Below are 57,414 nucleotides of genomic sequence, written 5' to 3'. Positions count from 1 at the left end.
GCGGGCAAGGACATCAAGAAGAACGGCAAGTACTCCGTCCAGTACCAGGACACCCAGCTCGAGATCCAGAACTGCGGCGGCTTCGCCCAGGCCCGCTCCTACACGGTGGTCGAGATCGTCGGCAACGACTACTCGAAGACCACCCTGTACGGCCAGCCCTTCAGCATCGGCTAGCAAGGCGGCTTCGCCCCACGTGCGCGCGTCACACCCCATCGAGCGGTACAGCGCGCGCACAGTCCACGCCAGACTTTTCTTGAAACCCGAACCCTCAAAGGTGAATTCATGAACGCCAGCACCACCGGCCTGCGCCGCGGGCTGCAGACCGCCGCCGTCGGCAGCGCCGCCGCCATCGCTCTCGGCTTCTTCTCCGCAGGCGCGGCGAACGCCGACACCCTCGTCCCGCTGCCCGACGGCTCGATCACCGAGACCCTCGTCGACGGCACCGTCGTCACCATCACCCGCACCGGCGAGACCGCCAACATCTCCCCGTCGATGGGCTCGACCCCACTGCACCGCAACGTGTGGGTCTCCGGCTCGACCAAGGTCGAGGTCTCAAACGGCGGCAGCGGCACCATCCAGCCCGGCTACATCGTCGCCTGCCAGCTCACCCTCGGCGGCAAGTCCGGCACCGACGGCGGCATGAGCACCACCTGGGCCGACCCCGACGGCGCCGCCAAGCAGACCGCCAAGACCGCGGGCAACCTGTCCATCGGCCCCGGCCAGGCCGTGGACTACAAGATCCTCGACCTCGAACTCGCCGACCCCTTCGGCGCCGAACAACACCGCGCCGCCAACCCCTACAAGGGCAAGGGCAGCGTCACCTGGGCCGACTCCACCCTCGGGGTCAGCGGCTGCGCCGGCTACGCCCAGGCCCGCTCCTACGTGAAGGTCACCGTCAACACCGCCAACGTCACCGGCAACGTCACCCTCTGGGGCCAGCCCTTCAGCATCGGCTGACACCACCCCCAACGCACCCGGTCCCCTCGGCCGCGCCCCTCACGCGACCGAACCCGGGTGGGCGCCGCGCTCGTCGGCGCCGCGGCTCCTGGTCTGCCCCCCGGCCCATGAATCGCGGCACCACGACCCGGCCACAACGCGACTGTGCGCGAGGTTCTCCACGAACCTCGCGCACAGTCGTGTCTCACACCGCTACCCGAGCACCAGCGAGTCACCGTCGACCGAGACGTTCACCGGCACCGTGTCGCCGTCGTGAATCTCCCCGGCCAGCAACAGCTTCGCGAGCTGGTCGCCGATCGCCTGCTGGATCAGTCGGCGCAGCGGTCGGGCGCCGTACAGCGGGTCGTATCCGCGGTGCGCCAGCCACTCCTTCGCCGGCCCCGACACCTCCAGGCTCAACCTGCGGGCCGCGAGCCGCTTCGCCAGCTGCCCGAGCTGGATGTCGACGATCGACTCCAGCTGCTGCTCCGAGAGCGGATCGAAGATCACCACGTCGTCGAGCCGGTTGATGAACTCCGGCTTGAACGCGTGCCGCACCGCGTCCATCACCTGCTCCCGGGTGCCACCGGCGCCCAGGTTCGAGGTGAGGATCAGGATGGTGTTGCGGAAGTCGACCGTTCGGCCCTGACCGTCCGTCAGGCGCCCCTCGTCGAGCACCGCCAGCAGGATGTCGAACACATCCGGGTGCGCCTTCTCGACCTCGTCGAACAGCACCACGGTGTACGGCCGCCTGCGGACCGCCTCGGTGAGCTGACCGCCCTGGTCGTAGCCGACGTATCCCGGAGGAGCACCGACCAGCCGGGCCACGGAGTGCTTCTCGCTGTACTCGCTCATGTCGATCCGGACCATCGCCCGCTCGTCGTCGAACAGGAAGTCCGCCAACGCCTTCGCCAGCTCGGTCTTGCCGACACCCGTGGGGCCGAGGAACAGGAACGATCCGGTCGGCCGGTTCGGATCGGCGACCCCTGCCCGCGCACGACGGACCGCATCGGACACCGCGATCACCGCTTCGTCCTGGCCGACGACCCGCTTGCCCAGCTCCGATTCCATCCGGAGCAGCTTGGCGGTCTCGCCCTCCATCATCCGGCCCGCGGGGATGCCGGTCCACGCCGACACCACATCGGCGACGTCGTCGGGCCCGACCTCCTCCTTGAGCATCACGTCACCGTCGCTGGCGCCGCCGGAAGCCTCGACCGCGGCGTCGAGCTTGCGCTCCAGCTCGGGGATCCGGCCGTACCGCAGCTCGGCCGCCTTGCCCAGGTCGCCGTCCCGCTCGGCCCGATCCGACTCGCCGCGAAGCGCTTCCAGCTGTTCCTTGATCTCGCGGACGGAATCGATGGCCTGCTTCTCGTTCTGCCACCTGGTGCTCAGCTGACCCAGCTTCTCGCGGTCGTCGGCGAGTTCTTGGCGCAGCTTGACCAACCGGGCCTTGGACGCCTCGTCGGTCTCCTTCTCGAGCGCCATCTCCTCGATCTCGAGCCGTCGCACCGTGCGCTCGACCTCGTCGATCTCGACGGGCCGGGAGTCGATCTCCATGCGCAGCCGCGAGGCCGCCTCGTCGACCAGGTCGATCGCCTTGTCCGGCAGGAACCGGGAGGTGATGTATCGGTCCGAGAGTGTCGCGGCCGCAACGAGAGCCGAGTCGGTGATGCGCACGCCGTGGTGCACCTCGTAGCGCTCCTTCAGGCCGCGCAGGATGCCGACGGTGTCCTCCACCGACGGCTCCCCGACCAGCACCTGTTGGAAGCGGCGCTCCAGGGCGGCGTCCTTCTCGATGTACTTGCGGTACTCCTCGAGGGTGGTGGCGCCGACCATCCGCAGCTCACCGCGGGCGAGCATCGGCTTGATCATGTTGCCCGCGTCCATCGCCGACTCGCCGGTCGCGCCCGCACCGACGATCGTGTGCAGCTCGTCGATGAAGGTGATCACCTGACCGGCCGAGTTCTTGATGTCGTCCAGGACGGCCTTGAGCCGCTCCTCGAACTCGCCGCGGAACTTGGCGCCCGCGACCATCGAACCGAGGTCGAGGGAGACGACGGTCTTGCCGCGCAACGATTCCGGGACGTCGCCGGCCACGATGCGCTGGGCGAGACCCTCCACGATGGCGGTCTTGCCGACGCCGGGCTCGCCGATGAGCACCGGGTTGTTCTTGGTGCGGCGGCTGAGCACCTGCACGACCCGTCGGATCTCGGTGTCGCGGCCGATGACGGGGTCGAGCTTGCCCGCCCTGGCGGCCTCGGTGAGATCGGTGCTGTACTTCTCCAGCGCCTGATAGGTGCCCTCGGGGTCGGGGCTGGTCACGCGGGCGCTGCCGCGCACGGCGGTGAAGGCCTCACGCAGCGCCTGCGGGGTGGCCCCGTGGCCGACAAGGAGTTTCGCGACGTCGGAGTCCCCGGAGGCCAACCCGACAAGGACGTGCTCGGTGGAGACGTACTCGTCGTCGAGCTCGGTGGCCAGGTGCTGGGCGGCGGTGAGCGCGGCGAGCGCCTCGCGGCCGAGCTGAGGCGTGGTGGTGGCCCCGGTGGTCTGCGGCAGCCGGTCCACGATCGCCTGGGCCTCGCGGTGCACGGCGGTCGGGTCGACGCCCACCGCCTTGAGCAGCGGGGCGGCGATGCCGTCGGTCTGGTCTAGCAGCGCGGCGAGCAGGTGCGCCGGACGGATGTCCGGGTTGCCCGCGGCGGAAGCAGACTGCAAGGCAGCGGTCAGCGCCGCCTGAGTCTTGGTGGTCGGAGAGAACGAGTCCACTGGTCACCCCTTCGGAAGACGTCGGTCGTCGCCGTCGAGCCTATGCAGGGCCACTCGGCGTTGTCACATGTTCCAACGCCCCAAAGGTTGAGTCTGTTCCGCTCAAGTTTGGGAATCTTGGGGTTGATGCGGTGTCGCTGGTCACAGCCCGAGGTCGACGCGATACCGCTCGAGCCGCTCCACGAGCTCCGTGGGGTGCGCCAGGGCGGGCAGGTGACCGCTGTCCATCTCGTCGGGCGTGATCCCCAGCCGTTCGCGCACGACCCGACGCTGGAACTCGGCGGGGAACATGCGGTCCTGCCGACACAGCAGGAACCGCGTCGGCACGTCCGGCCAGGCGGGCAGCGGCCACGGCTTACGGAACGGCGTCTCGGACTGTTCCCGTACCCCGCCCGCCAGCACCGCCGGGAACAGCTCCGGCGGCACGTCGTGCAGGAATCTCGTGACCGGGTCGAACTCCGCGTCGGGGTCGCGGCCGTCCGCCACGTCCTGCGCGCGGCGGGCCGCCTTCTGCCCCGTGTTCGCCCACCAGTCGCCCGGCGCCTCCCCCGGAGCCGGGACCATCGCCGCGACCATCACCATCAGCGACACCGGCACCCGCTCGCAGACCAGCGGCGCGGTGAACCCGGCCATCGACTGCGCAACCAGGATCACCCCGGTGCGGTGGCCGATCGCGTCGACCACCGCGTCGGTGTACTCCGCGAGACCTGCCGAGTCGTCGTCGCACGGCAGGTCCGGCGTCACCACGTCGTGCCCGGCAGCACGCAGCGGGGGCGCCACGAACTGCCAGTACGACGAGTCGGACCCGGCTCCGGGGATCAGCACGTAGGTGGCCATGGGCCGACGCTACGCCCGCGATCGCGCTACACCGCGCGTGCCGCGCCCTCCCAGTACTTCGCCCGCAGCGCCTTCTTGTCCAGCTTGCCCAGCGGGGTCAGCGGCAGCGCGTCGACGAAGTCGACCGTCTTCGGCGCGTGCACCGCACCCTTCGCGGCCTTCACCCGCTCGACCAGCTCGGCGACCTCCACCGTCGCGCCCGCGCGCAGGACCACGCAGGCCTTGACTGCCTCGCCCCACTTCTCGTCCGGCACACCGACAACGGCGACCGACGCGACCGCGGGGTGACCGGAGATGACGTCCTCGATCTCCCGGGGGAAGACGTTGAAGCCGCCGGTGATGATCATGTCCTTCTTGCGGTCGACGATGTACAGGAAGCCGTCCTTGTCCGCGCGGGCGACGTCGCCGGTGTGCAGCCAGCCGCCGCGCAGCGCCTCGGCCGTCTCGGCCGGCTTCTTCCAGTAGCCCTGCATGACCAGCGGGCCGCGCACGCAGATCTCGCCGAGCTCGCCGCGGGGCACCTCGTTCAGGTCGTCGTCGAGCAGGCGCACGTCCAGCCACGGCACCGGACGCCCACAGGAGGCCAGCCGCTCGAGGTTGGCGGGGTCGTGCTCCTCCTTGCGCATCACCGTGATGGTCATGCCGCACTCGGACTGACCGAAGTACTGGAAGAAGATCGGGCCCAGCTTCTCGATGCCCTCGACCAGGCGCGCGGGCGACATCGCCGCCGCGCCGTAGTACAGCGTCTGCAGGCTGGAGAGGTCGCGCTTGGCCAGGTCCGGGTGGTCGAGCAGCATGTAGATCATCGTCGGCACGAGCATCGTCACCGTGATCTTGTGCTTCTCGATCGCCTCGAGGACGGCGCCCGGCTCGAACGCGGGCAGCACCACCAGCGCACCACCGCGCATCAGCGTGGGCACGAAGAACGCCATGCCCGCGTGTGAGAGCGGGGTGCAGGCGAGGAAGCGCATCTCGTCCGGCCACTGCCACTCGGCCATCTGGATCTGCGGCAGCGTCACGCCCGACTGGAACGTGTTGATCACGCCCTTCGGCTTGCCGGTGGTGCCGCCGGTGTAGACGATGCTGCTCGGGTCGGTACCGGCCACCTTCGCGGCGACCAGCCGCTCGGGGACGAAATCGCCCACCAGGGCCAGCAGGTCGACCCCGACCTCGGACGGGCCGAGCGAGAAGAAGTTCTTCAGCGACGGCACCGAGGCCTTGAGCTCCGCCGCGCGCCCCTCGAACGCGGTGGGATCGAAGATCAGCGTCTCGATCTCGGAGTCCTCGAGGATGTAGCGGTGATCGTCGAGCGAGCCCATCGGCGCCAGCGCGGTGTTGCGGCAGCCGAGGATCATCGTGGACCCGACGCTGATGAGCACCTCGGGCCGGTTCTTCGAGAGCATCGCGACCGTGGAGCCCGTGCCGATGCCGAGGGACTGCAGCGCCTGCACGAAGCAGCTGATCTGGTCGCGCATCTGCCCACCGGTGAGCACCACGTCCCCGAGGTAGAGGGCGGGGCGGTCCGCGTTGCGCTCCAGCGCAGTGATCAGCAGGTCCGCGGTGTACTGCGGGCGGTGCAGGTCGGCGAGCTCGTCGGTGGTCATTTCTTCTCCGCTCTGACTGGGGGGCACGGCTGGCGGCCGCGGCCGTGCGCGTGGCACGCCTCACATTAGAACGCAAACTGACACATGTTCTAGTGGCAATCGCATTTGTGCAGGTGCCAACCCCGTCGCGATACCCTCTGGGCATGCAGAACACGGGTGTCGAAGAGCAGGTGTGGACCGCGACGGTGGTGGAGCATCATCGGCTGCGCGCCGACCTCGCGGTCGTGCGGTTGGAGGGCGAGTACGTCCCGTTCACCGCGGGGCAGTCGGTCTCGGTGACCGTGCCGCAGAACCCGCGGGTCTCGCGGCGCTACTCCCCCGCGCTGCCGCCCTCACTCGACGGCAAGCTCGAGTTCCACGTCAGGACCGTGCCCGCTGGCTGGATCAGCGGCGCGATCGTCGGCGACACCGCCCCCGGCGACCAGTGGCAGATCAGCGAGCCGAGCGGACGCCTGTCGGTGGACGATTCGGGTCGGGACGTGGTGATGGTCGCGGGCGGCACCGGGCTCGCCCCGTTCCGCTCGATCATCCTCGAGCTCGCGCGGCGCCCGCGGCCGCCTCGGGTGTACCTGTTCGTCGGCGGCCGTCACCCGCGCGACCTCTACGGCTCCGACATGCTGTGGATCCTGGCCCAGCAGCTGGACTGGCTGACCGTGGTGCCGGTCGTGGAGAACGTGCAGGACCCCGAGTGGGCCGACGAATGGTACGAGCACACCCGGGTGGACATCGGCTACGGCCCCGACGACATCATCGCGGGCACGCTCGCCGAGGTCGTCAGCTCGTACGGCGCCTACACCGACCACCAGGTGCTGGTCTGCGGCTCCCCCGCCATGGTCCGCTTCACCCTGCGCGCCCTCATCGACAGCGGAACCCCCGCGGGCGCAATCCAGTTCGAATAGGCGCTCCGCGCCTGTGAGTCCTTTTGGTCCCCATATGGGCCAGAAGGACTCACGGGCGGCGGAGCCGCCTAGCGCCTGGTGCTGCCGGCGTCGACCGGGAGCGACACCGAGGTGATGTAGCGCGCCTCGTCGGAGGCCAGGAACAGCGCGGCGTTCGCGACGTCCACCGGTTCGACCCACGGGATCTCGAGCAGGTTCATCGTGGCGGCCGACTCGGCGAACTCCTCGCGCGTCGGCGGCCGGTCCAGATCGGGTCGGAACTTCGTCCGCACCGCGTCGTTCTGGATCATCGGGGTGTCGACGTTGGTGGGGTGCACCGTGTTGACACGCACCTTGTGCGGCGCCAATTCCTTTGCCATCGAACGCATCAGCCCGACGACGCCGTGCTTGGCGGCGGTGTAGTGGGCGACACCGACCAGGCCGCGCAGCCCGGCGATCGAGCTGGTGAGGATCATCGAGCCGCCGCCCCGCTCGATCAGGTGCGGGGCCGACACCGCGCAGGTCTGCCACACCCCGGTCAGGTTCACGTCCAGCATGGTCTTCCAGGTCTGCTCGTCGAGGTCGAGCGCCGGGGCCGAGGAGGTGATGCCCGCGGTGGCACAGACGATGTCGAGACCGCCGAACGCCGCGACTCCCGCGTCCACCGCAGCGGACAGCGCCGCCCGGTCGCGCACGTCGACCTCGAAAGTCTCTATCCGACTGCCTGTTTCGCGGACGAGCGCTGCGGTCTCGGCGAGGTCCGCCGCGCTCGACGGCGGCGTGACCACCGTGTCGACCGGCCCGCACAGGTCGACGGCGATCACGTCGGCGCCCTCCTGCGCGAACCGCAGTGCCTGCGCCCGGCCGATGCCGCGGGCCGCGCCGGTCACCAGCGCGACCTTGCCGGCCACCCGTCCACTCGGAGTAGTCCCCGCTCGCGTCATCGTCACACCTTCTGCGTCAGGCCGGCGTCGACCACCAGCTCGGTTCCGGTGATGTACCGGGCTTCGTCGGATACCAGGAAGAGCAGGGCGTTGCTGACGTCGACGGATTCCACCCACGGCACCGGCAGCAGGTGGTTGCGGGCCAGTACCTCCATCACGTCCTCAGCGGTGGGCTCGGCCAGGTCCGGCCGCAGCCGGGCGAAGGTCGCGGGGTTCAGCGTCATCGCGGTGCCGACCGCGCCGGGCAGCAGGGCGTTGACGCGGATCGACTTCGGCCCCAGCTCATTCGCGAGTGTCCGCATCAGCCCGATGACGGCGTGCTTGCTCGCCGAGTAGTGGGCGGCGCCCGCGACGGCCTTGATACCCGCCGTCGAGCTGACGATGACCACCGACCCGCCCTCGGCGCCGATCGACGGGGCCGCGGCCTTGATCGTGTGCCAGACCCCGGTCAGGTTGATGTCGAGGGAGCGCTGCCACACCGGGGCGTCGATGGTCCAGGCCGGGCCCGGGTTGTCGCAGACGCCCGCGTTCGCGACCACGACGTCGAGCCGGCCCAGCTCGGCCACGCCCGCGTCCACACCCGCCTGCACCGCGGCGAGGTCACGCACGTCCGCCCCGGCCACCGCCGTCCGCCTACCCGTCGCGGCCACCAGCCGGGCGGTCTCCGCCAGGTCGGCCGCCGCGCCTGGGAGGTCCATCGCGATGATGTCCGCACCCTCCTCGGCGAGACGGACCGCATGGATGCGTCCCATTCCGTTGCCGGCGCCGGTGATGAGCGCGACCTTGCCCGCCATACGAGACATCGGTGTCCCCTTCCACGTCTACTGCCGACGCTAAGGGGCAGGCCGCGGGGCTGACACACGCTCTCCCGCGCAGCGGGAGGTCCTGGCGAACTCCGCCTGCCGCGGTCGGTTTCGGGGCAGTATTCGACCGATCCGACGACCAGAAAGGCACACCGTGCACACCGCTTTCATCCGCGTGAAGGTCGCCCCTGCCGCGGCCGACCGGGCGGCGCTCGCCATGCTCGCGCTGGTCGAGCCGACGCTCGCCGAACCCGGTTGCGTCACGTACGAGTTCTACCGCGATCACGACGATCCGTCGCTGTTCCTGTGTTTCGAACACTGGCAGTCGCGTGAGGCGCTCGACGACCACGGCTCCACACCGCACGTCACCGCGTTCCTCGCCGAGTTCGGACCGGCGATCGAGCGCTGGGAGTCCAACCACGCCAGCGCGTTGGCCTGACACCCGCGCCGACCGCGTCCCCGCCAGCAGGGGCACGGTCGGCGTTGGTGCTAGCCGACCCGCCCGAAGTACGCGTCCCGCAGGACCGCGAGGTCGTCGATGTCACCGGCATCGGCGTCCATCACCACCCGCCCGATGTCGAGCACCGTGACGTGGTCGGCCACACTCATCGCCGCCTCGACCGCCTGCTCGACGAGCAGCACCGCCAGCCCGGCCTCCTTGAGCACGTTCACCCGCTCCATCACCTCGTTGACGATCACCGGCGCCAGACCGCCGGACGGCTCGTCGAGCAGCAGCAGCGTCGGCTCGGCCATCAGCGCCTGTCCGATGGCCAGCATCTGTTGCTGGCCACCGGACATCGAGCCCGCGAGCAGGCCGCGCTTCTCGCCGAGGATCGGGAACAGGTCGTAGATCCGCGCCACCTCCTGCTTGAGCGCGGACCGCCGCATCTTGCGGACGTAGCCGCCGAGGATCAGGTTCTGCTCGACGGTCTGCCGGTGGAAGACCCGCTTGCCCTCCTGGACGTATGCGATGCCCCGACGGACCCGCTGGTGTGCGGGCAGCCGGGAGATGTCCTGGCCGTCGAACTCGACGGAGCCCGCGGAGACCTTGTTCAGCCCGGAGATGGCGCGCAGGGTGCTGGTCTTGCCCGCCCCGTTGCGACCGAGCAGCGCCGTCACCTTGCCGGGCCACACATCGATCGAGACGTCCCAGACCACCCGCAGGTCGCCGTACCCGGACTCCAGGTTCCGCACGCTCAGTAGCGGTTTCGTGGTGGCTGCGGTCATGACTTCACCTCCGTGGACATCGCGGCCTCCTCGTCGGCGATGGTGCGCGCACCACCCGCCTCGACACTGACACCGAGGTACTCGCTGAGCACCCTCGGGTTCTGCTCGATCTCGGCCGGGCTCCCGTCCGCGATGACGGCCCCCTGGGCGAGCACCACGATGCGGTTCGCGAGCTCGAGGACGAGCCGGAAGTTGTGCTCCACCAACACCACCGTGGCGCCGGCGTCGCGCAGGTCGCGGATCAGATCCGCGAGCCGCTCGACCTCGTCCTCGTCCAGGCCGGAGGCCACCTCGTCGAGCAACAGCACCCGGGGCCCCGCGACAACGGAGCGCGCCACCTCGAGCAACCTGCGCATGCCGAGCGGCAGCGCGGTGGCCGTCTCGTCACGCAGGTGCGACATCCCGACCATCTCGAGCGCGCGCTCGGCCTCGGCGAGGTCGGCGGCGCGCACCCTGCGGTACCGCGGCAGCCGCAGCACGGTGGCGAACATCGACACCCGGTCCGTGCTGTACCGGCCCGAGGCCACCGCCTCCAACACGGTCACGTGCTCGGGGATGTTCGGGGTCTGGAAGGTCCTGGCGACCCCGACCCTGGCCACCCGGTCGGAGGACTGCCCCTGTACCTCGTTGTCGCCGACCAGGATCCGGCCGGAGTCCGGCTTGTAGAACCCGCAGATCATGTTCAGCATGGTGGTCTTGCCCGACCCGTTCGGACCGATCAGCGCGGTCACCTGACCGGGCTCGGCGGTCAGCGAGGCGCCGTCGAGGGCCTGGTTGCCGCCGAACGCCTTGGCGATGCCCTCCACGACCAGTCGCTCGCCCACGATCGGGTCGACGGCCGGTCGCGTTCCCTCGGCCGCGGGAGCGGCCGCGTGTGCACCGGTCAGTCCCGCCGCCCGGTCCAGCCGCGCCATCGCCGCCTTCCCGAGTTTCGCCAGGCCGCCACTGAGCAGCACGCCACCGACGATGAGGAACCCGCCGTAGAAGACCAGGGCGTACTCCTGGAAGTCCGCGGACTGATTGGGACCGAGCTGCATGATCGCCGCGCCGACCACCGCGCCGTAGACGCTGGCGGCGCCACCGAGGATGCAGGCCGCGAGAACCGCTGTGGCGAAGGTGAACCCGAACGCCTCCGGCGAGATGTACATGTCGATGTTCGCGAACAGGGCGCCCGCGAGTCCGGCCGGGAACGCGCCGATCGCGTAGCCGAGCAGCTTCATCCGGAACACCGAGACGCCGACCGACGAGGCCAGCACCGGGCTCTGCTTGAGGGTGCGGAACGCGATGCCGTGGCGGGACACCACGAGGTTGCGCATCACCGCGAACCAGGCGATCGTGACGACCACGACCACCAGGTAGTACTCGTTGTTCTCGGGGTCGAGGACGTGGCCGAACAGGGTGGCGGGCTCGAGCCCGCTCAGGCCGTTGCGCCCGCCGGTGGTCTCGCCGAACACCGCGATGATGTCGGGCACGAGCAGAACCAGGAAGAACGAGGTCATGGCCAGCGACCAACTGCCGAGTCGCAGACCGGGGATGCCGGTCACGATGCCGACCGCCAGCGCGACCAGGCCCGCCGCGACGAGCTGCAGCACGATGTCGGTGTAGCCCGCGATGGACATCAGGCCTGCCGTGTAGGCGCCTGCCGCGTACATCGCGGCCTGGCCGAGCGCGAGTTCGCCTGCGTAGCCAAGGCTCAGGCTCAACCCGCTGACCACCAGGGCGAGGATGCAGGCGAGCTGCACCTGCCTGGTCATCGCGAAGTCGAGCCCGAGCGCGGGCAGGAACAGCACGAGGACGGCGAGGGCGAGCGGATAGCTCCAACTCGGTACCGCCCGAAGGGAACGCCAGATCTGCATGTCACACCACCCGTTCCCGTACCCGGCCGAACAACCCGGCCGGCCGAACCATGAGGATCGCGATCAGCACCACGAACACCGCGATGTTGCTGTACTGGCTGCCCAGTTCGAGCGCCGCGAAGGACTCGACCAGACCGACCGTGAGACCACCGACCAGTGCGCCGGGCAGGGAGCCGAAGCCGCCGATGGCCAGCGCCACGAAGCCCTTGATCGCCAGCACGGAACCGAGCGTGGCCACCGCGAACGTCTTGGGCCCCACGAAGAGTCCGAGGAACCCGGCGAGCGCACCCGATGCGGCGAAGGCCCCGAGCGCGAGCGCGCGGACGTTCACCCCGCGCAGCATGGCGGCCTCCCGGTCCTCGGAGATGCCGAGCAACGCGAGACCGGTGACGGTCTTCTTACTGACCTGGCTGAGCAGCACCACGAGCACGATCGCGAGCACCAGCAGCGCGATCTCGACCGGGTAGGTGCGCCCGCCGAGCAGGGTGATCGCGTCGTTGGAGCCGAAGAACGGCACGGTCAACGGTTCGCTGCCCCAGATGAGCTGTGTCGCACCGCCTATGAGGGTCGCGGCTCCCAATGTCGTGACCAGTTGGTTCTGGTGGTCGTGTACCGGCCGGACGGCGATGATCTCCTCGAGTCCGGCGAGGATCATCACCGTCACGGTCGCCATCACGGCGACGACGAGAACCGGCAGCTTCAGCGTCACCAGGCCGGTGTACGCGACGAAGGTGCCGACCATCATCAGCTGCGCCTGCGCGAAGTTGAAGGTGTTGGACGAGATGAAGACGATGTTGTAGCCGATCGCCACGAGCGTGTAGACAGCGCCGAGTGCGAGACCCGACCAGACAATGGTCACCGCGAGCTCCTCTCGGTGGTGCGGCCGCGGGCGGCCGCACCACCGTCATCGTTCAGGGGATGGACGGGTCAGGCGGCCGGGTTGCCGTACTGGCCGTTGAGCAGCTTGCTCGGCGGCACGAACCGGTAGCCGTCGTCCTCCAGGTTGGGCGCGTGCGATTCCGCCGAGTAGTGGTACCGCGGCAGGAAGGCCGTCTTGGCGCTGTCGAGGACCTCCTGGTTCTCCAGCGCCTCGGCGAGCGCCGTTGCGTCCGTGGTGGATCCGACCTTGGCCGCGGCCGCCGCGACCAGGCCGAACGGGTCGTAGTTGTCGGCGAGGATCAGCGTCGACGGGATCTGCCCCATCCCGGCCATGGTGGTGACCATGGCGTTGACCGCCGCGTCGTTCGCGTCGTAGACGGTGCTCGGGAACACCTGCATCACGAGGTTCGCGGTGGCGGGAGTGCCGAGGACCCCCTCCGGCGCGGGCTTGGCGACCAGCGCGGTGCCCGAGACCGAGGTGTTGCCGATCAGCGGGATGTTCCAGTCCAGGCGCTGCAGGCTCGTCAGCAGGTAGCCGAGCGGCGCCCCGTAGGCGTCGACGACCAGCGCCTGCGCGCCCTTGTTCTTGAGCGACTGGAGCTGGGCGGTCATGTCGAGGGCCGCGATGTCGTATTCCTCGGAGCCTGCCGCGCTCACGCCCTCCGCGGCGAGGGAGGACTCCATCGCCTTGCCGAAGGCCTCGCCGTAGGCGCTGCTGCCGTGGATGACACCGACCTGCTGGTACCCCTTGCTCTTCGCGTGCCGCGCGATCGAGGACGCGTAGTCGGAGGGCGATGGCGACAGGTCGAAGTTGAGCGGGAATTCCTCGGGGTCGGAGGAGTTCTCGGTGGGCCCGACGTTGAACGAGAGGATCTTGTTCTGCTTGAGGATCGGCAGGGTCGCGGCCGAGAGCGTGGACGGGCCCGAGTTGAGGTAGAGGTCCGGCTTGTTGCCGGAGGCGATCGCCTCGCGCAGGTTCGAGACGGCCTTGGTGGCGTCGCCGCCGTCGTCGACGACGGTGAGTTCGACCTGCCGGCCGCCGATTCCGCCGTTGCCGTTGACGGCCTCGACCCCGGCCTTCGCCGCGAGAATCGAGGTCTGGGAGTTCGCCGCGAGGGCGCCCTGGCCGCTGATCGCGCCGGTGACGAGCACCCGGTAGGGGCCGTCCGATCCACTCTCGGAGCCGGAGCTCGATCCGGAACAACCCGCGAGCGCGACCGCGGACACGGCCAGCGCTGCCACGAGAGCGGAGTGCCGATTCTTCATGCAGATCTCCTCAAGTTGAATAAGCAAGCATTTGCTTGGCAAGCAACGCTATGGATCCAACCGGGTGACGTCAATCACTTTCCCACTAGCCGGGACCTGAAAGATATTGATATGCAACGGTTTTGATATGTCGCGCTGCGGACACGACGAAGCGCTGGATGTCATCCCCACGACACCCAGCGCCTTCGTCGGCCTAATGGCCGGGTCGTACCGTCCCTACCTGCCGTCAGGCACTCGCCTCGATGACCTCGAACCCCTTGTACCCGGCGGCCGCGACCTCGGCAATGATCTCGCCATAGGCGCCGAATCCGCCGATGAACGGCATGAACACGCGCGGCTTCCCGGGGATGTTCGCGCCCATGTACCACGAGTTCGCGGTCGGCAGCAGCGTCTGCGCGGCCCGATCGGAGCACTCCTGCACCCAGGCGGCGGCCGCCTCGGGGGTGGCCTCGATCGCCACCGCGCCCCGCTCGTCGAGGTGGGCGATGGCGTCCGCCACCCAGTTCACGTGCAGCTCGGAGTGCAGCACCATGTTCGCCAGCACGGACACGCTGCCGGGGCCGGTCATGTTGAACAGGTTCGGGAAGCCGGCCACGCCGAGGCCGAGGTAGGTCTTCGGGCCCTCGGCCCACGCCTGCTTGAGGGTCTGGCCGTCGCGACCGACGATGTTCAGCTTCTCCATCGACCCGGTCATCGCGTCGAACCCGGTCGCGAGGATCAGCGCATCGATCTCGTAGTGCTCGTCGGCGGTGCGCACGCCCGCCGCGTCGATGCTCTCGATCGGCGTCGCCTTGAGGTTCACCAGCGTGACGTTGTCGCGGTTGTAGGTCTGGTAGTAGTTGGCGTCCGTGCAGATCCGCTTGGTGCCGATCGCGTGGTCCTTCGGGATGAGCAGCTCCGCGATCTCCGGATCGTCGATCACCGCGCGGACCTTCTCCTCCCAGAAGGCGCGGGCGGTGTCGTTGGACTCGGCGTTGGTCACCTGGTCCGGGAAGGTCTTGCTGTACAGCACGCCGCCGAGCTGCCAGCGCTTCTCGTAGGCCTCGCGCCGCTCCTCCTCCGACGCCTCCAGCGCCGACTTCGGATGCGCCTGGTGGGGCGAGCCGCCGCCGCTGAGGAACGAGAGCCGACGACGCTCGCGGTAGTTCGCCTTCTGCGCGGCGCGGTCCTCGTCGCTGAGCGGCACGTTGCCCGCGGGCACGCTGTAGTTGGCGCTGCGCTGGAACACGTAGAGCTGCTCGGCCTGCTTAGCGACCTCGGGGATGGTCTGGATTCCGGAGGAGCCGGTGCCGATCACGCCGACCCGCTTGCCGGTGAAGTCGACGCCCTCGTGCGGCCAGTGTGCGGTGTGGTAGACGCCGCCGTCGAAGGAATCGAGGCCCTCGATCGCGGGGATGTTCGCGTTCGACAGCGGACCGACCGCGAGGATGACGAAGCGCGCGGACACGGCGTCGCCCGCGTCGGTGCGGATCTCCCACCGCAGCGTCTGCTCGTCGAGCGCGATGTCGGTGACCCGGGTGCCGAACGTGATGTCGCGACGGAGGTCGTACCGGTCCGCGACGTGGTTGACGTACTCCAGGATCTCGGGCTGGGTGGCGTACTTCTCGCTCCAGTTCCACTCCTGCTCGAGCTCGGGGTCGAACGAGTAGGAGTAGTCGACGCTCTCGACGTCGCAGCGCGCGCCCGGGTAGCGGTTCCAGTACCAGACGCCGCCGACCCCGTCGCCCGCCTCGAACACCCGCACCGACAGCCCGTCGCCGCGGAGCTTGTGGAGCGCGTAGAGACCCGCGAAGCCGGCGCCGACGACGACCACGTCGACATCGGCGGCTGTGTCGGCCTGAGGGGAAGGGGTCCCTGCGGACGAAGCTGACTGGGCGCTCACGGTGACTGCCTTTCGCTGGAGACTCTCTCTCCAGCGACGCTATTTCGGCGGCCTCACCGAGGCATACCGCCCCTCCCGCTGACCGGGCGGTGCGTTGGCCCTCGGGCGGATCAGTACAGCGGGTCGTGCCGCATGTTCTCGACCGGCACGCCCTTGGCCTGCAGCCGGAACTTGGCGGTCTGGATGGTCGAGGCGGACCCGACGATCTGGATGTCGTGGTTCGACCAGTCACCGAAATCGGCTGCGACGGCGCTGACCTTGCCGGTGATCCGCTTGTACATGCCCGCGGGCGGCGTCGGGATCGGGTCGAGGTGCCACCACGGGTTGGTGTCCTCCTCGGAGACCGGGACGACGGTGAGCCACGGGTTGGTCAGCGACAGCTGCCACAGGGTCTCGATGTCGTACAGGTCGCACGGGTAGTTGCCGCCGACGAACACGTGCACGTTCGGGTTGTTGGCGCGCATCGCCATCTCCATCAGCTGCGCGCGCAGCGGGGCGATGCCGGTGCCGGACCCGATCATGAGCATGTCGCGGTTCCTGGTGCGGTCGACGCCGAGCGCGCCGAGCGGGGAACCCATCAGCCAGGTGTCGCCGAGGTTGGTCTGGCCGACCATCGCCGGACTCACCCAGCCGCCGGAGACGCGGCGGACGTGGAACTCGATCTGCCCCTCGGGGTTGGCCGGGATGGCGGGCGAGAGGTAGCGCCACATCCGGGGTCGGCCGGGGACGGTGACGCTGACGTACTGGCCGGCGCCGTACTCCATCGGCCGGTCCAGCTGCAGCCGGACCACCGCGACATCCTGGAGCACCTGCTTGTGCTCGACGACGGTGCCGGTCCAGGTGGCAGGCCCGTCCTCGGCGTTGGCGGCCTCCATCATCACCGAGGCGATCAGGGCGATGGCCTCGCGCCAGGCGTTGTCGACCTCGTCGGTCCACATCTCGTTGCCCGCAAAGTTCTTGAGCGCGAAGATCAGCGCGTTGCCGACCGCGGTGTAGTGCGCGTCGACCACGCCGTACTTGCGGTGGTCGCGGCCGAGCTGGGCGAGGAACAGGAGCACCGGCTCCGGGTCGTCGAGCTGGTCGATGACGTACGCGATCGCGTGGACGAGCCGCTCTCGCTGGGCCTCCATCGCGGCGGGGAAGAACTCGCGGACGTCCGGGTTGTTCGCGAACAAGACGGAGTAGAACGACTGGGTCAGTCGAGCTGGTCCGTCCTCGATTGCCGCCACGGCCTTGAAGGTCGTCCGGACAAGCGAAATAGCCGTTGAATCCACTGCAGAGTCCCCGTTCCGCATACAAACGCGGCCTGCGGTGTCCTCTGCAGGTCGCGTGGCCCCACTCGGCGGTTGCCGTTGGGTGTGGGCGAGTCTAGCGAGGAATCGTCGCGACCGAAACACGTACCAGTAGAACGACCGTTCAAGTCGACCGCGGCGCGATCTCACACTACGATCTTGATCGCTGTGAGGTCGCCGCGGGGGCGACAGAATGGAGTTCCGTCATCGTGGTCATCGCCTCCGGAGAGGAAGGGCTCCGCGACATCTCGGCTGCGAGCGCCAGGACGTCGACAACCGAGGACCTCGATCGGCGGTTGCGCGAATGCACCGAGTTCTTCGCGCAGCCGGAGCTGGCGCACCTGCCAGCGGAACGGCACACGGCGGCGCTGGACGAGTTCGCGCTCACCGGGCGCTACGAGCACACCACCGAGGAACTCCTGATCGGGGCGAAGCTCGCCTGGCGGAACCACGCGCGCTGCGTCGGACGCAATCACTGGCGCACCCTCAAGCTGATCGACGCCCGCAACGCGGTGACCGCGGCGGCCCTGGCGGAGGCGTGCTGGGAACACCTGCGGGTCGCCACCAACGGCGGCGCGCTGCAGTCGGTGATCACCATCGGCCCGCGACCGCTGCCGGACGGCAGGGAGTTCCGCATCCTCAGCCCCCAGCTCATCCGCTACGCGGGGTACCGCAACGAGGACGGCAGCATCACCGGCGACCCGTGGCACGTCGCCCTCACCGAACAGGTGACAAAGATGGGCTGGCGGGGCGAGGGCACCCGGTTCGACGTCCTGCCGCTGCTGATCTCGGTCCCCGACGAGCCGCTGCAATGGTTCGAGGTGCCCGAGGACCTGGTTCTCGAGGTCCCGCTCGAGCACCCGAACTACAAGTGGTTCTCCAAGCTGGGCCTCAAGTGGCACGCGGTGCCCGCGGTGTCCAACATGGACCTGGAGATCGGCGGGCTCACCTACCCCTGCGCGCCGTTCAACGGCTGGTACGTGAGCACCGAGGTCGGTGCCCGCAACTTCAGCGACGAGGACCGGTACGACATGCTGCCGACCATCGCCAAGAAGCTGCGGCTCGACATGAGCTCGGACCGCACGCTCTGGAAGGACCGGGCACTGGTCGAGCTGAACCGGGCCGTCATCCACAGCTACCGGGAGGCGGGGGTGATCATGGTCGACCACCACACGGTGGCCAAGCAGTTCCTCGACTTCGTCGGCCGCGAGGAGAAGGCAGGGCGCACCTGCCCGACGGACTGGTCGTGGATCAACCCGCCGATGTCCGCGGCGTTGACGCCGACCTTCCACCGGCTCTACGACGCCCCCGATCTCGATGTCCGGCCGAACTTCGTCAGCCGGACACAGGCTTCCGGCTGCCCGATCTGATCCGTCACGGCGACGGGATCGTCGCCAGCACGCGGGTGCCCTCCCCCGGCGCCGACGTCAGCTCGAGCGTCCCGCCCAGATTCTCGATCCGGAGGAACTGCGAGGCCAGCCCGATGTGCCCCTCGGCGACGCGCGCGGGCAGCTCGCCCGGGTCGAACCCGACACCGTCGTCGGCCACCTCGAGGGTGATGGCCGTCGCGGTTCTGGCCAGCTGCAGCTCGACCCGATGGGCGTGCGCATGCTTGTCGATGTTGCCGAGCGCCTCCCTGGCCACCCGGTAGAGCAGCGACTGGCATTCCGGCCTGCCCACCTCCGCCAACCGCACCCGCATCTCGTAGCCGCGGCGCCCGTACCCCTCGGCCAGCTCGCGCAGCGCCGCCGTCAGGCCCAACTGCTCGAGCACCTGCGGGTGCAGCGTGGTGACCGTCGAGCGGAGCTGGGTCGCGGTCTCGCGCAGCGCGGCCTCCGCGGCCACGAGGGCGGGGTCCCGGTCGCGCTCGATCGCCTCCTCGAGGTCCATCCTGGCCGCGAGGACGTTCTGCAGCGGGCCGTCGTGCAGGTGCTCGGCCAATCGCCTGCGCTCGCGCTCCTCCGCCCCCATCGACTCGGCGACCAGCTGGCGCCGCACGTCCAGCAGCGCGATCACCGTCCCCGACCGGCGCACGAGGACGAAGGACAGCGCAGTGGTCGCGGCGGTGAGCCACAGCAGGAAACCGAAGTACAGGAACACCACTCCCGGCAGGTCGACGAGGTCGTCGCGGACGGCGTAGAAGATCCACACCAGCAGGTAGCCGACGGCCGTGCAGGTGCCGAGGCAGGCCGTCAGCGCGGGCCGGTACTGGAACGCCACCGCCACCGGCAGCAGGAAGAACACCGGCAGCAGCGAGGAGGTCGCGCCGCCGGACGCCAGGCAGAGCGCGAGCAGCGCCGCGATGTCGACACCGGTGGACGCCCAGCCCGCCCACGGCCGCACCTGCCTGCGCAGCACCACCACCAGCCACACCGCGGCCGCGACGGCGTATCCGAGCAGGACCAGCCGGAACACGGTCGGCATCCAGTGCTCGATGCGGACGACGGGGCCGAGCAGCGCGATCAGCGCGATCAGCGGGAGCCGCAGGAGGGCGGTGACCCGCACGGCCTCCGTCGCGTACCGCTCGACGACGCGGTCCCGGTCGCGGCCCGCCACGTCACTCCAGCAATCCCCGGCGCATGGCCTCGGCCACCGCCGCCGCGCGGTCGCTCACCCCCAGCTTCTCGTACAGCCGCTGCACGTGGGTCTTGACGGTGGACGGCGCCAGGAACAGCTCGCCCGCGATGGCCGGGATCGTCAGCCCGCGGGCGATCGCCGCCAGCACCTCCCGCTCGCGGGCGCTCAGCGCCGGGCCGGTTGGCTCGGCGTGCCGCCTGACCTCGCCGAGCAGGCCAGCGGCCAGGCCGGCGGGGAGCACGTCGCGCCCCTTCGCGCAGTCGAGGACCGCGGCCACGATCTCCGCCCGCGTCGACTCCTTGGGCAGGAACCCGGCAGCGCCCTCCTGCACGGCGTGGTACACGATCGCGGACTCGTCGTGCGCGGAGAGCAGCAGTACCCGGGTGCCCAGTTCGTCGCGGCGCACGGCGGCCGCGACCTGACTCCCGTCGAGCTGCGGCATCCGGTAGTCGACCAGCGCGACCTGCGGTCGGTGCTCCCTGATCAACGCCAGCGCGGTGGCCCCGTCGTCGGCCTCCCCCACCACCTCGACGGCGCCGCTCCCGACGAGCGCCCGGACGACGCCGTCACGAAAGAGCGGATGATCGTCGGCGACCACGACGCGCACCTTCTCGACCATCGCTCACCACGACCCGAGAACGGTCATGGCCCACTGTCTCACGGTGCTCCCACCACGATCACGCAATTCGCCGGATGCGGGCTCCGATGTGGAGGCCGTGGCCATCCGAGAAACACGACTGCCCCCGACCGATTATCGGTCGGGGGCAGTCGGTGGATCAGGATCAGCGCTCGTGCCGGGGCTTCCAGACAACCAGCGCGTTGTTGCGCGGGATCGGCACCAGGTCCCGCCGATAACTGGCGTGCACCTGGGCGATCTCGGTCGCCATCTCGGTGACCCGCCGTTGCAGCGCCTCCACCTGGTTGGTCAGCTCGATGATCCGCTTGATGCCCGCCAGGTTGACGCCCTCGTCCTGGGACAGCCGCTGCACCTCGCGCAGCAGGGCCACGTCCCTCGGCGAGTAACGGCGTCCCCCACCGGTGGTGCGGTGCGGGGTCACCAGGCCGAGCCGATCGTAGTTTCGCAGCGTCTGGGCGTGCATGCCCGCCAGCTCCGCGGCCACCGAGATCACGAAGACCTGGGCGTCCGGGTCCGCGGGCACCTCAGACCGGCTGTGACCGGGCCCCCGGGGCGCGGTCATCACGCACCCGCCCAGCCCGCACGCGGATCGAATCCGCTGGCCTTCTCGGCCGACAGATAGGTCTGCAGCGCCTCGGTGGCGGTCTCGTCGAGATCCTGCGGCACCGCGACCTTGACGGTCACGAGCAGATCGCCCGCACCGCCGCTGCGCTTGGGCACCCCGCGTCCGCGCACCCGGAGGATCCGGCCGTCGACGGTCCCCGCAGGGATCTTGACGCCGACCCGGCCCTCGAGGGTGGGGACGGAGACCGTGGTGCCGAGCACCAGTTCGCCGTAGCTGACCGGCACGGTGACGGTGAGGTCGTCGCCGTTGCGGCCGAATACCTTGTCCGGCTTGACGTGCACGGTGACGTACAGGTCGCCCGACGGCGCGCCGCGAAGGCCCGCCTCGCCCTGCCCTGCCAGCCTGATCCGCTGCCCGTCACTCACGCCCTGCGGAATCCGGACGGTGAGGCTGCGGGTGCGGTTCTGCACACCGGTGCCGTGGCAGTCGGTGCACGGGTCGTCGATGATCGAGCCGGTGCCGCGGCAGTCGTCGCACGGCTCACTGAACCCGAACGCGCCCTGGTTCCTGCTGACGATCCCGGAACCGTTGCAGCGCGGGCAGACCCGCGGGCTGGTGCCCGGCTTCGCCCCACTGCCGTGGCAGGTGGTGCAGGAGGCCGGGCTGGTCAGCCGCAACGGAACCGTCACGCCCGTCGCGGCCTCGCGGAAGGGCAGGGTGGTCTCGGCCTCGACGTCGCTGCCCCGCTGCGGGCGGGTGCCGGCGCCGGTCCGCGTGCCCGCGCCACCGCGACCGCCGAACAGGCCGCCGAAGATGTCGCCGATACCGCCGTCGCCCGCGGTGTAGCTGGTGCCACCGCCGAACAGGTCGCCGATGTTGAACTCGCTGCCGCCGAAACCGCCGCCGGCCGTGGTGTACTCGGCGCCGGGGCGGTAACCGCCGCGGCCGAAGCCGCCGCTGGCGAACAGCCGGCGGGCCTCGTCATACTCCTTGCGCTTGGCCGTGTCGGAGAGCACGGCGTACGCCTCGCTCACGGCCTTGAACCGCTCCTCGGCCGCCGTGTCACCGGGGTTGGCGTCGGGATGCAGGTCCCGTGCCAGCTTCCGGTAGGACTTCTTGATCTCGTCCGCCGAAGCATCAGAGGAGACGCCCAGCTCCTTGTAGAAGTCCTTCTCGATCCACTCCCGCTCACTCACCGGGCGTCTCCTCCTCTCGTTGCTTCCTGTGTAACTACTCCGCGGCCTCGTCCGGCGCAGGCGCGCCGTCCGTGACCGTCACCATCGCCGTCCGCAGGATCCGCTCGCCGAGGCGGTAGCCCTTGCGGAGGACCGTCCCGAGCACCGGATTGTCGCCGTCGCCCTCGACCTGCACTGCCTCGTGCAGCTCCGGGGAGAAGGTGTCTCCCTCCTCACCGAAGGCCGCGAGGCCGAGGCCGTCGAACACCCCGGCGAGCTTGTCGGACAGCGCCTTCAGTGGGCCCGACTCCAGGTCACCGTGCGCACGCGCCCGGTCCAGGTCGTCCACCACGTCGAGGAACTTGCCGACCACGGAGGCCCGCTCGGCCGCGACGGCCTGGTCGATCCGGACGAGCGAGTTCCGGCGGATGTTGGCGATCTCCGCCTTCGCGTAGCCCAGTTCGGTGCTGGCCTTCTCGAGCTCCGAGGTCAGCGTGAGCAGTTCGTCCACGGTGTCCTCGGTGTCGGCCGCGGCCCCGGCCGCCGCATCAGCGGCGGCCGGGGTCTCGGTGTCGACTACTGGTTCGCGGTCGGCGTCCCGTTCGGTCACTTCTTGTCCTGATCGGACGGCTCGTCCACGACCTCGGCGTCGACGACGTCGTCGCCCTGGCTCGGGCCTGCGCCGTCGGTGCCTGCCGCGGCCTCGTCGGCCTGCGCCTTGTAGATCGCCTCACCAAGAGCCTGGGACTCGGTGGCGAGCTTCTCCACCGCGGACTTCACCGCGGAGATGTCGCTGCCGGCAAGGGCGGTGTTGGCCTCCGCGATGGCGGCCTCGACCTTCTCCTTGACGTCCGCGGGCACCTTGTCCTCGTTGTCCTTGATGAACTTCTCGGTCTGGTGCACCAGCGACTCGGCCTGGTTGCGGACCTCGGCCTCCTCGCGGCGGGCCTTGTCCTCCTCGGCGTGCGCCTCGGCGTCCTTGACCATCCGCTCGATCTCCTCCTTGGACAGACCGGAGCCGTCCTGGATCTTGATCGTGTTCTCCTTGCCGGTGCCCTTGTCCTTCGCGGTCACGTGCACGATGCCGTTCGCATCGATGTCGAAGGTGACCTCGATCTGCGGCACGCCGCGCGGGGCCGGCGGGATGCCCGCGAGCTCGAAGGATCCCAGGAGCTTGTTGTGCGAGGCGATCTCGCGCTCACCCTGGAACACCTGGATCTGCACCGACGGCTGGTTGTCGTCCGCCGTGGTGAAGGTCTCCGAGCGCTTGGTCGGGATGGTGGTGTTGCGCTCGATGAGCTTGGTCATCACGCCACCCTTGGTCTCGATGCCGAGGGAGAGCGGGGTGACGTCGAGGAGCAGCACGTCCTTGACCTCGCCCTTGAGGACGCCGGCCTGCAGGGCGGCGCCGATGGCGACGACCTCGTCCGGGTTCACGCCCTTGTTGGGCTCACGGCCGCCGGTCAGCTCGCGGACCAGGTCCGAGACGGCGGGCATGCGGGTGGAGCCACCGACGAGCACGACGTTGTCGATGTCCTTGACCGAGATACCGCTGTCCTTGATCACTGCCTGGAACGGCGCACGGGTGCGGTCGAGCAGGTCGGAGGTGATCTTCTGGAACTCGGCGCGGGTCAGCTGCTCGTCGAGGAACAGCGGGTTCTTGTCCGCGTCGACGGTGATGTAGGGCAGGTTGATCGAGGTGCTCTGCGAGGAGGACAGTTCGATCTTCGCCTTCTCGGCGGCCTCGCGCAGACGCTGCAGGGCCATCTTGTCCTTGGTCAGGTCGATGCCCGAGGTGGCCTTGAACTTGTCGACGAGCCAGGAGACGATGCGCTCGTCCCAGTCGTCGCCACCGAGGTGGTTGTCGCCGGAGGTCGCGCGGACCTCGACGACGCCGTCGCCGATCTCGAGCAGGGACACGTCGAAGGTGCCGCCGCCGAGATCGAAGACCAGGATGGTCTGTTCCTTCTCGCCCTTGTCAAGGCCGTACGCCAGCGCGGCCGCGGTGGGCTCGTTGACGATGCGGAGCACGTTGAGGCCGGCGATCTGGCCGGCTTCCTTGGTGGCCTGACGCTGCGCGTCCTCGAAGTACGCGGGCACGGTGATGACGGCGTCGGTGATCTCCTCACCGAGGTACGCCTCCGCGTCACGCTTGAGCTTCATGAGCGTGCGCGCGCTGATCTCCTGCGACGTGTACTTCTTGCCGTCGATCTCGACGTTCCAGTCGGTGCCGACGTGGCGCTTGACCGAGCGGATGGTGCGGTCGACGTTGGTGACCGCCTGGTTCTTCGCGGGCTGGCCGACCAGCACCTCACCGTTCTTGGCGAAGGCGACGATCGACGGGGTCGTGCGCGAGCCCTCGGAGTTGGCGACCACTACGGGCTCGCCGCCTTCGAGCACAGACACGACCGAGTTGGTGGTCCCGAGGTCGATTCCGACCGCACGAGCCATAGTGTTCCTCCTACTTGTCGCAGCACCCCCGGCAACGAAGGCGCCGGGGCTGGTTGTGCTGGCATTTCTTGGCCATCTCACCCTAAGTGAGTGCTACACGCTCAAGTTTGCAACCCATCAGCGTGGGAGTCAAGCTCGAACTTGAGTCTGGTTCACTCAAGGTTGTCGAAATGGTCAACGGGGACAATTCGGGTTTTGTTCCCGGGACCCGGGTGTGTCGCCCGCCACGGTCGGTCACGAAAGCGGTATGCGGGCTTTCACCCCTTCTGGTGATGGTGTGCGGTCGACGACCGCCATAGCGTTGGAAGTGTCCGGCGACCCCCGGCCGCACCACCACACACGAAATGGTCTGTCGTCATGTCCACCAACCGAATCACCGCGGCCGTCCGCGCCGCCGCCGTCACCGCTCTGATCGGCCTGCCCGCGCTCGGGATCGCGGGCACCGCAGTCGCGCATCCCGGTGGCGTGCACCCGCCCGCCGTCGATCCGATCGTCGGGTCCGAGGGCGGACCGTGTTCGGAGAATCGGGTCGGCGTCGACGCCGACACCGGCAACCAACTCTCCTGCGTCCACAACCCCGACGGTGGCGTCTGGACCGGCACCAACGGAACGATCAACGGCGTCCACGATTTCGGGTCGCCGTGCGACTCCTCGGTCGAGGACCGGTCACAGACGCGGGACGGCAGGGTGATCAGGTGCACCCCCGGCGAAAACGCGTGGGAGTACGGCGCCTAGCGAGGCTCGGCCTACGATCCCAAGCATGGACAACGCAGGCGAGCAGGAGTTCGGAGTCCCGCCCCAGGCCGCACCCCCGCAGCCGCCGCACCGCCCGCAGCCGCCGCGCCCGGAGTTCTCCGCGACCCCGCTGCGTCCGGCACCAGCCGACACCCCGCCGCGCGCGATCACCGTCGCCCGGTCCGCCTGGATCGGCTCGTTCGCCGTCCTGATCGGCATCGGCGCCGCGACCGCGCTCAAGCTGACCGCGGTCCGCGATGCGCTCGAGTCCGCGTTGTCCGCCGAACGGCCGGGCACCGCCAACCGCGACATCGCCGACACCGTCTCGGTCACCCTGCTGGGCTGCGCGTCGGCCGCCGCGCTGCTGCTGGTCGCCGGACTGATCTGTCTGCACCTGCTCGGCGGGCGACGCAACGCGGCCCGGCTCGCCCTCGCGGTGGTCGGCGTCGTCTCCGTCGCCGCCGCGATCGTGTTCTGGTCGCTCATGGTCGACGCGGGCGAGGCCTCCGGCGGCGTGCTGGAGTGGGCCCCGCTCGTCTACGCCGGACTGGTGGCCATCGGCGTCGCCGCGCTGTTCGCGCCCGGGGTGAGCCGCTGGCTCCGGCACTGACCGCCGAAGCCACCGCGAATCCCCCACGTTCACACAGTTTTTGCCGGGATCGCACAGCGCTTGAGCGCCCAAACCCGGTGTGATGACGTCACCAGGTGTGTGCGCACGACACCGGGGCGCGGCACTACCCGGCCAGCTCCGCGAGCACACCCTCGGCGCTGCGCGCGGCGATCCCGCAGGCGCGCGCGGTGAACTGGTCCAGCAGCGGATGCTCGGCCCACGTCCGCCACTTGCGCACCGCTGCGAGGGCCGTGGCCCGCTCCGCGGCGACTCCGTCATCGGGATGGAGCCCGAGCCGCTCGCTGCGCCCGATGCCGAACCCCCCGACCAGCCGCTGCAGCTGCGCGACGTCCTCGTCGGACAGGTTCGGCCGGGTCGAGCGCAACCGGCCGAGCAGCCGCAGCTCCTGGAAGCCGTGCACATCGGCGAGCAGACGCTGCGCCGCGGCGCGGATCGGCGCGGACTCGGCGCGGGGGTGGGCCGAGAGCACACGCGTGAGCGCGAGCAGGGCCGAGTGCGTCTTGAGCTGATCGGCCCGTTGACCGAACTGCACGTCGATCACCTGTCGCAGCTCGTGGAGGCCGCTGCGCTCGACGAGCTGCGTCGCGAGACTGGGCGAATCGGGCGTGCCGAGCTTGATCAGCGTGACCGCCAACCGGATTCCGAAGAGACCGAAACGGTGCGCCAACTGGGCGCGGGTGTGCGCGTCCACCGGCAGCGGGCTGTCCGGGCGGGCGAACCGGTCCGCGGACAGCATCGCCAGCTGCAGGTCCTCGGGCGGCACCTCGGCCAGCGCACGGAAGGCCTCGTACTCGCGCTGCCGTAGCGTCCGCGCGCCGAGGGCCAGCAGGCCGGCGACCGGGACCACCGCCTGACACAGCCCCGTCAGCTCCAACTCGGTGGCGAAGCGGGACGCGACCTCCTTGGCCGACATCATCGCGTCGAGGCGGCCCGCCCCCACCTCGTCCGCGCGCGAGACCACCCCGACCACCCCGAGGGGGCCGGACTCGCCGCCGACGTGCGAGCCGATCTGGCCGAGGAAGGCGACGTCGGTGGCGGCGAGGGTGCGCAGCAGGTACACAACGGCATCCGCGCCGGAGGCCGAGTCCTCCGGGGTGAGCATCTCCAGCGTGCGGGCCGAGACGTCGCGCGAGAGCGAGGACGTGCCCGGTGTGTCGATGATGGTGGTGTTGGTGAGCGCCCGCGCAGGCCACTCCACGTCCAGTCGGTCCACCTCCGCGGCCGTCATCGCGCCGAGGTCGAAGGTGAGGCTGCTGCCCTCGCGCCGCTGGACGGGCACGTTGAAGGACCGGTCGCCGTGGTACCACGCCGTGACCGTCGGCGTCGGGCCCTGCCGATACCAGGTGACGACGCGGGTGCACTCGGTGGCGTCGGTCGGCGCGATGTCCTGCCCCACAAGCGCATTGAGCAGCGTCGACTTACCCGCCTTCAGCGAGCCGGCGAGCGCGACCCGGAGCGGCTGATCGATGCGCTCGGCGCACTCGTCGAGCTGCCTGCGCACCGCGGGATCGCCCGCATAGGCCTCGCGTGCCGCACCGATCAGGGCCCGCGCCTGTGCCAGCGCGCCCCCGCTCACCGTTCGATCCCCACCGGGAGGATCGGTGCCGCAAGCTCCTTGAGCTCGTTGAGCGCGCGCATGTCCTGCTCGATCTGGGCGGTGCGCTGAGTCCGTTCGGTGGTGGCCAGGTTCGCGGCCTCCTGCGCGGCGCGCAGCGAGTCGTTGAGCGAGCGCAGGGTCTGCTCGGCAATGGCGGTGAAGTGGTCGCGCAACAGTCGCTGGATCAGCCGCAGCCGGTCCTTCGACTCCTTGTTCACCTGGAAGCTGACGTCGTCGACGAACCGCCGGATCGCGACCTTGGCCTCGCTGCGGCGCTTGAGGATCCGCTGTTCCCGGTCGTCCCGATATGCCTTGGTGCCCAGTACCAGCCCGGCCCCCACCGAGATCGGGTTCACCAGGGCCATCCCCATCAGTGTGGTGATCAGCCCGAACATCAGCACGCCGCCGTACGAGCCGCGCATGCCGACGAGCATCTTCTGGGTGATGCCGATGCTCCCGGACTCGAGGTCGGCGAGCGAGCTGACCGGCTCGAGTACCCCGCCCAGGTCCGCGACGTCGAGGTGCGGCAGGTCCACCGACCCGGACTCCGCGAAGTGCCCGGCCACCACCTCGGCCAGCCAGATCGCGCGGTCGTGCGCCCAGACGAAGTTGTCGCCGATCGAGGTCGCGACCTGCTGCTCGAGCCACTCGCCGAGCTCCGCCCAGTCCTTGCCCGGATCACCCTCGTCCACGGACTCCTCGGCCTGACGGGTGACGCGGCGCAGCCGGTCCCGCAGGTCGTGGTCGATGTCGGCGGCCAGGTCGGTGACGCCGTCGGAGAGCGTCTGCTGCCACAGCGAGGTGCGCTTGTGCAGTTCCTCGGCCGCGACCTTGGCCTTCTGCAGCTCCGCAACGGCCGCCGCACCCTTGGCCGGGTCGCGCAGCGCGGCGAGCTCGCTGCCGAGTGCGAGGGTCAGGTGCTCGGTGACCGAGTGCACGTCCAGCGCCACTGCCCGTCGGGTGGTGACGTCCCCCTTGGCCACCACCTGCTCGCGCAGGAACGCGTAGAGGTCGGCGAACCCCGACTCGACGTTCAGCTCCTCGTCCTGCAGCCGCACCGCGTGCGAGCGCAGCGCCGACGACACCGGGATCAACGGCACGCTGAGCCCGGCGCGGCCGAGGTGGCCGCGGTCCGCCTCGACGATCTCCCGCCAGTGCGGGTACAGGTCGGTCTTGCTGATCAGGCAGGCCACGGCCGGGCACAGGCCAAGCACCTGCCGAAGGAACGCGACCTCCGGCTCGGTGAACTCCTGACTGGCATCCGAGAGCACCAGGACCGCGTCGGCGGCGGGCAGGAGGCCGAGAGTGCTTGCCGCATGAGGGTTTCCGTGCCCACCGACGCCGGGGGTGTCCACCAGCACCAGGCCGTCGGCGAGGAGCGGGCTCGGCACGTTCACCTCGACCCGCAGCACCTCACGCCCGCCGGCCAGCGGGGTCGACGGCGTGACGGCGCTCAGTTCCTCCAATGGCAGCGCCACCCGGACGGCCTCGGCTCCCGGCTCGGCGAGCACCAACTCCGCGCTCGCGGTCTGCGCGTTCTGCACGACCGTCGGCACCGCGGTGGTCTCGTCGTCGCCGACCGTGCACACGGTCAGGCCGAGCAGCGAGTTCACCAACTGGCTCTTGCCCTGTTTGAGCGGGCCGACCACGACGATCCGCATCCGCGGGTCCAGCACCCGATTCTTGGCCAGCTCGAGGCGGTCCACCAGATCGGCTCGCCCGGCGGTCCTGGCGATGCCCTCGGTCCGCTCGAGCAGTGCCACCATGTCCGCGGCCGTCGCCTGTGCCGCGGCGGTGCGTTCGACTGCCGAAGCAGCTGCGTTGTCCATGAACCCGACCCACAATCCCCTTTGCGCCGCGGGCGCCCGGACGGACGCTCGCGGCGAGCGATTTTCACGGTATCCAGCACAGAGCCGGCCCCACACGCAATAACGCGTACGGGGCCGGCTCCGTTACAGGTCGATCAGGGCAGCAGCGGGTCCGCGTGGGTAGCCGCCTCGCCGCCGATCTCGGCGGCGCCGGTCGCGTCGGCGTCTCCGAAGAGGCCGCCGCCGATGCCGCCGAGCCCCTCGCCGAACAACCCGGCATCCGCCTCGTGGGTGGCGCTGACCTCGCTGCCGAAGGCGTTCGAGGCGTCCAGCGACGACCACGCGTTCCCGGTGGCCGCGGTGGCACCGCCGAGGTCGGAGCTGATCCCGCCGACCAGGTCGGAGGCGCCGCCGAGCTCGCCGCCCGCCGAGGCCGCGCCGCTCGCGCCGGCGCCGATGCCCGCATCGACCGCACCGCTGACCGCGCCGCCGAGCCCGGCGACGGCGTCGAGGCCGGTCGTCAGGTCCGTGGCCGCGTCCGCGGCACCCGAGAGGGCGCCGCCGAGCTCCGCACCGGCGTTCGCCACGCCCGACAGGGAGCCGCCCAGGTCCGCACCGGCGTTCGCCACACCCGACAGCGTGCCGCCCAGGTCCGCGCCCGCGTTGGCCGCGCCGTCCAGCGCCCCGGTCAGGCCGCCACCCAGCTCCGCACCCGCATTCGCCGCGCCGCCCAGCGCGCCGTCCAGCGCGCCGGTCAGGCCGCCGCCGAGCTCCGCACCCGCGTTGGCCGCGCCGTCCAGCGCACCGGTCAGGCCGCCGCCCAGCTCGGCACCCGCGTTCGCCACACCCGACAGCGCGCCACCCAGGTCCGCACCCGCGTTCGCGGCGCCACCCAGCGCACCGGTCAGGCCGCCGCCGAGGCCGGCGCCCGCATCGAACAGGCCACCGAGACCGCCGGCCAGGCCGCTGGTCAGGCCGCCACCGAGGCCCGCGACCGCGTCCAGGCCACCGCCGAGGCCCGCCGCCGCGTCGAGGCCTGCGTCGATATCCGCGTCGAGGCCAAGCCCGCCACCCGCTCCGAGGAGGCCGCCGAGCGTGCCGCCCAGGTCCAGCCCGCCGCCCGCGCCGAGCAGACCGTCGACCGCGCCGCCCAGGTCCAGGCCGCCGCCGAGGGCCCCGCCGAGGTCGAGGTCTCCGCCGAGCGCGCCGCCCGCGCCGAGCGCGCCCTCGAGGGCCGTGCCCAGCCCGCCCGCGAGGCCGCCGTCGAGATCGAGAGCGCTGCCGAGCACCGTGCCGAGTGCGCCGCCGAGGTCGATCTCGCCGGTGCCGCCCGCCGCGCCGCCCAGCGCCGCCTCCAGTTCCCCACCGAGGTCGCCGCCGGCACCGAGCGCCGCCCCGAGCACCCCTCCGAGCGAAGCCCCCAGATCCGTGCCGATCTCCCCGCCCGCGCCGAGCACGCCCTCGAGCGCGGTGCTCAGCGAACCGCCGAGACCACCCTCCGCACCCAGGTCGAGTCCGCCCGCGGCGCCGAGCGCCGCATCCAACGCCGCACCGAGCCCGGCCGTGAGGCCGCCGTCCACCCCGAGCGCACCGCCAAGCGCACCGGCCAGTGTGGCGCCGAGGTCACCACCGATCTCGCCGCCCGCGCCGAGCACACCGCCCAGATCCAGGCCCGCGCCCGCATCGACCAGGGCGCCGAGAGTGCCACCAAGCGCGCCACCGAGATCGGCGGCGACATCTCCACCCGCACCGAGCGCGCCGCCCAGTGCCGCGCTCAGCGTGGCGCCGAGGTCACCACCAAGGTCCAGTTCGCCGCCGAGGCCACCGCCCAGACCCAGCGCCGCATCCACCGCACCCGTCAGGCCGGAGGTCAGGCCGCCACCGAGGCCGAGCAGACCGTCCAGGTCCAAGCCACCGCCCGCACCGAGCGCCGCGTCGAGCGCACCGCCGAGAGTGCCGCCCAGGTCGCCGCCCAGACCGAGCGCGCCGCCGAGAGTGCCGCCAAGCGCGGTGCCGAGATCGAGGCCGCCCTCGAGTGCGGTGGACAACGCGCCACCGAGTCCGCCGCCGGCACCGAGCGCCGCCCCGAGCACCCCTCCGAGCGAAGCACCCAGATCCGTGCCGATCTCACCGCCCGCGCCGAGCACGCCCTCGAGCGCGGTGCTCAGTGATCCGCCGAGACCACCCTCCGCACCCAGGTCGAGTCCGCCCGCGGCACCAAGCGCCGCATCCAACGCCGCACCGAGCCCGGCCGTGAGGCCGCCGTCCACCCCGAGCGCACCGCCGAGCGCACCGGCCAGCGTGGCGCCGAGATCCCCGCCCAGATCCAGCCCCGCGCCCGCATCGACCAGGGCGCCGAGCGTGCCACCGAGCGCGCCACCGAGATCGGCGGCGACATCGCCACCCGCACCGAGCGCACCGCCCAGCGCAGCGCTCAGCGCCGCACCGAGGTCACCGCCCAGGTCCAGTCCGCCGCCGAGGCCACCGCCCAAGCCGAGCACCGCGTCGAGGGCACCCGTCAGGCCCGAGGTCAGGCCGCCGCCGAGGCCGAGCACGCCGTCGAGGTCGAGGCCACCACCCAGCCCCAGCGCCGCGTCGAGCGCACCGGTCAGACCCGAGGTCAGCTCGCCGCCGAGGCCGAGCGCGCCGCCGAGGGTGCCACCGAGCGCGGTGCCGAGATCGAGGCCACCCTCCAACGCGGCGGACAACGCGCCACCGAGGTCGCCGCCCGCACCGAACGCGGCGCCGAGCACCCCTCCGAGCGCGACACCCAGGTCGGCGCCGATGTCGCCGCCGACCTCGAGAGCACTGCCCAGCACCGCACCGAGGTCGAGCGCCCCGCCCAGGTCCAGGTCGGTCACCCCGCTCAGCGCAGCGTTCAGCGCGCCGCCGAGCTCGGCCACCAGGTCACCGCCGACTCCGAGCGCACCGCCGAGCGCGCCGCTGAGCGCGCCGCCCAGCCCGAGGGCGGCGTTCACGTCCACGACGCCACCCAGACCGAGCGAGGCCTCGAGGGCCGCGCCGATGGCCGCACCGAGATCGGCACCGATCTGACCACCGATCTGCAGTGCAGCCCCCAGCGCGGCGCTCAGGGCAGCGCTCAGATCCGCTCCCAGGTCGATGCCGCCACCGAGACCGAGGCCACCACCGAGCCCGAGGCCCGCGCCTGCGCCGAGACCGAGGCCGCCGCCCAGACCGAGGCCACCCCCCAGTCCGAGGCCGCCACCGAGACCGCCGCCCAGTGCGCCGCCGACGGCGGTGCCGAGCCCCGCGTTCACGATGCTCGTCAGCTCACCAGCGGCGCCCGCGAACAGACCCGACTCGGCGACCAGCGGAGCCACCGCGGAGATGTCCGCGGCGCACACACTGCCCAGCCCGGCGGCGGCCAACGCCGCATCCGGGTTCTGGCAGTACAGCGCCCTCGCCTCGTCATCACGCAGGAGGCTGAGGATGAAGTCGAGAAGAGCGTTGGTGGTCATGTCGATCTCCTGAGGTCTGGTCGAACGGATCGCGATAGACGACGCGAAACGATTGCCCTCAACGCTAGGTACGCGGACAGCCCGCCCCAACGGGGTGAACTCCCCTGCCTCGCAGGCCGCGTGGGGGGTGGGGCCGATAGGGGATCACCCCCCGTTAGGGGATACCTCCCCCATCTGCGCGTTTGTCGCCGAATCGGTAACGGAACACGCGCGTGACCCGACACAGTGGGCAACAGCGGGGGCCAGGTTCGGCCCCCACCCCCGGTCCAAGAACCCGGGAAATCGCCACCCGCCCCTGGCTCAGGCCACGGGGAGAATTGTCAGCCACCCCGGCGGCGGAAGCCCCGGGGCGAGCACGGGAGAACACTTCGATGACTGTTGGACTCGGACTCACCGTCGGCGCCGTGAACTCGGTGGCGGTCGCCGCCCTCGAGCACACCGCCGACGCTCAGGGACCGTCGATCACCGCGAGTTCGACCCTGGCGCTCGGCGGGGACACCCCCGCGGTTCTCGGCGTGCCCAACCGGTACGAGGGGGACGTTCCACGTGGAACCGTCATCTCCGGTTTCGCCACCCGCGTAGGCGATCCCGTCGCGCTCGTCGCGGACGACGGCTCGACCCACACCGGCGAGGACCTCGTCGTCACCGCGATGCAGTGCCTGATCGAGGCGTCCTCGGCCGGACTCGACGAGTCGCCTGCCGTTGCGGCGGCGTACCCGGCCGTCTGGCCGAGCCACACCGTCGACGCGCTGCGTTCCGCGCTCGACCGCGCCGGCCTCACCGGGGTCACGCTCGTCCCCGAGCCCGAGGCCGCGGTCGCATGGCTGCAGCGCGACGGGTCCCGCGACGGCGCAGGCGCCTCCGACGACCTGGTGCTCGTCTACGACCTGGGCGGCACCAGCCTCGACGTGACGCTGGTCAGCGCGGGCGAGACTCCCCGGATCATCGGGAAGCCGATGCGGTCCGAGGACTTCGGCGGATCCGAGTTCGATCACCTGACGCTGCGCTACGTGCTCGACGGCGTCGTCGGCGAGGCAGGCGCTCTCGACCCCTTCGACCCCGACACGATGAACGCACTCGCTCAGCTGCGGGCGCGCTGCGGCGCCGCCAAGGAGGCGCTGTCCTCGGACACCGAAACGGTGATCGGGATCGATCTGCCCGGCGTGCACAGCGACGTCCGGCTGGTACGAGCCGAGCTGGAGGACCTGATCCGGGAGCCGCTGGCCGACTCCCTCGAACTGGTCAGGGAGACGCTGCGCAACGCGGGCGTCGACCTGTCCGACGTCAGTCAGGTGCTGCTGATCGGCGGTAGCTCGGCGATGCCGCTGGTTGCCGAGCTGCTCTCCGCCGAGCTACGGCTGCCCGTCATCGCCGACGCCCATCCCGAGCGAACCGCCGCACATGGCGCCGCGATCATCGCCGCCGCGGAGGGGGCCAACACCGCGCCGCTTGCGGTCGTCCCTGCCGCCGTGGCCGCCGCCGCGACCACCGTCATGGAGGTCGCGCCGGTGCTGCCCGGGTCCACGGGTCCCCGTCCCGGCATCCGGCCCGCGTCCCGGGGCGCCTCGCTCTCGACCCCCAAGAAGGCCGCCATCGTCGCCGCCGCAGCCGCCGCGATCGCCCTGCTGGCCGCGGGCGGGCTCTCGCTCGGCACCGGCGCGCAGACTCCGTCCAACGCGGACACCAGCCGGGGTGCCACGACCAGCGGCCACAGCGTCACCACCACGGTCGCACCGGACGGGACCGTCCTTCCGGTCGTCGACGGCGTCGTGAGCCCGACGACCGGGGACTCCCCCGTCCGGCTGGACCCGACCGGCGCCCCGATCCGGTCCGACGCGGGCCCCGTCGCTCGACAGGCCTCCGCCAACTCGACCGGCGGCGCGGCCCCCGCCGCCGCACCCGGCTCCCCGGCAGCAGCCCCCGCCCCCGCCCCCGCACCGGCCCCGCCGGCGCCCGCACCGGGCGGCGGCTACACACCCCCGCCCGCACCCCCGGCGGGCGGCGGTTACACGCCCCCACCCGCGCCCCCGCAGGGTGACGGCGGCGGCCAGATCGCGAACGACTTCGTCGACGGCGTCGGCGGGGTTGCCACCGGTGTCGGCAACGGCGTCGGCGGCGTGGTGGAGGGTGTCGGCAACGGCGTCGGCGGCGTGCTCGGCGGCCTTGGCGGGGTGGTCGGCGGCGTCGGACAGGGCGTCGGCGGACTGCTCGGCGGCGGGCAGTAGGACCCGTCACCGTGCTGACCTCCGAACCCACCGTCATCCCGGCGACCACGCTCGCCGGGATGCCCGGCGCGCAGGCGTTCCTCGCCGCTGCGCGAACGGGCAACCCGCACATGCTGATCCGCGGCTCGGCCGGCAGCGGAAAATCGGCCCTGCTCGCCGCCATCCGAGAAGACCTGCGGGCCAACGGGACCACCGTCGCCACGACCGCGGGTGCGGACCTCGAACCCGGCGGAGCGCTGGTCGTCGACGACGCCCATCGGCTGCCCGACACCGCGGTCGACGCGCTGACGCTGGTCGCGCACCGCCAGGACATCACCGTGATCGTCGCGACCGAACCCAGGCCGCACAGCCGGGTCCTGCGCGCGCTCGGCGACGCGCTCGGCTCGCTGGTCCTCGACCCGATGTCCGCGCGGGACATCGTCGTTCGCGCGGAATCGACACTGGGCGTGCGCCTTCCGATCGGGCTGGCCGCCGCCATCCTGCGGATCACCGGGGGTGGCCTGCACACCGTCGACGCGGCGCTCGGCGCCCTGTCCCACCTCGACCCCGCCGAGCCCCGCACCCAGGCCGCGCTGGAACGGGTACTCGACGCCGCGACGGCCGCACACCTGCGCGCCCGGCTCGCCGAACTCGACGCGGACCTGTTGTGCACCCTGGCGATCGCGGCGATCGGCTCCGGTCCCGACCCCGTCGAACTCGTCCGGGTGTTGTCCGTCGACCCGGCCGCGGCGCAGGACCTGATCGACCGGGCCCGCGGCACCGGGCTTGTCTCGCACGCCCTCCTGCCTGTGGCCCGCGAACCGCTCGCCGCCGTCCTCGGAACGCAGCGGGTGGCCCGGCTGCACGCCGACTCGCTGCGCGCGAAGCTGGCGGACGGCACCCTCGACCTCCCCGCGGCCCGCGCCTACGGGGAGGCGGGCGTGACGGATCCGGATCTCGCCGAGTTCCTCTGTGGTGCCGCCGAAGACGCCGAACCATCGCTGGCCGCGAGCCTGTACGCCGAGGCCGTCCGCGCCGGCGCCGATCGGGCCGCCCTTGCCCTGCGCTGGTCGGAGGCGGCGGCGCTGTGCGCAGACTTCGACACCGCGGTAGCGCTCACCGACGGCCTGCTCGAACGGGCTGCGGACCTGACCGACACCGAACTCGCCGCGGCCGTGCGGATCGCGGCGAGCGTCGCGGCGCAGCAGGGCATGCTCGGCCGCAGCGCCGATCTCTACGAATGGCTCGGCCCGGCCCGCGTCGGCCCCGACGCACCCGTCGCGGCCACCGTGCTGCTGGCGGCGGGGCGGCCGGCACAGGCCGAGGCCATGACGGACCGCCAGGCCGGCGCGCCCCCGACGTCGACGTCCGCGGGTGCCGCGCTGCTCGCGCAGGGCCTGCGGCAGTCGATCGACGGCCAGGTCGCGATCGCGGTCAACTCGCTGACCCGTGGACTGTCCCTGTCCGTCAACGGTTCCCGCCCCCGAATGCTCCCCGACAGCGGGGCCGCCATCACCGCGCTGGCAGGCATCGCCTGCGGCGAACTCGCGGGCGCCCAGGCCGTGCTGCAGCGGGCCCTGGACACGGAGCCACGCGAGAGCACCACCCGTCAGCGGCACGAGTTGCTCCTCACCTGGATCGCCATGATCCGCGGCGACCTGGACGCCGCGACGGCCCGGCTCGACGGGATGCCGACGGACACCGAACCCGCGCCGCGCGACGCGCTGTTCGTCGCGGCGCTGCGGGTCGGACTGGCCCGCCGTGTCGGGGACATCGGCGCCCTCACCAACTCCTGGGAGCGGGCACACGGTGTCATCGCGGAGCACTCGGCCGATCTCTTCAGCCTGCTGCCGCTCGGCGAACTGTGGCTTGGCGCGGCCCGACTGCGGGACACCGACCGGCTGGCGCATCTCATCGAACAGGCCAGGGAGCTACTCACCCGGCTCGGCGAACCGACGCTGTGGGGCTCGCCGCTGCACTGGTACGGCGTGCAGGCCGCGATCCTGGCCGAGAGCCCGGCGGAACTGCTGCCGCACGCCAACGCCCTCGGTGTCGCGGCCGAGACCAGCCCGTACGCGGCAGGCCTCGCGGCCGCGGGCCGCGCCTGGCTTCGGGTGCTGCAGGGCGAGATCGACGCGACCGTGGTGGAACAGTCCGCCCGCACCCTGGACCGCATCGGGTTGCCATGGGACGGTGCCCGTCTCGCCAGCGAGGCCGCGCTCCGCGCCTCGGACACCAGGACCGCCACCACGCTGCTGCAGGTCGCGCGCTCCCTGCGTCCGGCCGCGTCGTCGGCACCCGGCACCGTCGCGGGAACCGAACGCGAGCTCAGCGCGGGCCTGACCGACCGCGAGGCCGAGGTGGCAAACCTGTTGGTGATGGGTCTGACCTACCGGGACATCGGCGCCCGGCTGTTCATCTCGGCGAAGACCGTCGAGCACCACGTCGCCCGGATCCGCCGCCGCCTCGACGCCACCTCTCGCGCGGACATGCTCTCGATGCTGCGCGCGATGGGCCACGGCGCGGAGAACTGACCGCCGGCCCGGGTCACGACCCCGACACATCCGGCCTCGTACCCATCTGTGACACCTATGATCACGACCTGACCTCTTCGCGTCAGACCCCGAGCAGGGAGGGATCATGTCACCGGACGAGCGAGTCACGCCCGCGTCGAACCGGCCGTTGACGAGCCTTCCCGGCGCCGACGCGGTGTTCCTGACGATCGGTGCCGCGGTCACGGCGGCCGAGGCGGTGGGCGCGACGGCCCGCTTCGCCCTCGACACGCTGCGCCGGGTGCCCGGGTTGGCCCGGCGCCTCGACGCCACGGCGGACGCGTTGCGGGCGCGCGGCGAGGACGTGGTGCGGACGGCCGCCCCGACCGTCCAGGACCTGCTGCGGCTCGTGATCCGGGAGGTGGTCGCGGCGGCCCTGCTCGAGGTCGATCTCACCCGCCTCGTGCGCGAGAACGTCGACCTGAACCTGATCGCCGAGTCGCTGGATCTGGACCGGATCGCCGCCACCATCGACATCGACGCGATCGCGGCCCGGCTCGACGTGGACGCCGTGATCGGCAGGCTCGACCTGGACGGCATCGTCGACTCCGTCGACCTCGGCAGGCAGATCGAGCGGGTCGACCTCGACGAGGTGGCGCGGCGAATCGACATCGACGCGATCATCGCGCGCGTGGACCTCGTCGGCCTCGCCGACGAGATCATCGAGGGCGTCGACCTGCCGGACATCATCCGGGAGTCGACGGGTTCGCTGTCGTCAGAGGCGGTTCGCGGGGTCAGGAGCCAGAGCATGCAGGCCGACGACGCCGTCGCGGGCTTCGTCGGCAGGCTGTTCGGCCGCGGCCCCGGCCAGGACGACGAGCTGCCGATGGGCGGCGACGATCGCCCCGGGAACCCGGCGCCGTGACCGACCGGATCGAGCAGCCTCCGCACCGGCCTGCCGGGATCGTCACCCGCGCGACGGCCGCCGTGATCGACCTCGGGGTGGTGCTCGCGATCATGGGCGTGACCTACCTGGGCCTGGCCCTGGTGCGATTGCTGTACTCCCCGCAGAACTTCCGGTTCCCCGAACCGGCCGCGCTGGCCTCCGCGACCGTCACCCTCACCGTGTCGATCGTGTACCTGACCGGCTGCTGGGCGACGACGGGGCGCACGGTCGGCGCGCTGGCGATGGGGCTGCGGGTCGTCACCGTGAAGGGCAGGCTGCTCCGGCTGCCCCGCGCCGCCCTACGGGCCGTGCTCTGCGTCCTGTTCGCCTTCGGCCTGATGTGGGCCGCGGTCGACCCCCACCGCCGGTCGCTGCAGGACATCGTCCTGCGGACCCGGGTCGTCTACGACTGGCGGAAGGAATCGAGCGAGCTGGTCGGCTGAGCGTGCGACCTGTCCGTCGTCGGTCTCAGCCACCTGCCCTTGGTTCGAGCACCATCACCGGGATCCGCCGCTCGGGCGCGCGTTTCTCGTAGGCGGCTCGGCTGGGGTAGACCTCCAGGTCCATGCGCCACAGTCGCTCCCGCTCCTCCCCCTCGGCCTCGTAGGCGAGCACCCGCAGGGGCTCACCGCCGGCAACGGTGACCGTGGCCTCGGGGTGCTTGCGCAGATTGAAGTACCACGCCGGGTTCGAATGCTGTCCGTAGTTCGAGGCGATCACCACGATCCGGTCCCCGTCCGGCATCCCGACGAGGGGGACGGTGCGGCTCGCCCCGCTCTTCGCCCCCGTGGTGGTGAGCATGACCAGCGGCAGACCCGTGACGAGGGTCGTGAACGTGTTGCGCCCCTTGGTGAGCCGGTAGACCGGACCATCGATGTGATGGAGCGTTCGGGCGAAGAACCACGCCATCGGCTTGGTCCCGGCGAGATCGCGCATCGCCCGGTACAGCGGGTTGACGTCGCGGTAGCTCGACGACCTCGACATCGGTCAGCGTCCCAGGACGACGGCGGCCTCCGCCGTCAACGACGAGAAGGTCAGCGTCTCCTCGAGATACAGCGTCACCGACTCCGCGGTGTGGCTGTCGTACCCGATCGACAGGTCCGAACCCAGCGTGAGCTGGTTGTCGCCGCCTCTGGTGGACAGCACGTAGCCGCCCGTCACCGCGGGGGCCCAGACGATGTCGCCGACGAGATCCTTGAGGTGGTGGAACACCGGGTGTCCCTTGTCCCTGGTCTCACTCACCGCTGTGTAGGTATCCGCGTCGAGGACCAGCGAATACGGCCCCTCCACGCCGGCCAGTCGCAGCGCCGACAGCGCGGAGGCGACGGCGTCGGGGACCAGCAGCGGGTCCTCGGGCAGCGACAGCGGCGGGTTGCTGCTCGACGGCCCCAGCCCGGCGATGCCGGCCTCCTCGAAGCCGGCGAACACGGTGCGGTCCTCGGCGAACGCGATCGCCTTGGCCGCGTCCTTGACCGGCTGCCAGTCGGAATCCAGCGACCCGCGGGCCACGTCGTCGATCTCCGCACGACTGAGCGTGAACGGGAAGCGCAGCTCGACCAGCGGGTGGACCTCGCGGAGCTGCGCCCGAATCCTGCTGTCCGATGCGGTGATCGAGCGCACGCGGCCGAGGTTGTGTGCGGAATAGGAGTAGCCGAACGGACCGGCGACGTCGACCACCCGACGCCCGGCGACGTGACGCTTGAAGGTGCGCGCGGCCTCTTCGCCGATCTGCTCCCAGGCGGCCTCGGTCACCGGAGCCAGGTTCCGGTGCAGATTGCTCGAATCAGTCATTGCGACACTCCTTTGAGATCACCGATTTTCAGGGACAGGTCGCGCGGCGCGACCTCCTCCGGCTCCGCTTCCGCTTCCCCGGGCACGGGGACGTCGGCGAGCGCCTCCAGCAGGTCCTGGCTCGGCACGAAGAACAGTGTGCCCGTCGCCGCCCGGGAGAAGTCCAGGATCCGGTCGTGGTTGCCGGGGGGATCGCCGAGGAACATGTGCTGCAACATCAGCTCCGTGACGGCAGGGTCCTTCGCGTATCCGATGAAGTAGGTACCGAACTCGCCTGCGGAGAGGGACCCGAACGGCATGTTGTCGCGCAGGATCTCGCGCTCGGTCCCGTCGTCGTCGACGATGGTGTTGAGCGCGACGTGCGAGTTGTTCGGCAGGTCCGCGTCGTCGAGTTCGACGTTCTCGAGCTTCGTCCGTCCGATCACCCGCTCCTGCTCCTCGGTGCTCAGCTCGGCCCATGCGGCCATGTCGTGCAGGTACTTCTGGACGATCACGTAGCTGCCACCCGCGAACGCGGGGTCCTCCGCCCCGATCAGGGCGGCCGCGCCGGCACCTGCCCCGGTCGGGTTCTCGGTCCCGTCGACGAAGCCGAGCAGGTCGCGGGCGTCGAAGTAGCGGAATCCGTGCACCTCGTCCTCGACGGTCGCCGCATCGCCGAGCGCCGCGAGGATCAGACGCCCCAGCTCGAAGCACAGGTCTGCACGCGAGGCCTTGATGTGGAACAGCACGTCCCCCGGTGTGGCCGGCGCGCTGTGCACCTCGCCGTGCAGCGGGATGAAGGGATGCAGCCCGGACGGTGTGTCGCTCGGCCCCACCCGATCCCAGAACTCCGAACCGAAACCCACCACGCAGGACAGTGACCCGGCGAGTTCGCGGAAGCCCACCGCCCGGACCAGCGACCCGACGTCCGAGGCGACATCGCGGAGCCGGGTCGCATCCTCGGTGGCGGGTCCTGCCGTCATCACCAGAAAGAGGGCCGCCGCACTGAGCGGCTCGAGGACCGGCTGTGGCACCGGTGGCGATGCGGGATCGGTCATGTTTCTCCCAGTACCTCGCGTGGGGCCACGGGTCACCGCCCCACTTGCGTCGATGCTCTCGGACCGAGAGTAGGCGAATGGATAGGCTATCGCCCGAGATCGCGCATCGGTCCGGCAGCGCGACGCGCGAAACCCCGGCGAGCGCGGCAGCTATCGGATGGGGGAAGACATGGCCGCGGGGCTTGGGCTGGGGGTCGGCGGCACCAACGCCGTTGCAGTCCTCCACACCACCGGTGATCCTGGTGCCGACGCCGAGCCGGCCATCATCGCTCGCCGCGCCACCCTGCAGTTGACGGCGGCGGGCGAGGCGGTGCTCGGCTCTCCGCTCGATGCACCCGACGTCATCTCCGGGTTCGCCGCGCACGCAGGCGATCCGGCCGGGCTCGTGATCGGCGACGGCTCCGCCTACCTGGCCGAGGACCTGGTCGCCACCGCGATGCACAGCCTCGTGCACGAGGCCGCCGACGCCTTCCCCGGATTGTCCGAGCAGCCCGAGATCGTCGCCACCCACCCCGCGCGCTGGTCCGAGGCGACCGCGCAGTCGATGCGGGACGCCCTCGCACACGTCGGGCTGGCCGGGGTGACGCTGACCCCGGAGCCGGTGGCCGCGGTGGCCTGGCTGGAGGCGGCCCACGGCAGGCTGGGCGACGCGATCGTCGCGGTCTACGACCTCGGTGGCAGCGGGCTCGACATCTCCCTGGTTCGCACGGGGACGGAGGCCGGGCTGCTCCGGCCGTCGACCTTCACCACCCGATTCGGTGGCGACACCTTCGACCAAGCGATCCTCGAGCACGTCCTCGGCGCGGCCGCGGGCGACCTCGGGCCGGTGGACCTGAGCGATCCGGCCACCAGGGCCGAGCTGTCGGCGTTGCGGCGCCGGTGCGCCGACGCCAAGGAAGCACTGTCCACGGCGACCGAGACGTCGATCGCGGTGGAGATCGCGGGCGCGACCGCCACCGTCACCCTGCTGCGGAGCGAGCTCGAGGAGCTGCTGGAGTCGTCGATCACCGGATCGCTCGACCTCGTGGAGCAGACCATCGGCGCCCATGATCTGGCGGCGTCCGACGTCTGCGCTCTGTTGCTGACCGGCGGAGGCTCGACCATGCCGCTGGTGTCGCGACTGGCCGAGGCGACCATCGGCCTTCCGGCGGTGCTCGCGCCCCGACCCGGATGCACGGGAGCACACGGCGCCGCGATCATCGCGGCGGGCGGCGCCTCGGCCGCCGCAGACGACGGCATCGCCACGGCGGTCGTCGCACCGGTGCGCACCGACATCGATGGCGACGCCGACACCGTGACCATGCCCGCGGTGCCGGTCGCCGGCCCGCCGACCGCGTTCACCGAGGCCGGGCCGGGTCGTCCGGTGCTGCCCGTCCTGCTGGACCCGGACCCGGTGCCACCGTCCACCGCTGCCGCGGCGACGCCGGTCGCCGCGGCGCCCCGCTCCCGGTTCGAACGGACCACGGTGATCACGGCGGCGGCCGCCGTCATCCTGACCGTCGCGCTGGTCGGTCTGGTTGTGAGCCTGCGTTCCTCCGACGCCCCCGCGACCGCGGTTCCCGTCATCGACCAGTCCACCACGCCCAAGGTCACCGTCTCGCTGCGCCCGACGACCACGACGACGACCAAGGCGCCCCCGTCCACGACCGCAAGGAGCAGCAAGACGTCGAGCGCCACCTCGACCGCGCCCACCACCACGGTCGCCCCGACGACCCAGGCGCCGCCGCCCGTCACCACGACGCCGCCCGCCCAACCGAGCCCGTCCCACCGGCCGACCACGACCACCAGGACCAAGACCACGACGACGACGGCCGAGCCCACGACGACGACCGAGACGACCACCACCACCACGACGACGACGACGACGACGACAACCACCACCACGACAACCACGACCACCCCCGCGGACGTCGCCTGACGCACCCCGTGTCCGAGTTGCCCGAGTTGCCCGACCGGTGTACCAGGGACACGGGCGGCGGGGCCGCACTTGCCCTAAGGTGGAGCGCTGATACATCCGCGCTCTCGACGAAGGGTCTTCATGCGTCTCCGGCTGGCGTTCCGCGCCGCAATCCTCGCCTCGGCCACCCTGCTCCCCCTCTCCGCCATCGCTCAGGCCGAACCGCATGAACCCCAGTCGAATTCGCCCGCCGAGGTCGCGCAGCAACTGCCCGCCGAACTCGTCGACGCGATCGCCCGCGACCTGAAGCTGAGCCCGCAGCAGTACATCGAGCGCGCCGAGGCCGCCCAGCGGCTGGCCGGCTACGCGCAGACCCTGCGCGAGGGCCGCCCCGCCACCTACGCCGGTTCCTGGATGGGCGTCGACGGTGTCCCCGTCGTCGCGGTCACCACCACCGCCGAGGCGCAGCGGGTGGCCGGCGACGGCTACGCCACCCACCTCGCCGCGGTGTCCGCGAAGGATCTCGAGGGTTCGCTGGCACAGCTCAACCAGTGGATCCTCGGGCTGCCGAAGGACGTCTCCTCACAGATCAACTCCACCTCCATCGACGTGCTGGAGAACCGGGTCGTCATCGACGTGGTGAACAGCCCGATCGGCCGGGCCCTGAACCTGCCGACGCTGCTGGCCGGACTGAAGGTCGTGCTGACCCCCGGCGGCCAGCCGCCCGTCGACCATCACGCGCAGGGCGGCGACACCTACATCACCACGCCGCGACCGATCACCCGCGACGTCGACCCGGGTGAGATCGGGGTCTGCTCGTTCGGCTTCAACGCCGTCGACGCCGCCGGCGCCCCCTACAACCTCAGCGCGGGCCACTGCGATCCCTCGCAGGAGAACTCGAAGGTGCCCGCGGGCGCCCCGGTCTACCTGCCCGACTTCGCCGACGTCACCCGCAGCACGCAGATCGGCACCTTCCGGCACTCCGCGATGGGTGAGGCCGCCGGCGGCCTTGACTACTCGGTGATCAAGCTCAACGACGCGGGCACCGCCGCCGGGCTCGACAAGCCCACCGTCCGCGGGGCCAACGGCACCACCGTCACCGTGACCGGCACCGCGCGTCCGGTCATCGGCGCGCCGATCTGCAAGTCCGGCCAGACCTCCACCTTCACCTGCGGCCTTGTCCTCGCCGACAGCGTCGACGCCCCGCTGCACATGGCGGACGGCAGCACCCGCCTGGTCCGCGGGTTCGCGGGCTCCACCTGCACCCTCGGCGGCGACAGCGGCGGCGCGATCCTGACCGGGACCAGGGCCCTCGGCATCACCAGTGGCTCCAACTCCGGCGGCGCCCCGAACTGCACGGAGGCCAACCTCGTGCTGGCGCCGGAGGGCGGCACCGCGAGCATCGGCATCCCGATCGAGAAGATCGTCGACCACGCGAACGCGGCTCTCGGCCTCGACCTGCAGGTCCGGGCCGCCGACGCGCGCCGCTGAGCCCAATCATCCGACAGTTTCCGGTAGGCAACGGCGGGCGTAACCCATATAGTCGCTACAACTGACCCGGCCCCTTCGGCTTGGTCATGCCCGCATGCCCTCAATCCGAAAGGTCCCCATGCGTAGCGTTCGCGCCCGCCGTGCCGCGATGATCGGCTCTGCGGCCCTCCTCCTGATCGCGCCCGGCGCGGCCCTCGCACACGCGGAGCCTGCCGCACCGGCGCCCGCGACCGCGCTGCCCGCCGACCTGGTGGCCGCGATCCAGCGCGATCTCGGAATCAGCCCGGAGCAGTACCTCGACAAGGCCGAGGCCGGTCAGAAGCTGGTGGCGTTCGCCAACACGCTGCGCGGCAAGTTCCCCGAGTCCTTCGCGGGTGCCTGGCTCGATCCGGCCGGCTCGCCGCTGATCGGTCTGGCGGACGGACCGGACAAGGCCGCCGCCCGCGCCGCCGTCGAGGCCGCCGGCTACAAGGTGAAGGACCTGCCGCGCAGCGAGCGCGCGCTGCGCGACCAGCTCGGCCACATGAACAGCTGGATCGAGAAGCTCCCCGCACCGCTGTCCGGTCTCATCAGCGGCGCCGCGATCGACACGGTGAACAACGATGTCGTGCTGCGCGTCCAGAACACCGCCGAGGGCCAGGGTCTGCAGCTGCCCGACTTCCTCGAGTCCGCGCGCGTGGTGCTGGCACCGGCCCTCGGCTCGTCCGCGCCGCCGGCCGCCGAGAGCCCCGTGGCCGCCGACGCCCGCCTCGGTGGCGACGCCTACGCCGCCGAGAACGCGGACGGCGCGTTCCGCTGCTCGCTCGGTTTCAACGGCACCGACGGCTCCGGCCGCACGGTGAACATCTCTGCGGGACACTGCGACCCGAACCGCGACGCCGCGGGCACCGGCGCCGCCTCGATCGCATTCGAGACGCACGGCGCCAAGTTCGGCGATCGCTTCGGCACCTTCGCGAAGTCGACCGTCGAGGGCCTCGACTACTCGGTGATCAAGATCGACGACGCAGCCGCCAAGCGCTTCGAGAACAACTTCGTCCGCGCCCCCGGCGCGAAGCCGGTGCCGATCACCGGCACCGCCGATCCCGTTGTCGGGGCGCCGGTCTGCAAGTCCGGCCTCACCACCGGCTTCAGCTGCGGCACCATCAACTCCGTCAACCAGATCGTGGACGTCGGAACCCGCACCCTGAAGAACGGCTTCACCGCGAACATCTGTGCGCTGCAGGGCGACAGCGGCGGCGCCGTCGTGACCGGCACCAGGGCACTGGGCATCTCGAGTGCCTCCAACGTCGGCGACATGGGTTACTGCGAGCTGGCCTCCGTGGTCACCACGCTGGTCGGTGACAGCCCCCAGCTGTACGCGACGCCGATCAACGCGATCCTCGCGGCCAACCCGGGCCTGAAGGTCCGCACCAACTAGACACACAGAACTGCCCGAAAAGGGGCCTCGGACGCGAACTTTCGCGCCCGAGGCCCCTTTCCCGTTTCCGGGTCGCCCCGACCCGCAGGCCCCGGGCCGCCACGCACCCGCGAGCCCACATTCATCCCACCAATTTTCGGTAGCCGACGGCGGACATCACCCATACAGTCCTGCAACCGGCCCGGCCCCAATGCCGTGGTCATGCCCGCACACGCTCATACCGAAAGGTCCCCATGCGTAGTACCCGCGCCCGCCGTGCCGCAATGATCGGCACCGCGGCACTCCTGTTGGCCGCGCCCTGCGTGGCCCTCGCCCAGGCCGAACCCACCGCCCCGACATCCGCACTGCCCGAGGACCTGGTCGCCGCGATCCAGCGCGACCTCGGACTGGGCCCCGACCAGTACCTCGACAGGGCGAAAACCGGGCAGGAACTGGCGAAGTTCGCCGACACGATCCGCGGCAAGTTCCCCACCGCCTACGCGGGCGCCTGGCTCGACAAAGCCGGCACACCGATGGTCGGCCTGGCCGACGGACCCGACAAGGCCGCAGCCCGCACCGCCGTCGAGGCCGCCGGCTATCAGATCAAGGACCAGCCGCGCAGCGAAAACACCCTGCACGACCTGCTCGGCCAGCTCAACACCTGGATCCAGCAGCTCCCCGCACCGCTGTCCGGCCTCGTCACCGGCACCAAGATCAACACGGTCAACAACGACATCATGCTGGGCGTCCACGACATCGCCGCGGGCCAGGGCCTGCAACTGCCCGACTTCCTCAAGTTCGTGCGCGTGGTACAGGGGCCGGCACCCAGCTCGCCCGAGCTGCCGGGGTTCGGCTCGCTCGGCTCGTCCGACCCGAAACCCACCACCGAACCGACCAAGCCGACCGAACCGACCACGACCACCACCAAGCCCACCGATCCGACGACCAGCACCATCTCCCTCAGCCCGGTCACCGGCGCCACCGTCGGCAAGGTCACCACCCTCACGGTGAAGGTGAGCCCCGCATCAGAGGGCGGCGACCTCGCCTTCGAGGAGTCCGTCAACGGCGGCAAGTTCGAAGGGTTCGCCTCCGCCGTGTCGGTCGGTGCCGACGGCACCGCCACCGCGGAGTGGATCCCCACCACCGCAGGCAAGGTGACCATCAAGGCCATCTTCTCCGGCCGCGACGGCGTCAAGGGTTCCACCACCACCCAGGAGGTCAGCGTCGCCAAGGCCGACGGCGGCACCGTCGCCTCCACGATCGCCCTCGATCCCATCAAGGGAGCCACCGTCGACAAGGAGATCACGGTGAAAGCGAAGGTCAACCCCGCAGCAGCAGGCGGCACCGTGGTGTTCGCGACCAACTCAGGCCCCTGGGACCCCGTACCGGTCGGCGCCGACGGCACCGCCACCGTGAAGTGGACCCCCGAAACCGACGGCAAGACAACCGTCACCGCCACCTTCTCCGGCCGCGACGGCGTCACCGGATCCACCACCACCCAACAGGTCACCGTCGCAGGGGCCCCCACGCCCACCACCACCACCAAGCCCAACCCGCCGGCCCGCGACGCCATCATGGGCGGCGACCCCTACTACGCCACGGACGTCTGGGGCGAATCCCGCAACTGCTCGTTCGGTTTCAACGGCACCGACGGAGCCGGCCGCACGGTGGTCATCACCGCCGGACACTGCGACGCGACCCCAGAAGGCGCAGGCGGACAGGACGCCTCAACCGCATACATGACAGCCGATAACAGTCGCGTCGGCACCTTCGCCAAGACGGTAATCGGACCACTCGACCACGCGCTGATCAAGATCGACGACAACATGGCAAAGCGTTTCCAGAACAACTACGTTCGCGCCGGCGGCAAGGCCCCGGTCGCGATCACCCGCGTCGCCACCCCCATGTGGGGGATCCCGGTGTGCATTTCCGGCCGAACCACCGGCTACCACTGCGGCACCGTCTCAGATAGCGGCACCGCGCATGGACCCGGCAACCGCTTCTATGGCAAGTTCACCGCGCGCTTCTGCGGGCTGGGCGGCGACAGCGGCGGCGCCATGATCACCGGCACCGAAGCACTGGGCATCGCGACCCAATCCAACATGCTGAACCAGGGAATGTGCGATTCCATGGAAGTAGAAGAGGACCTCAACATCATCGACCGACCCTCCGTGTACGCGGTACCAGTCCTGGACATCCTCACCGACAACCCCGGCCTGAAGATCCGCACCAACTAGACACACAGCATCTCCCGAAAAGGGGCCTCGGACGCGATCTTTCGCATCCGAGGCCCCTTTTCGCATTCCGGGGTAACGCACCACTTAACCGATGGTTAACGGTAGAATCCCGTTGTTCCTGGGGCGGGAGGACCGTGTGCCAGCAACAGCCGGCTGGAGGGCAGTCGGCTACCGATGCCGGGCGCAGACCGCCTGGTGGAGCAGAAGGAAGTTTCATGGAAGGCAGTTCGCAGGGGGATTTCCTCAGCATCGTGTTCACGTCGTTCGGCTACATCGTGAAAATCGCCACCAACGCGGGCGGCGCGTCCTAGACCGACCTGATCGCAGCCCGAGGCCGGGTGGAGGCATCACGCCACCACCCGGCTTCGTCGCGTTCGGGGCGCTCATCACCTCGTAGGCCCGAAACACAGAGCGGCCCGCCACCTCCGAGGAGGTGGCGGGCCGCTGTCGTACTGACTGCTAATTACTTCTTCAGGCCGTCGGCGTAGGGCGTGGTGCCGGGAGGAGCGAGCAGGGTCTGGCCAAGGCCGATGCCGGCCGCGATCAGGGTCGGGCCGCCGACTGCGATGGTGCCGACGATGCCGCCGATGCCCGCGCCGGTGATGGTGCCGACAGCAGGCATCACGAACGTGCCGACCACAGCGCCGATGATGGTGCCGATCAGGCCGCCGGTCGCGGTCGCAATCGCGAGCTGCGAGGTGAAGGTGTTCTGCGCCTTGAGGTTCTCGTCGGTGGACGCGATATCCTTGACCGCGAGACCGGCACCCTGAATGTTCTCCTTGCGCACCTCGCCCGCGATCGGCTTGGCCTTACCGAGATCGAAGACCGGGGTCAGCGTGACCTTCCTGCCGTCCTCGCTGATCTTCTGCTCCATCGGGAACTCGAGCGCATTGAGCTGGAACGCCAGCGGCAGGCTCACGACGGCCTTGCCCGCGTTGTCCTGCAGCTCGATGTTCTTGCCGTCTCCGGAGACCTTGAAGGCGCCCGCGTCGATGGTGGTGACGACCGACTGTCCCTCGATCTTCGAGCTCCAGTCGATGGTCTCGGGCGCAGCCGGTGCCGCGTGCGAGGTACCCGCACCCACACCAAGCGCCGCGATCGCCAACAGCGACGTCGCCGCGAACTTCTTCAGCCTCATCTACAAATCCCCTCTGGAAACCAAAATTGACACATGGGTCACAACACAGTCTCGGTGGACACTAATCTGTGATTCTTCTGAGAACAAGGCGCAGCAATTGCCCGCCAACCCATTCGATCCGCTCACTTCTCCGCAGGTCATCCGGCGAAGTTAGGTTGACCTGCGCTGAACCCCTCAGAAGGGCACAAATTACGGTGAGCGTGAGAACTCCTGTGTCTCGCGTCGGCCTCCCGCTGATGTGACCATGGACTCGACGTTGGCTCGGGATGCTACCGACGGGTAACTTAACCCGTGTTGGCGTTGCCGTCGTAGAAGGAAAGGCCGTGACATGACCGCCCTGACGATCACGTTGGGCACGATCGGCGTACTGCTCAGCCTCGTGTGCTGGGCCTCATTCTTGAGTGGGGCCTGGACCATGGGGAAGACGGTGCAGCTCGGTCAACCAGCCCCGGACCGCTGGCGCCCGTTCTTCCCCCGCTTCAAGCAGATGATCGTAGAGTTCATCGCGCACACCCGGATGCAGAAGTTCCGCACCGTGGGATGGGCGCACTGGCTCGTCATGATCGGCTTCCTCGCGGGCGCACAGTTCTGGTTCATGGCGTACGGCCAGACCTTCGACCCCACCTGGTCGTGGCCGTTGATCGGTGACACGTGGTGGTTCCACCTCGGCGACGAGATTCTCGGCGTCGGCACCGTCGTCGGCATCGTCACGCTGATGGTCCTCCGCCAGCTCAACCACCCGCGGGTGCCCGAGCGCCTCTCCCGCTTCAGCGGCTCGAAGTTCGGCCCCGCCTACTTCGTCGAATGGGTCGTGCTCACCGAGGGCCTCGGCATGGTGCTGGTCAAGGCAGGAGTGCTGTCGCTAGAGGGCCACTCCAGCTGGACCGACCCGATCACCGGGCAGATCGCCAAGGTGATCCCCCCCAATGTCGCGCTGATCTCGATCTTCGCCTTCGTCAAGCTGATGTCCGGCATGGTCTGGCTGTACTTTGTCGGCCGCAACATCACCTGGGGCGTCGCCTGGCACCGCTTCTCCGCGTTCCCGAACATCTACTTCAAGCGTGAGGACGACGGCGACGTCGCCCTCGGCGCCGCGAAGCCGATGATGTCCAAGGGCAAGGCCCTGACCATGGAGAACGTCGATCCTGACACCGACACCCTCGGTGCCGGTCAGATCGAGGACTTCTCCTGGAAGGGCTGGCTGGACTTCACCACCTGCACCGAGTGTGGCCGCTGCCAGTCGCAGTGCCCCGCATGGAACACCGGCAAGCCCCTCTCGCCCAAGCTGCTGATCATGTCGCTGCGCGACCACGGCTACGCCAAGGCGCCGTACCTGCTCGCGGGCGGCAAGAAGGACATGGGCGGCGACGAGGTCGGCCTGGTCGACGGCGACGGCAACGTCCTTGAGGACAAGCTCGCCGCCATTCCTGCAGCCGCGCGCACCGAGGCCGAGCGCAAGCTGGTCGGCGAGACCGTCGAGGGCGAGCTGGCTCCGGTCATCGACCTCGAGACCCTGTGGTCGTGCACCAACTGTGGCGCCTGCGTCGAGCAGTGCCCGGTGGACATCGAGCACGTCGACCACATCATCGACATGCGCCGCTACCAAGTGCTCATCGAGTCGGAGTTCCCGTCCGAGCTGGCCGGCCTGTTCAAGAACCTCGAGAACAAGGGCAACCCCTGGGGTCAGAACTCCAAGGACCGCCTCAACTGGATCAACGAGATGGACTTCGAGATCCCGGTGTTCGGCAAGGATGCGGACACCTTCGAGGACTACGAGTACCTGTTCTGGGTCGGCTGCGCCGGTGCCTATGAGGACCGCGCGAAGAAGACCACCAAGGCCGTCGCCGAGCTGCTCGCCACCGCGGGCGTGAAGTTCATGGTCCTGGGCGCCGACGAGACCTGCACCGGCGACTCCGCTCGCCGCGCGGGCAACGAGTTCCTGTTCCAGCAGCTCGCGATGCAGAACATCGAGATGCTCAACTCCGTGTTCGACGGCGTCGAGCAGTCCAAGCGCAAGATCGTCGTCACCTGTGCGCACTGCTTCAACGCGCTCGGCAACGAGTACCCGGAGGTGGGCGGCGACTACGAGGTCATCCACCACACCCAGCTGCTCAACCGCCTGGTGCGCCAGAAGAAGCTGATCCCGGTCGCCTCGGTGTCCGAGGACGTCACCTACCACGACCCGTGCTTCCTGGGTCGCCACAACAAGGTGTACGACGCGCCCCGTGAGCTGATGGAGGCGTCCGGCGTCAAGCTCAAGGAAATGCCGCGTCACGGCGAGCGGTCCATGTGCTGTGGCGCCGGTGGTGCGCGCATGTGGATGGAAGAGAACATCGGCAAGCGCATCAACGTCGACCGCGTGGACGAGGCACTGTCCACGGATCCGAAGAAGATCGCGACCGGCTGCCCCTTCTGCCGCGTCATGCTCACCGACGGCGTCACCGCACGCCAGGAGCAGGGCCAGGGCGAGGGCGTCGAGGTCGTGGACGTCGCGCAGCTGATGCTGAACTCCATCACCCGGCTCGAGCCGGCGGAGCTGACCGCGAACATCAAGGTCGAGCCCCGGGTCAAGGCAGCGGCTCCCGTCGCCGAGGCCGCACCGGTCGCCGAGGCCGCACCGGCCGCTCCGGCTGCGGAGGCCCCGGCCGCCGCTCCTGCCGCCGCGAAGCCCCCGGTCAAGGGTCTGGGCATGAAGGGTCTGGCCAAGGCACCTGGCGCGAAGGCTCCGGGCGCCAAGCCCGCCGCTGCCGCTCCCGCCGCCGAGGCTGCTCCGGCCGCCGAGACGGCTGCGGCTCCGGCCGCCGCACCGAAGGGCCTCGGCCTCAAGGGTGGCGCGAAGGCACCGGGCAAGGGTCTTGGCATGAAGGGTGGGGCCAAGGCTCCGGGCGCCAAGCCCGCCGCCGCTCCCGCCGCCGAGGCTCCGGCCGCCGCCGAGGCCGCGCCGGCCGCTGCTGCGGAGGCTCCCGCCGCCAAGCCGAAGGGGCTGGGCCTCGCGGCCGGCGCCAAGGCTCCCGGCAAGGGTCTGCAGATGAAGGGTGGGGCCAAGGCTCCCGGCGCAAAGGCTGCCGCTCCGGCCGCCGCAGCACCGGCACCTGCCGCCGAGGCTCCGGTTGCGGAGGCCCCGGCTGAGGCTCCCGCCGCCGAGGCTCCGGCTGCCAAGGCTCCGGCCGCGCCGCCGCAGCCGAAGGCGGGCGGGCTCGGGTTCAAGGCGGGCGCCAAGGCCCCGGGTGCACGCAAGGCCGCTCCGGCCGCGGCAGCGCCTGCGGCTCCGGCCCCCGCTGCCCCCGCCGCCGAGAGTGCACCTGTCGAGGCCGCACCGGTCGCCGAGAGTGCACCTGCCGCCGAGGCTCCCGCCACGAACGGTGCACCTGCCGACAACGGTGCTCCCGCCGCCGAGGCCGCGCCGCTGCCTCAGCCGAAGGCAGGCGGACTCGGGTTCAAGGCAGGCGCCAAGGCCCCCGGCCGCAAGAAGTAAGCGCCGCAAGAAATAGCAACACCGGCAACGCGCCCCCACCGACTCTCGGTGGGGGCGCGTTCCGTTTCCGCCGCCACCTGCACACCCTTTCTGCGGCCGTCACACGGCCGATGCACGCCGACTACGGGTGTGCACGCGCCAAAAGGGGTGTGCGATCAAGGGTCCGGCGGGTCGTGCACAGGTCGAAGGTTGTCCACAGCCCGGACGGATACCCCGCTCGGCCCCCTCCCCTCCGCCGAGCCAGGGTGCACGATGCCGCTCATGGGCGAGATCATCCGGAGACCCGAGGCGCTGCGGCGCGGCGCAACCGATCGGCAACTCCAACGGATGTGCGCTCGAGGGAGCTGGCGTCGGCTACGTCCGGGATCCTTCACCGACCGCGAGCAGTTCGACGCCCTCGATGCCGTCGGCCGTCATCGGATGCTCGCGGAGTCGACGATCCTCGCGTCCTCTGCCGACGCCGTGCTCAGCCACCAATCCGCCGCCGTCGTTCACGGTCTCGCGCTGTGGAACACACCCCTGCTACGCGTGCACCTCACCCGTGATCGCCGCACCGGTGGACGCACATCGGCGGTCCGGCACGTGCACTCCGCCTCACTCGAGGCGTCGCAGGTGACCGAGGTCGACGGGCTGCGGGTCACCACACTGGCGCGCACGATCCTCGACCTCGCGGGGACCCTGCCGTTCGAGCAGGTCCTGGTCGTCGGGGACCATGCGCTGCACAACACTCCACTCTCGCCCGACGACCTCGATGACGCGGTCGCGTCGATCGCGGGTCGTCCCGGCAGCGCCGTCGCCCGACGGGTGCTCGGCCTGCTCGACGGCCGGTCGGAGAGCGTGGGCGAATCCCGTAGCCGGGCGCTCTTCCTCCGCCACCAACTCCCGCTCCCTGAACCGCAGCCGAATCTCTACACCGCCGACGGAGAACACCTCGGTCGGGTGGACTTCCTCCTCGAGGAGCTCGGTGTGGTCGGCGAGTTCGACGGTCTGTCGAAGTACGGCAGGCTGGTGCCGGAGGGCCAGACCCCGGCGGACGTGCTGTGTGCGGAGAAGCTGCGCGAGGACGCGATCCGGGCGGAGGGCTGGGAGGTCGTTCGGTGGACCTGGAACGATCTGGCCACCCCACCGAAGCTGATCCGGCGGATCCTCGACGCCATCGAGCGTGCCCGGCCGCGGTCGGCACCGAGCGGGACGGTGACGTACACCCCGCGCCCGTGAGTACAGGGCGCCGTCGTGACCGCACGTCGGCACACACCTTCTGCGGCCGCCACACCCCCAGCGCACGCCCAATCCGGGTGTGCCGGCGCGAACGGGCGTGTGCCGGCGACGGCTACGGACGCCAGAGCTCGAGCCGCGGAATCCCGGGTGTCTCGAAGCCGAGCACCTGACCGTAGAACGACAGCTCCGCCTCGCGTGAGCTGACGATGGTCTCCACCTTCCGGAAGCCGTGCGCCTCCCCCTCGTATGCCAGGTACGCGTGCGGTATGCCCTTGCGCACCATCGCGTCCCGGAACCGCTCCGCCTGCGACGGGGGCACGATCGGGTCCGAGAGGCCCTGCAGCAGCAGCACAGGGCAGGAGAGCCCGTCGACGTTGTTCACCGGTGCCCGCCGCGCATAGAGCTCCTTGCTCTCCGGCAGCGGACCGATCAGACCGTCGATGTACCTGGACTCGAAATCGTGCGTCTCCTGGACGAACAGTTCGAGCTCGGCGACACCGTAATACGAGGCACCGCAGGCGAACACGTCGGAGGTCGTCAGCGCCGCCAGCACCGTCCAGCCGCCTGCCGAGCCGCCCTCGATCGCGAGCCGCCGCGGGTCGGCCAGGCCGGCGTCGGCCAGCCCGCGGACGGCGGCGATGGTGTCCTCGACGTCGACGATCCCCCACTGCCCTCGCAGCCGGTTCCGGTACTCGCGGCCGTATCCACTCGATCCGCCGTAGTTCACGTCGATCACGCCGATCCCGCGGCTGGTGAAATACGCGAACACCATGCTCAGCGCGGGCGCGACGTGCGCGGTCGGGCCACCGTGCACGAACGCGACGTACGGCGGCAGCTCCCCGTCCACCCCCGTGTAGTTCGGGTTGCGCGGCGCGTAGGCGTACGCGTGCACCTCCCGCCCCTGCGGCCCGGTGAGCGTGATCGGTTGCGCGGTGGGCAGATACGCGACGTCGGGCAGCCCGTCGACGCCGAGACGGACGTCGGTGACCGCACCCGAGCCCAGGTCCAGCAGCCGCAGTCCGCCCGGTGTCTGCGCCCCGCCGCTGCGCAGCAGCACCCGATCGCCGCGCAGGTCCGTGATGCCGAGCGAGGTGAGGTCGCCGAGGTCGAGGTCCGCGATCGAGCCGTCGGACGGGTCGACCACCGCCAGGGTGTCCGTGCCGACCGTGCGGGTGGTGAGCAGGCGGCCGTCCGCCAGCTCGGTGTACCAGCGGACACCGAGATGCCACAGGGGCGCGCCGAAGTCCGCATCCAGCGGGCACACGGGCCGCGGCGGCCGCGGACCGAGATCCACCCGGTACAGGTTCCACCAGCCGCTGCGGTCGCTGATCGCGTAGAGGGAGCCGTCGTCGAACCACTGGGGCTGCAGCACCGATTCCTCGGGCCCGCCGAGCAGCACCCGGCCCGGTCCGCAGACTCCGTTCTCGTCGAGCTCGGCGACCCGCAGTTCGGTGCCGTCCCATGGCATCTGCGGGTGGTCCCAGGCGATCCAGGCGAGTCGCCGGCCGTCCGGTGAGAGCCGCGGGTAGGCCAGGAAGTGCGAGCCAGACACCACCGATCGCAGCCGCGCGGGATCGCCGCCCCCGGAGCCGTCGAGCGGGATCGCGCAGATGTCGCGGCGCACCTCGCCGTCGGCCGAATGGGTCTCACGCACGCACCACACCTCGTCGCCGACGATGCTCAGCTCGCCGTACCGCAGCCCCGCACGGACCGCGGGCGGCGGTGTGAGCGGGATCGGGTGCTCGCCAGGACGGAGCGCGTACACACGCTGATCGCTGAACTCCGCGAACACCAACCGACCGTCGTGGGTGACCGTCCATGCGCCGCCGCCGTACTCGTGCACCCGCGTGCGGGCATTCCACGGCGGCGGCAGCACGTCTTCGGGCTCCCCGCGCCGGTCCGAGCGTCGGATCGAAGTCCGCCCGCCCTCGCTGGGGCGCAGCTCGGACCACCAGATCTCCTCGCCGACAAAATGGCCGGCATCGACCGGGTGGCCGCTCGAGGCGAGGTCCGCGGCGGTGATCGGTGATATCCAGGATCCGTACGGTGCGCGCTGTGGCATGCGGTCCAACTTAGGCCGAGTCGCCGACAACGCGGGCTCGGCGCGCGAGCCCGCATCACGCGGGCAACCACGCCCCGTGCAGCCCGGCCGGCACCCGGAGCGGCAACCGCACCCTGCCGAGCGGACCCGATCCGGGGTCCTCGGCGGGGAGCACACAGAACCACGACGACATGTCGGCGCGGTCGGTGCCGATCATCCCCCAGTAGTCGTGTTCCGCGCCGGGCATGAAGATCGGTTCGCCCACCGTGAGGCTGCCGGGATCCCAGTGCGCCTCGGCTCCCGACGGGTCGAAGAACCACAGCGAATCCATCGGGCCCTCGCGGCCGGCGAGCTTGCCGACCGTCGCGACGGTGCCGTGGCCCCTGGTGAGGCTGCGGTCGTCGATGCGGGGGAATTCGACGTCCCTGTCCGACAAGACCGTTCGCTGCACCGAGCCGGTCTCCGGATCGATCACCGCCCGCATCAGCGTGCCGACGGACGGGCGATCGGCGTCCGCGAACCCGCCCGGGTACGACCACTGCGCGTAGTCGACGCTCACCCGCCCGTCCGGCAGGTCGAACCCGTTCGCGAAGTGCCACACCCAGAACGCCTCGCAGCTCGCCCACCGGACCGGCCCGCCGTCGCGCGGGATCAGCGCCACCCTGGTGCCGTCCTCGGGCCGCCAGTCCAGTACCGACCCGCCGGTGAGCAGGCCGGCCATGTCGAACGCCAACGGGCACACCATCAGCACGATGTAGCGCTCGGTCAGGGCCATGTCGTGGATCATCAGCGCCTGGTCCATCCCGGTGACCGGCGTGGGCGGGCGGGCCAACGAACCGTCGGCCGCGACCACGGACCAGGTCAGGTAGGGCGGGTCGAGCAGATAGTTGAACAGCACCAACTCCCCCGTCGCCGGGTCGATCTTGGGGTGCGCGGTGCTGCCGACCGCCATCGCGCCGTCACAGCTCTCCGGCCCGAGGGTGCGCAGGTCGGCCGGGTCGAGCAGATAGGGCCGGGTGGTCTCGGCCATCGCCAACAGCCGGCCGCCGTGCCGGATCACGTTGATGTCCGGCAGCTCACGCGGCGTCCCGGCCAGCTCGGGCCCGACCTCCGCCTCGCTCGGCGTGTACAGGTCGGTCACGCCTGCCCAGATCGCGTGCCCGACCTTCTCCTCCGCCACCACCATCGGCGTCCGGACGAACCGGTTGGTGTACCGGGCGGCGCCG

General features: G+C 70.6%; 43 protein-coding genes (1 of these 43 cut by a window edge). 17 read left to right on the top strand and 26 right to left on the bottom strand.

What is annotated here, in order from left to right:
- On the top strand, window positions 1-174 hold a 174-nt coding region (locus BR31_RS28800; protein ID WP_037176739.1), incomplete at its 5' end, for an MspA family porin.
- 108 nt (window positions 175-282) lie between these two features.
- Window positions 283-957 carry an MspA family porin gene (locus BR31_RS0114830; RefSeq protein ID WP_037176737.1) on the top strand — a complete coding sequence of 225 codons (675 nt, stop codon included), beginning with the start codon at window positions 283-285 and terminating at the stop codon, window positions 955-957.
- 192 nt (window positions 958-1,149) lie between these two features.
- On the opposite strand, the gene clpB is transcribed toward BR31_RS0114830, so the two are convergent.
- From clpB to BR31_RS0114815, 3 genes are all read right to left on the bottom strand, one after another.
- On the bottom strand, window positions 1,150-3,702 hold the full coding sequence (gene clpB / locus BR31_RS0114825) for an ATP-dependent chaperone ClpB (protein ID WP_027501641.1): 2,553 nt from the start codon (window positions 3,700-3,702) through the stop codon (window positions 1,150-1,152).
- Window positions 3,703-3,843: 141 nt separating this feature from the next.
- Entirely contained in the window at window positions 3,844-4,539 is a 696-nt protein-coding gene (locus BR31_RS0114820; RefSeq protein ID WP_027501640.1) for an alpha/beta fold hydrolase, read from the bottom strand.
- 26 nt (window positions 4,540-4,565) lie between these two features.
- A complete protein-coding gene (locus BR31_RS0114815) occupies window positions 4,566-6,143 on the bottom strand; it encodes an AMP-binding protein (RefSeq protein WP_027501639.1) in 1,578 nt (525 codons plus the stop codon).
- 143 nt (window positions 6,144-6,286) lie between these two features.
- Here BR31_RS0114815 and BR31_RS0114810 point away from each other — a divergent pair, with 143 nt between their 5' ends.
- A complete protein-coding gene (locus BR31_RS0114810; RefSeq protein ID WP_027501638.1) occupies window positions 6,287-7,042 on the top strand; it encodes an FAD-binding oxidoreductase in 756 nt (251 codons plus the stop codon).
- A gap of 68 nt (window positions 7,043-7,110) precedes the next feature.
- Here BR31_RS0114810 and BR31_RS0114805 read toward each other — a convergent pair whose 3' ends face one another.
- Complete coding sequence (locus BR31_RS0114805) at window positions 7,111-7,965, bottom strand: mycofactocin-coupled SDR family oxidoreductase (RefSeq protein ID WP_037176735.1); 855 nt, start codon at window positions 7,963-7,965, stop codon at window positions 7,111-7,113.
- 2 nt (window positions 7,966-7,967) lie between these two features.
- The gene (locus BR31_RS0114800; RefSeq protein ID WP_027501636.1) at window positions 7,968-8,768 is read right to left on the bottom strand and encodes a mycofactocin-coupled SDR family oxidoreductase; all 801 of its coding nucleotides are present in this window, start codon (window positions 8,766-8,768) and stop codon (window positions 7,968-7,970) included.
- Window positions 8,769-8,922: 154 nt separating this feature from the next.
- On the opposite strand from BR31_RS0114800, the gene BR31_RS0114795 reads away from it, so the two are divergent.
- The gene (locus BR31_RS0114795; protein WP_027501635.1) at window positions 8,923-9,207 is read left to right on the top strand and encodes a putative quinol monooxygenase; all 285 of its coding nucleotides are present in this window, start codon (window positions 8,923-8,925) and stop codon (window positions 9,205-9,207) included.
- Between the two features lie 50 nt (window positions 9,208-9,257).
- Here BR31_RS0114795 and BR31_RS0114790 read toward each other — a convergent pair whose 3' ends face one another.
- The 6 genes from BR31_RS0114790 to BR31_RS0114765 all read right to left on the bottom strand — a co-directional run bounded on the left by BR31_RS0114790 (window position 9,258) and on the right by BR31_RS0114765 (window position 17,152).
- On the bottom strand, window positions 9,258-9,995 hold the full coding sequence (locus BR31_RS0114790) for an ABC transporter ATP-binding protein (protein ID WP_027501634.1): 738 nt from the start codon (window positions 9,993-9,995) through the stop codon (window positions 9,258-9,260).
- A complete protein-coding gene (locus BR31_RS0114785; protein WP_027501633.1) occupies window positions 9,992-11,851 on the bottom strand; it encodes a branched-chain amino acid ABC transporter ATP-binding protein/permease in 1,860 nt (619 codons plus the stop codon). The genes BR31_RS0114790 and BR31_RS0114785 overlap by 4 nt, the downstream gene beginning before the upstream one ends.
- Window position 11,852: 1 nt before the next feature.
- The gene (locus BR31_RS0114780; RefSeq protein ID WP_027501632.1) at window positions 11,853-12,710 is read right to left on the bottom strand and encodes a branched-chain amino acid ABC transporter permease; all 858 of its coding nucleotides are present in this window, start codon (window positions 12,708-12,710) and stop codon (window positions 11,853-11,855) included.
- Between the two features lie 68 nt (window positions 12,711-12,778).
- A complete protein-coding gene (locus tag BR31_RS0114775; RefSeq protein ID WP_027501631.1) occupies window positions 12,779-13,996 on the bottom strand; it encodes an ABC transporter substrate-binding protein in 1,218 nt (405 codons plus the stop codon).
- 226 nt (window positions 13,997-14,222) lie between these two features.
- Window positions 14,223-15,878: a flavin-containing monooxygenase gene (locus BR31_RS0114770; RefSeq protein ID WP_027501630.1), complete on the bottom strand. Its 1,656-nt coding sequence runs from the start codon at window positions 15,876-15,878 to the stop codon at window positions 14,223-14,225.
- Between the two features lie 110 nt (window positions 15,879-15,988).
- Entirely contained in the window at window positions 15,989-17,152 is a 1,164-nt protein-coding gene (locus BR31_RS0114765) for a globin domain-containing protein (RefSeq protein WP_027501629.1), read from the bottom strand.
- A 263-nt stretch (window positions 17,153-17,415) separates the two neighbouring features.
- On the opposite strand from BR31_RS0114765, the gene BR31_RS0114760 reads away from it, so the two are divergent.
- Window positions 17,416-18,540 carry a nitric oxide synthase oxygenase gene (locus BR31_RS0114760; protein ID WP_027501628.1) on the top strand — a complete coding sequence of 375 codons (1,125 nt, stop codon included), beginning with the start codon at window positions 17,416-17,418 and terminating at the stop codon, window positions 18,538-18,540.
- A gap of 4 nt (window positions 18,541-18,544) precedes the next feature.
- On the opposite strand, the gene BR31_RS0114755 is transcribed toward BR31_RS0114760, so the two are convergent.
- The 6 genes from BR31_RS0114755 to dnaK all read right to left on the bottom strand — a co-directional run bounded on the left by BR31_RS0114755 (window position 18,545) and on the right by dnaK (window position 24,575).
- Window positions 18,545-19,726 (bottom strand): sensor histidine kinase, encoded by a 1,182-nt coding sequence (locus BR31_RS0114755; RefSeq protein ID WP_027501627.1) that lies wholly within the window; start codon window positions 19,724-19,726, stop codon window positions 18,545-18,547.
- A gap of 1 nt (window position 19,727) precedes the next feature.
- Window positions 19,728-20,366: a response regulator gene (locus BR31_RS0114750; protein ID WP_027501626.1), complete on the bottom strand. Its 639-nt coding sequence runs from the start codon at window positions 20,364-20,366 to the stop codon at window positions 19,728-19,730.
- 163 nt (window positions 20,367-20,529) lie between these two features.
- Window positions 20,530-20,946: a heat shock protein transcriptional repressor HspR gene (locus tag BR31_RS0114745; protein ID WP_027501625.1), complete on the bottom strand. Its 417-nt coding sequence runs from the start codon at window positions 20,944-20,946 to the stop codon at window positions 20,530-20,532.
- Window positions 20,946-22,145, bottom strand: a complete 1,200-nt coding sequence (dnaJ, locus tag BR31_RS0114740; RefSeq protein WP_027501624.1) for a molecular chaperone DnaJ — start codon at window positions 22,143-22,145, stop codon at window positions 20,946-20,948. Before dnaJ ends, BR31_RS0114745 begins: the two co-directional genes overlap by 1 nt.
- Before the next feature lie 34 nt (window positions 22,146-22,179).
- Window positions 22,180-22,734, bottom strand: a complete 555-nt coding sequence (gene grpE, locus BR31_RS28795) for a nucleotide exchange factor GrpE (protein WP_037176730.1) — start codon at window positions 22,732-22,734, stop codon at window positions 22,180-22,182.
- Window positions 22,731-24,575, bottom strand: a complete 1,845-nt coding sequence (dnaK, locus tag BR31_RS0114730; RefSeq protein WP_027501623.1) for a molecular chaperone DnaK — start codon at window positions 24,573-24,575, stop codon at window positions 22,731-22,733. The genes grpE and dnaK overlap by 4 nt, the downstream gene beginning before the upstream one ends.
- Before the next feature lie 357 nt (window positions 24,576-24,932).
- Here dnaK and BR31_RS28790 point away from each other — a divergent pair, with 357 nt between their 5' ends.
- Entirely contained in the window at window positions 24,933-25,310 is a 378-nt protein-coding gene (locus BR31_RS28790; protein ID WP_051637442.1) for a hypothetical protein, read from the top strand.
- Between the two features lie 25 nt (window positions 25,311-25,335).
- Window positions 25,336-25,920, top strand: a complete 585-nt coding sequence (locus tag BR31_RS28785) for a hypothetical protein (protein WP_051637441.1) — start codon at window positions 25,336-25,338, stop codon at window positions 25,918-25,920.
- Between the two features lie 124 nt (window positions 25,921-26,044).
- Here BR31_RS28785 and BR31_RS0114715 read toward each other — a convergent pair whose 3' ends face one another.
- The 3 genes from BR31_RS0114715 to BR31_RS32445 all read right to left on the bottom strand — a co-directional run bounded on the left by BR31_RS0114715 (window position 26,045) and on the right by BR31_RS32445 (window position 32,825).
- The gene (locus tag BR31_RS0114715; protein ID WP_027501622.1) at window positions 26,045-27,517 is read right to left on the bottom strand and encodes a dynamin family protein; all 1,473 of its coding nucleotides are present in this window, start codon (window positions 27,515-27,517) and stop codon (window positions 26,045-26,047) included.
- Window positions 27,514-29,367 carry a dynamin family protein gene (locus BR31_RS0114710; RefSeq protein WP_027501621.1) on the bottom strand — a complete coding sequence of 618 codons (1,854 nt, stop codon included), beginning with the start codon at window positions 29,365-29,367 and terminating at the stop codon, window positions 27,514-27,516. Before BR31_RS0114710 ends, BR31_RS0114715 begins: the two co-directional genes overlap by 4 nt.
- Window positions 29,368-29,501: 134 nt before the next feature.
- Window positions 29,502-32,825: an IniB N-terminal domain-containing protein gene (locus BR31_RS32445; RefSeq protein WP_051637440.1), complete on the bottom strand. Its 3,324-nt coding sequence runs from the start codon at window positions 32,823-32,825 to the stop codon at window positions 29,502-29,504.
- A gap of 371 nt (window positions 32,826-33,196) precedes the next feature.
- On the opposite strand from BR31_RS32445, the gene BR31_RS0114700 reads away from it, so the two are divergent.
- The 4 genes from BR31_RS0114700 (at window position 33,197) to BR31_RS0114685 (ending at window position 38,910) form a co-directional block, all read left to right on the top strand.
- Window positions 33,197-35,050, top strand: coding sequence for an Hsp70 family protein (locus BR31_RS0114700; protein WP_027501620.1), 1,854 nt, complete (start codon window positions 33,197-33,199; stop codon window positions 35,048-35,050).
- A 59-nt stretch (window positions 35,051-35,109) separates the two neighbouring features.
- Window positions 35,110-37,563: a LuxR C-terminal-related transcriptional regulator gene (locus BR31_RS28775; RefSeq protein ID WP_081830494.1), complete on the top strand. Its 2,454-nt coding sequence runs from the start codon at window positions 35,110-35,112 to the stop codon at window positions 37,561-37,563.
- 106 nt (window positions 37,564-37,669) lie between these two features.
- On the top strand, window positions 37,670-38,446 hold the full coding sequence (locus tag BR31_RS28770; RefSeq protein ID WP_197023620.1) for a hypothetical protein: 777 nt from the start codon (window positions 37,670-37,672) through the stop codon (window positions 38,444-38,446).
- A gap of 8 nt (window positions 38,447-38,454) precedes the next feature.
- Entirely contained in the window at window positions 38,455-38,910 is a 456-nt protein-coding gene (locus BR31_RS0114685; RefSeq protein ID WP_197023622.1) for an RDD family protein, read from the top strand.
- A 25-nt stretch (window positions 38,911-38,935) separates the two neighbouring features.
- On the opposite strand, the gene BR31_RS0114680 is transcribed toward BR31_RS0114685, so the two are convergent.
- The 3 genes from BR31_RS0114680 to BR31_RS0114670 are packed head-to-tail and all read right to left on the bottom strand — an operon-like array spanning window position 38,936 to window position 41,295.
- Window positions 38,936-39,451 (bottom strand): nitroreductase family deazaflavin-dependent oxidoreductase, encoded by a 516-nt coding sequence (locus BR31_RS0114680; protein WP_051637439.1) that lies wholly within the window; start codon window positions 39,449-39,451, stop codon window positions 38,936-38,938.
- A 3-nt stretch (window positions 39,452-39,454) separates the two neighbouring features.
- Complete coding sequence (locus BR31_RS0114675) at window positions 39,455-40,258, bottom strand: family 1 encapsulin nanocompartment shell protein (RefSeq protein ID WP_027501616.1); 804 nt, start codon at window positions 40,256-40,258, stop codon at window positions 39,455-39,457.
- On the bottom strand, window positions 40,255-41,295 hold the full coding sequence (locus BR31_RS0114670) for a Dyp-type peroxidase (protein WP_027501615.1): 1,041 nt from the start codon (window positions 41,293-41,295) through the stop codon (window positions 40,255-40,257). Before BR31_RS0114670 ends, BR31_RS0114675 begins: the two co-directional genes overlap by 4 nt.
- 169 nt (window positions 41,296-41,464) lie before the next feature.
- Here BR31_RS0114670 and BR31_RS30640 point away from each other — a divergent pair, with 169 nt between their 5' ends.
- The 4 genes from BR31_RS30640 (at window position 41,465) to BR31_RS30635 (ending at window position 48,316) form a co-directional block, all read left to right on the top strand.
- On the top strand, window positions 41,465-43,213 hold the full coding sequence (locus BR31_RS30640) for an Hsp70 family protein (protein WP_051637438.1): 1,749 nt from the start codon (window positions 41,465-41,467) through the stop codon (window positions 43,211-43,213).
- Window positions 43,214-43,333: 120 nt separating this feature from the next.
- Window positions 43,334-44,683 carry a S1 family peptidase gene (locus tag BR31_RS0114660; protein ID WP_027501614.1) on the top strand — a complete coding sequence of 450 codons (1,350 nt, stop codon included), beginning with the start codon at window positions 43,334-43,336 and terminating at the stop codon, window positions 44,681-44,683.
- Window positions 44,684-44,801: 118 nt separating this feature from the next.
- A complete protein-coding gene (locus BR31_RS0114655) occupies window positions 44,802-46,100 on the top strand; it encodes a S1 family peptidase (RefSeq protein ID WP_027501613.1) in 1,299 nt (432 codons plus the stop codon).
- A gap of 233 nt (window positions 46,101-46,333) precedes the next feature.
- Window positions 46,334-48,316, top strand: coding sequence for an Ig-like domain repeat protein (locus tag BR31_RS30635; protein WP_081830490.1), 1,983 nt, complete (start codon window positions 46,334-46,336; stop codon window positions 48,314-48,316).
- 463 nt (window positions 48,317-48,779) lie between these two features.
- On the opposite strand, the gene BR31_RS0114635 is transcribed toward BR31_RS30635, so the two are convergent.
- Entirely contained in the window at window positions 48,780-49,454 is a 675-nt protein-coding gene (locus BR31_RS0114635) for a DUF8020 domain-containing protein (RefSeq protein ID WP_027501612.1), read from the bottom strand.
- A 328-nt stretch (window positions 49,455-49,782) separates the two neighbouring features.
- On the opposite strand from BR31_RS0114635, the gene BR31_RS0114630 reads away from it, so the two are divergent.
- Both BR31_RS0114630 and BR31_RS0114625 read left to right on the top strand, forming a co-directional pair.
- On the top strand, window positions 49,783-52,929 hold the full coding sequence (locus BR31_RS0114630; RefSeq protein WP_027501611.1) for a (Fe-S)-binding protein: 3,147 nt from the start codon (window positions 49,783-49,785) through the stop codon (window positions 52,927-52,929).
- A gap of 261 nt (window positions 52,930-53,190) precedes the next feature.
- Window positions 53,191-54,147, top strand: a complete 957-nt coding sequence (locus tag BR31_RS0114625) for a hypothetical protein (protein ID WP_027501610.1) — start codon at window positions 53,191-53,193, stop codon at window positions 54,145-54,147.
- Between the two features lie 112 nt (window positions 54,148-54,259).
- Here the strand turns inward: BR31_RS0114625 and BR31_RS0114620 are convergent, their stop codons facing one another.
- Window positions 54,260-56,209, bottom strand: coding sequence for a dipeptidyl-peptidase 5 (locus BR31_RS0114620; RefSeq protein ID WP_037176727.1), 1,950 nt, complete (start codon window positions 56,207-56,209; stop codon window positions 54,260-54,262).
- Window positions 56,210-56,264: 55 nt separating this feature from the next.
- Window positions 56,265-57,414: the 3' portion of a carotenoid oxygenase family protein gene (locus BR31_RS0114615; RefSeq protein WP_027501608.1), read on the bottom strand. 245 nt of this gene lie beyond the right edge of the window; the window shows 1,150 of its 1,395 coding nt (coding positions 246-1,395); the start codon falls outside the window, past its right edge — the gene reads right to left on this strand; its stop codon occupies window positions 56,265-56,267.

It is taken from the genome of Rhodococcus sp. UNC363MFTsu5.1, assembly GCF_000686785.1.
In the GTDB taxonomy this organism is placed as follows: Bacteria; Actinomycetota; Actinomycetes; order Mycobacteriales; family Mycobacteriaceae; genus Rhodococcus_G; species Rhodococcus_G maanshanensis.
This window is presented reverse-complemented; position numbering and strand designations above follow the sequence as displayed.

What these genes read in the sequence shown, in the direction of transcription:
- BR31_RS28770 (WP_197023620.1), top strand. Translation starts at nt 37,670, where the DNA reads ATGTCACCGGACGAGCGAGTCACGCCCGCGTCGAACCGGCCGTTGACG.
- BR31_RS0114670 (WP_027501615.1), bottom strand. Translation starts at nt 41,295, where the DNA reads ATGACCGATCCCGCATCGCCACCGGTGCCACAGCCGGTCCTCGAGCCG.
- BR31_RS0114625 (WP_027501610.1), top strand. Translation starts at nt 53,191, where the DNA reads ATGGGCGAGATCATCCGGAGACCCGAGGCGCTGCGGCGCGGCGCAACC.
- BR31_RS0114620 (WP_037176727.1), bottom strand. Translation starts at nt 56,209, where the DNA reads ATGCCACAGCGCGCACCGTACGGATCCTGGATATCACCGATCACCGCC.
- BR31_RS0114750 (WP_027501626.1), bottom strand. Translation starts at nt 20,366, where the DNA reads ATGGTCGAGAAGGTGCGCGTCGTGGTCGCCGACGATCATCCGCTCTTT.
- BR31_RS0114800 (WP_027501636.1), bottom strand. Translation starts at nt 8,768, where the DNA reads ATGTCTCGTATGGCGGGCAAGGTCGCGCTCATCACCGGCGCCGGCAAC.
- BR31_RS0114660 (WP_027501614.1), top strand. Translation starts at nt 43,334, where the DNA reads ATGCGTCTCCGGCTGGCGTTCCGCGCCGCAATCCTCGCCTCGGCCACC.
- BR31_RS0114635 (WP_027501612.1), bottom strand. Translation starts at nt 49,454, where the DNA reads ATGAGGCTGAAGAAGTTCGCGGCGACGTCGCTGTTGGCGATCGCGGCG.
- BR31_RS0114745 (WP_027501625.1), bottom strand. Translation starts at nt 20,946, where the DNA reads ATGACCGCGCCCCGGGGGCCCGGTCACAGCCGGTCTGAGGTGCCCGCG.
- BR31_RS0114815 (WP_027501639.1), bottom strand. Translation starts at nt 6,143, where the DNA reads ATGACCACCGACGAGCTCGCCGACCTGCACCGCCCGCAGTACACCGCG.
- BR31_RS0114710 (WP_027501621.1), bottom strand. Translation starts at nt 29,367, where the DNA reads ATGGACAACGCAGCTGCTTCGGCAGTCGAACGCACCGCCGCGGCACAG.
- BR31_RS0114785 (WP_027501633.1), bottom strand. Translation starts at nt 11,851, where the DNA reads ATGCAGATCTGGCGTTCCCTTCGGGCGGTACCGAGTTGGAGCTATCCG.
- BR31_RS0114830 (WP_037176737.1), top strand. Translation starts at nt 283, where the DNA reads ATGAACGCCAGCACCACCGGCCTGCGCCGCGGGCTGCAGACCGCCGCC.
- BR31_RS30640 (WP_051637438.1), top strand. Translation starts at nt 41,465, where the DNA reads ATGGCCGCGGGGCTTGGGCTGGGGGTCGGCGGCACCAACGCCGTTGCA.
- dnaK (WP_027501623.1), bottom strand. Translation starts at nt 24,575, where the DNA reads ATGGCTCGTGCGGTCGGAATCGACCTCGGGACCACCAACTCGGTCGTG.
- BR31_RS28775 (WP_081830494.1), top strand. Translation starts at nt 35,110, where the DNA reads ATGCCCGGCGCGCAGGCGTTCCTCGCCGCTGCGCGAACGGGCAACCCG.
- BR31_RS28785 (WP_051637441.1), top strand. Translation starts at nt 25,336, where the DNA reads ATGGACAACGCAGGCGAGCAGGAGTTCGGAGTCCCGCCCCAGGCCGCA.
- BR31_RS28790 (WP_051637442.1), top strand. Translation starts at nt 24,933, where the DNA reads ATGTCCACCAACCGAATCACCGCGGCCGTCCGCGCCGCCGCCGTCACC.
- BR31_RS30635 (WP_081830490.1), top strand. Translation starts at nt 46,334, where the DNA reads ATGCGTAGTACCCGCGCCCGCCGTGCCGCAATGATCGGCACCGCGGCA.
- BR31_RS0114675 (WP_027501616.1), bottom strand. Translation starts at nt 40,258, where the DNA reads ATGACTGATTCGAGCAATCTGCACCGGAACCTGGCTCCGGTGACCGAG.
- BR31_RS0114775 (WP_027501631.1), bottom strand. Translation starts at nt 13,996, where the DNA reads ATGAAGAATCGGCACTCCGCTCTCGTGGCAGCGCTGGCCGTGTCCGCG.
- BR31_RS0114655 (WP_027501613.1), top strand. Translation starts at nt 44,802, where the DNA reads ATGCGTAGCGTTCGCGCCCGCCGTGCCGCGATGATCGGCTCTGCGGCC.
- BR31_RS0114790 (WP_027501634.1), bottom strand. Translation starts at nt 9,995, where the DNA reads ATGACCGCAGCCACCACGAAACCGCTACTGAGCGTGCGGAACCTGGAG.
- BR31_RS0114810 (WP_027501638.1), top strand. Translation starts at nt 6,287, where the DNA reads ATGCAGAACACGGGTGTCGAAGAGCAGGTGTGGACCGCGACGGTGGTG.
- BR31_RS32445 (WP_051637440.1), bottom strand. Translation starts at nt 32,825, where the DNA reads ATGACCACCAACGCTCTTCTCGACTTCATCCTCAGCCTCCTGCGTGAT.
- BR31_RS0114630 (WP_027501611.1), top strand. Translation starts at nt 49,783, where the DNA reads ATGACCGCCCTGACGATCACGTTGGGCACGATCGGCGTACTGCTCAGC.
- BR31_RS0114805 (WP_037176735.1), bottom strand. Translation starts at nt 7,965, where the DNA reads ATGACGCGAGCGGGGACTACTCCGAGTGGACGGGTGGCCGGCAAGGTC.
- BR31_RS0114700 (WP_027501620.1), top strand. Translation starts at nt 33,197, where the DNA reads ATGACTGTTGGACTCGGACTCACCGTCGGCGCCGTGAACTCGGTGGCG.
- BR31_RS0114680 (WP_051637439.1), bottom strand. Translation starts at nt 39,451, where the DNA reads ATGTCGAGGTCGTCGAGCTACCGCGACGTCAACCCGCTGTACCGGGCG.
- BR31_RS0114820 (WP_027501640.1), bottom strand. Translation starts at nt 4,539, where the DNA reads ATGGCCACCTACGTGCTGATCCCCGGAGCCGGGTCCGACTCGTCGTAC.